Origin of the sequence: Nonomuraea sp. NPDC048826 (assembly GCF_043198225.1) — a bacterium.
In the GTDB taxonomy this organism is placed as follows: domain Bacteria; phylum Actinomycetota; class Actinomycetes; order Streptosporangiales; family Streptosporangiaceae; genus Nonomuraea.
Genome location: NZ_JBICUQ010000005.1, coordinates 1 through 55,455, shown reverse-complemented (window position 1 = coordinate 55,455; position 55,455 = coordinate 1). Strand labels below are relative to the sequence as shown.

Genomic DNA, 55,455 nt, shown 5'->3' with positions numbered 1-55,455 from the left:
GCCGTGGTGCGGGCGCTGGCGGCCATGCCGGAGATGAATAACTCCTACACCGAGGTCGACGGCAAGCCCACCTTGGTCAAGCCGGAGCACGTCAACCTCGGCCTGGCCATCGACGTGCAGAAGAGCAACGGCGAGCGCCAGCTGCTCGTGCCGTCCGTCAAGGCGGCCGAGAAGATGGACTTCCGGCAGTTCTGGATGGCCTACGAGGAAGTGGTCCGCAAGGCGCGCGCCGGCAAGCTCGGCGTCGACGACTTCGCCGGCACCTCGATCTCGCTGACCAACCCGGGCACGATCGGCACCGTCCACTCCGTGCCGCGCCTGATGCCCGGCCAGGGCACGATCATCGGCGTGGGCGCGATGGAGTACCCCGCCGAATACCAGGGCGCGTCCCCCGAGACGCTCTCCCGCCTGGCCGTCTCCAAGGTCATGACGCTGACCAGCACCTATGACCACCGCATCATCCAGGGCGCGCAGTCCGGCGACTTCCTCCGCCAGATCCACCGGCTGCTGCTGGGCGAGGACGGCTTCTACGACGAGGTCTTCGAAGCCCTGCGCATCCCGTACGAGCCGGTCCGCTGGGTGCAGGACGTCTCGGCCTCGCACGACGACGACGTGTCCAAGTCCGCCCGGGTGCTGGAGCTGATCCACGCCTACCGGGTGCGCGGTCACCTCATGGCCGAGACCGACCCGCTCGAATACAAGCAGCGCAAGCACCCCGACCTCGACATCCAGTCCCACGGCCTGACGCTCTGGGACCTGGAGCGCGAGTTCGCCACGGGCGGCTTCGGCGGTCGCCCGCTGATGAAGCTCCGCGAGATCCTGGGCGTGCTCCGCGACTCCTACTGCCGCACCGTCGGCATCGAGTACATGCACATCCAGAACCCCGAGGAGCGGGCCTGGATCCAGGCGCGGGTGGAGAAGCCGCACGCCTCCCCCGCCCGTGACGAGCAGCTCAACATCCTGAGCCGGCTCAACACCGCCGAGGCGTTCGAGACCTTCCTGCAGACCAAGTACGTCGGCCAGAAGCGCTTCTCGCTGGAGGGCGGCGAGTCCCTGATCCCGCTGCTCGACTCGGTGATCAGCGACGCCGCCGACGAGGACCTGGACGAGGTCGTCATCGGCATGGCCCACCGCGGCCGGCTCAACGTGCTGGCCAACATCGTGGGCAAGTCCTACGGGCAGATCTTCGGCGAGTTCGAGGGCAACATCGACCCGCGCACCGCCCACGGCTCCGGCGACGTGAAGTACCACCTGGGCGCCTCCGGCGAGTTCACCGCGCCGAGCGGCAGGACCATCACCACCTCGGTGGTGGCCAACCCCTCCCACCTGGAGGCGGTCGACCCGGTGCTGGAGGGCGTCGTCCGCGCCAAGCAGGACCTGCTGGAGCGCGGCGAGGAGGGCTTCACGGTCCTCCCGGTGCTGGTCCACGGCGACGCGGCCTTCGCCGGCCAGGGCGTCGTGGCCGAGACGCTCAACCTGTCGCAGCTGCGGGGTTACCGCACCGGCGGCACCGTGCACGTCGTGGTCAACAACCAGGTCGGCTTCACCACCTCGCCCGCCTCGTCGCGCTCCTCGGTCTACGCGACCGACGTGGCGCGGATGATCCAGGCGCCGATCTTCCACGTCAACGGCGACGACCCGGAGGCCGTGGTCCGCGTGGGCCAGCTGGCCTACGAGTACCGTCAGACGTTCCGCAAGGACGTGGTCATCGACCTCATCTGCTACCGCCGCCGCGGTCACAACGAGGGCGACAACCCGGCCTTCACCCAGCCGCTGATGTACGACCTCATCGACGCCAAGCGCTCGACCCGCAAGCTCTACACCGAGGCGCTGATCGGCCGGGGCGACATCACGGTCGAGGAGGCCGAGTCGGCGCTCCGCGACTACCAGGCCAAGCTGGAGCAGGCGTTCACCGAGACCCGCGAGGCGGCGAAGAAGCCGCTGGAGGCCGGGGCGATGCGGGTGCCGCCGACCGAGGTGGTCAAGTGGTCGCACGCCGACACGGCGACCGCGATCACCGACGAGACGCTCAAGCGCATCGTCGACACCCAGCTCAGCCTGCCCGAGGGGTTCACGCCCCACCCGCGCCTGGCTCCGGTGCTGCAGCGCCGCGGCCAGATGGTGGAGCAGGACGCGATCGACTGGAGCATGGGTGAGACGCTGGCCTTCGGGTCGCTGCTCATCGACGGCCACCCGGTCCGCCTCGTCGGTCAGGACTCCCGCCGCGGCACGTTCACCCAGCGCCACGCGGTGCTGGTCGACCGCGTGACCGGCGCCGAGCACACCCCGCTCAAGACGTTCAACCAGGGCACGACGAAGTTCTACGTCTACGACTCGCTGCTCAGCGAGTTCGCGGCGCTGGGCTTCGAGTACGGCTACAGCGTGGTGCGGCCCGACGCCCTGGTGGCGTGGGAGGCGCAGTTCGGCGACTTCGTCAACGGCGCCCAGACGATCATCGACGAGTTCATCTCGTCCGGTGAGCAGAAGTGGGGCCAGCGTTCGGGCGTGGTGCTGATGCTGCCGCACGGCTACGAGGGGCAGGGTCCCGACCACTCCTCGGCCCGGATCGAGCGCTTCCTGCAGGTCTGCGCGCTCGACAACATGACCGTGGTGCAGCCGACCACTCCGGCCAACCACTTCCACATGCTGCGCTGGCAGGTCAAGTCGGGGCGGCACCGGCCGCTGATCGTGTTCACGCCGAAGTGGCTGCTGCGCCACAAGCGGGCCACGTCGAAGGCCGCCGACTTCACCTCCGGCACCTTCCAGCCGGTCATCGGCGAGACGCTGATCGACCCGGCCAAGGTCACCAGGATCGCCCTGTGCTCCGGCAAGGTCTACTACGACCTGCTGGCCAAGCGCGAGGCCGACGGTCGTGACGACGTCGCCCTGGTCCGCCTGGAGCGGCTCTACCCGTACCCGAAGGAGGAGCTCGACGCCGAGCTGGCGCGTTTCAGCCCGCAGGCCGAGGTGCTCTGGGTGCAGGACGAGCCGATCAACATGGGCCCGTGGCCCTACCTGTCGCTCAAGCTGGCCGAAGACCCCGACCTGCTTGACGGCCGCCGCCTGCGGCGCGTCTCGCGTCCCGCCAACAGCTCGCCCGCGGCCGGCTCGCACGCCGCCCACGACGCGGAGCTGGAGGAGATCCTGCGCCAGGTCTACGGCTGATCCGTTCAGCCCGACGTCAGCCCCCGCCACCGGCGGGGGCTGACGTGCTTTCCGGCCGTCTCGCCGGGGCCGGCGACGGGACTAAAGTCAGAGGTGGGCGCCGGTGGTGGGTCCCGGCCCTGGTTCAGGGCGTGATGGAGGAGACGGAGCGCGATGTACTTCACGGATCGGGGGATCGAGGAGCTGGTCGACCGGCGGGGCGAGGAGGAGGTCTCCCTGCTGTGGCTCGGCGAGCGGCTGCGCGAGTTCGTCGATCTCCATCCCGAGTTCGAGACCCCGGTCGAGCGCCTCGCCACCTGGCTGGCCCGGCTCGACGACGACGAGGACGAGTAAGGCACGACCCGCTGCCCCGACCAACGCGATACATCTTGAGTTTTCGACAGACGCGACATATCGTGTCTAAGAGGACAGGGGTGTGTGGTCAGAGAGGGCGGGATCATGCGGCAGTGGACGATCGAGAGTCCCGAACAGCTCACGTTCGGGGATGTCGACACGCTCGACGTACGCGTCGTCGCGGGCAAGCTCGCCGTGCTGGCGAGCGACGGGCCGCCGACACTGGAGGTGGCCGAGTTCGACTCCGCCTCACCGCTGCTGGTCTCCTACGACGAGGACACCCGGCAGTTGAGCGTCACGTACAAAGATCTGACCTGGGACGGCATGCTCGGCTGGCTGCGCCGCGACCGGCGCAGGACCGTCGCGACGCTCGCCGTGCCGCGCCGTTGCCGGGTCAGCGCCGGGGTCGTGTCGGCCTCCGCGGTCGTGGCCGGGTTCGAGGCGGCGACGCGGGTCAAGAGCGTGTCCGGTGAGATCGTGCTCGACGGCGTGAGCGGCGAGGTGAGCGCCACCACCGCCTCCGGCGACGTGGAGAGCCGGGCGATGGAGGGCAACCTGTCGTTCACGAGCGTGTCCGGCGACCTGACCGTGGCCGACGGCACGCCCCGCAGGCTGCGCGGCAACACCGTCTCCGGCCGCATCACCGCCGACCTCGCGCTCCGGCCGACCGGCTACGTCACGCTCAACACGGTCTCCGGCCCCATCATGGTCCGGCTGCCGGTGAACGCCGAGACCGACGTCACCCTCAGGTCGACGTCCGGCAGGCTGGCCAGCGCCTTCGAGGAGATCTCCCAGGCCGGGGGCCCGGGCAGCCGGTCGATGTCGGGCCGGCTGGGCGGCGGCATGGCCTCCCTGTCGGCGACGAGCGTCTCCGGTGACGTCACGCTGCTCAAGGGAGAGAAGGAATGAGTCCCGTCTTCGGCCACGGCCGGCTCCGGCTGTATCTGCTCAAGCTGCTGGAGGAGAGCCCCCGCCACGGCTACGAGGTGATCCGGCTGCTGCAGGACCGTTTCCTCGGCGTCTACTCGCCCTCCCCCGGCACCATCTACCCACGCCTGGCCCGCCTGGAGGAGGAGGGCCTGGTCACGCACGAGGTGGCCAACGGCAAGAAGGTGTTCTCCATCACCGACAAGGGCCGCGCCGAGCTCGACGCGCGCCTCGACGAGCTCGACGACCTGGAGCAGGAGATCTCCGCCTCCGTCCGCGACATCGCCCGGGAGGTGAAGGAGGACGTCCGCGACACGGTCAAGTCGCTGCGCGAGGAGCTGACGCGGATGGCCAAGGACGTGCGCACCGGCTCCCGCGACGACCTCCGCCGGACGCAGGAGCGGCAGAAGCAGGAGTTCCGGCGGATCAAGGAAGAGCAGAAGCGGCAGTGGAGCGAGCACGCCCAGCAGTGGCAGGGCCAGGGCGAGCGGCTGGCCGGGGAGTGGCGGCGCATCTGGGCGGAGGTGTGGCGCACGATCGGCGACGCCCCCGACAGCCGGGTGGATCTCGACAACGAGCTGGGCGAGGCGCTGGCCGACTTCGTCGCCCAGGTGCGCGAGGAGGCGTCCGGCTCCCGCCTCACCCGCGACAAGCTCGACGACCTGCGGCGCGCGCTCGACGAGGCCGCCACCCGGGTCCGCGACACGTTGCGGTCATGATCTGACCGGGGCCTGGTCCCGCTCCGGGACCAGGCCCAGGGCCCGTCAGACAGTGAAGACGATCTTTCCGAAGATGTCGCCCTCGTGCATCGCCGCGAACCCGTCGCGGGCCTCGGCGAGCGGCAGCGCCCGGTCGACGACCGGCCGCAGCCCGGTCTGCTCCAGGAAGACGCCCAGCCGCTGAAGCTGGTCGCGGGTGCCCATGGTGGAGCCGACCACCGAGAGTTGCAGGAAGAAGACCCGGTTCAGGTCGGCCGGCGGAACGGCCCCGCTGGTGGCGCCGCTGACCACGATCCGCCCGCCCGGCTTGAGCGACTTGAGCGAATGGTCCCAGGTGGCCTGGCCGACGGTCTCCATGACCGCGTCCACCCGCTCCGGCAGCCGCGCGCCGGTCTCGAAGACCTGGTCGGCGCCGAGCTCCCGGGCGCGCTCCCGCTTCGCCTCGGAACGGCTGGTCGCCCATACGCGGAACCCGCCCGCCCGGCCCAGCGCGATGAGCGCGGTGGCGACGCCGCCGCCGGCCCCCTGCACGAGCACGGTCGAGCCCGGCTCCAGCCCGGCCTTGTCGAACAGCATCCGGTACGCGGTCAGCCACGCGGTGGGCAGGCAGGCGGCCTCCTCGAAGGAGAGCGCGGCCGGCTTGGGCACCAGGTTGCGGCGGGGCACGGCCACCCGCTCGGCGAACGTGCCGTCGTGCACCTCCGACAGCAGCGACCGCTTCGGGTCGAGCGTCTCGTCGGCCCCGGCGCCGACCACCGCGTGCACGACGACCTCGTTGCCGTCCTCGTCCACCCCGGCCGCGTCGCAGCCGAGCACGATCGGCAGCCGGTCCTGCCTGATGCCGACGCCCTTGAGCGTCCACAGGTCGTGGTGGTTGAGCGCGGCCGCCCGCACCGAGACGGTGGTCCAGCCGTCCGGGACCTCCGGCTCCGGGCGCTCGCCCAAGGTCAGCCCGGCGAGGGGGTTGTCGGGATCGGTCTGTGTGGCGGTAACGGCGAACATGGCCGCACCTTACTTGACGCTGATCCGGATGCCGTCGAGCGCCTTGCCGATGAACTCATCGTCGCCCATCGCGACCACGCGCATCCCGTCGCGGCACACGTCCTCGACCGGGTGCCCGCGCCCCCGGATAGCGCGGGGCAGACCGCGCGACCTCTCGCAGCCGGGGCTGGGGATCAGGGCCACCATGTCGGTCGCGCCGCCGCCGAACCACAGCTGCGGGCCCACCGGGTCGCCCTGCATGACGTCGCCGGGCTCGGCCAGCCGCACCCGCTCGCTGCCGGACAGCACGAGGTAGCCGCCGTCGGTCACCTTGCCGCGCAGCCCTTCCGCGACCCGCGTCCGCTGGCCGAAGTCCAGGCCGGGCGGGCGGTCGTACAGGGCCATCCGCCACGGGCCGAACGCGAACAACAGCACCTGACCGTACGACCCGCTGCCGGCCTGGCGCGGCCAGAGGGTCACGTTGTCGGCGAACGAGCGGATCGGCTCCCCGCCCTTGGTGACCTCCAGCTCGCCGTTGTAGGGGGCGGTGAGCTGGCGGAACTCCTCGTCCACCCACACACCCTGGAACGGTCGCAGGCCCAGCCGGTCGAGGTCGAGCTCGGCGGGGTAGCGCACGGTGGCCCGGACGCCGTCGGGGAACACCACGTCGATCCGCGCCACCCCGTTCTTCACAGAGGCCGGGGGATGCAGCAGGTTGGGCCCGCTGTCGACGCGGGTGAGTGAGCGGATGGGGGCGGCGGCCTCGCGGACCGGCTCCGCCGGGGGTTCGGGCCCGCGACTGACGATCAGGCCGACGACGGACACGCCCAGCAGCACGAGCACGACCAGCAGCCCGATCGGGCGGCGGCGGTCGCGCTCGCCCACCTCGATGACATCGAACTGATCGGCCACGACGGACCTCGCCTACGACGTGTGCTGCCCTCAGTTCAGTTGAGCGGCGACCGCCAGCGCAACCCCTCGAACTTGGCGAAATCCCGATCGCAGGTCACGAATTCGCATCCATGCTCGATAGCCAGCGCCGCCAGATAGGCGTCGGGGATGAGTTTGCCTTTCGCGTCGGACCCCCGGCACAGGCGGGTGAAGATCCCCCAGTGCCTGTCCTCGGGGGTCACCACCACGGCGTGGGGCTGGTTGCGGTAGGACTGCGCGAAGCCCAGCGCCCGGTCGAGTGGATCGGGTTTGACGTAGATCTTCCGGTTGGTCACGAGGCGGATGAAGCCGTTGACGACGAAGTCGCTCACGGCGTAGCTCGAATCTCCGTTGATCAGGTCGTCCAGGAAAGCGGTGTAGCGCTTGTGCTCCACCGCTTCGGGGCGGAAGGCGTTGACGAGGACGTTGATGTCAAGAAGCAGCATCGCGCATCCCCTCCAGCATCTCCATGTCGTCGAGCTCGAAGGCGATGTGCTCCAGTTTCTCGCCGGCGTCGAGGCGCACCTGCACCCAAGGCCGGAAGCCGGGCTCCGCGTCTGAGGTGATCAGCTCCACATGTGGGCGCTCCGCCGTGTCGGCGGAGCGGTTGAGCAGTTGGCGCAAGGCGTCCTCCATCACCGAGTTGAGACTGCGTCCGCTTCTGGCGGCGTATGCCTTCGCCTCGTTGAGGAGCGTCTCGTCGATACGCACCGTGGTCCTCCGCATGACTCCAGCGTCCGCCAGTGACATTTAAATGTCAATAGCGGATAGTAGTCGAGCGATCACAATCTCTGCATCGCTTTTGCCGACTCACCAAGTCGCCACATTGACCTGGCCCTGAGTCGTCACCTGGACCCGCCGGCCCACCAGCTCCCGCGACTCGGCGTCCGCCATCAGGTCCTCCCGGGTCACGTGCGCGTACGCCCGCTCCCCCGACGGCAGGTCCACCACGAGGTGGCCGCGCTGCCGGGTGCCGTCCTTGGCGTGCGCGATCGTGTAGCCGGCCACGACCGCGGGTCCTTCGTACGTGTCCGCGATCGGCACCGGGTCGGCGGTGAAGACGGGCTCGGGCCCGCCCAGGGTGCCGCCGGGCTCTGTGGACCAGACGGCGTAGGTGTGCTTGGTCAGGTGCATGCCGACCCCGGTGACGAGCCCGTGGCCGCCTTCGGCGCGCAGCAGGTCGGCCATCGCGGCGGTGGAGTGCAGGACGTAGTCGCTGGCGGGGCCGCCCGCGTACGGCAGGCCGCCGGTGACGGTGAGGCCGCGCGGGTCCATCGGGTCGAGCTTGATCGCGTCGCACGCCTGGCGCAGCGCGATGGCGAAGCAGCTGTAGACGTCGAGCGCCCGCATGTCGTCCAGGGTGAGCCCGGCCCTGCCGAACGCGGAGTCGGCGGCCCTGGCGATCGCCTGCGAGGCGCCGAGCGCGGGCCGGGCGGCCACCTCCCACGTGTCCTCGGCGTAGGCCCAGCCGCGCAGGTAGAGGCGCTGGTCCTGGGGCACCCCGAGGCGGTCGGCCAGCTCGGAGCTGACCAGGAGGACGGCCGCCGCCTGGTCGACCTCGATCACGGCCACGGTGGTCCTGTTGTACGGCCAGCCGACGAACCGGTTGCCGTCGATCAGCTCCTCGGGAGTGCGCGGGGTGCGCCGCCAGGCGTGCGGGTTGGCCGCGGCGACGCGCGTCATCGGCGCCATCATCCGGCCGCGGTCCAGCATCTCCTGCTCGATGCTCTGGCCGAGGGCGGCGCGGCGCGCGGTCTCCATGATCGGATACGTGTGCACGGGCAGGAAGAGCTCGTGCGCCATCTCGCTCGGGTGCGGCGGCCGTTCCCATCCGTAGGGCGGCTTGGGGTCGGCGGCGTGGCTCCACGGCACGTGCTCGCCCGACTGCCGGTAGGCCCGGCGGGTGGCCAGCGCCTCGGCGCCCGCGACCAGCGCGGAGTCCAGCTCACCGGCCGCGATCCTGGCCGCGGCCGCGCCGATGAGCGTCTGCGGGGCGGTGCCGCCGACCTTGGAGTACGCGGTGTGCCGGGGCGTGGCGCCGAGCCTCTCGGCGAGCCGGCCGGTGGGCGTGTCGTACTGCCAGGAGTCGGTCCAGACGATCTGGATCGAGTCGAGGCGCTCCACCGGGAAGCGCGTCTGTCCGGCGGCGGCCCTGGCGGCCTCTTCCCACAGGTCGAGCGGCTCGGGGCCGGGCTGTTCGCGGACGGTGCGCTGGGCCGCGCCGATGAGGCAGGGGGTGCGTGGATCCATGCCTCCCATCCAACCAGAACAACATTCGGTTGATAAGGAACGGGTTTCGCCGAGCGCACCCCCGGCAAGATCCACAACTCGAGATCGCCGAATCCGCGCCCACCGGAAGACGTCTTCCCGGGCCGAACGGAGCGTTCACGGATAAGGGCGCGCAACCATCCCGAATTGGTGCCGTCAATCCCGCCTCCAGCTGGGACGACGTCGTACAATGAAGATCATTTCTGGGGCGCTTGACATGGCTCTTATGCGACGCAAGTCACGCTTGCTCAGATAACGAATCTCCATCCCGGCTGCAATACCGCTAGTTGATCTGGAAAAATCCACCGTTACAACCCCAGAAAGGCACTTTCATGATCCCCCGGGCCAGGCACCTGCTAGCCGCCGCCGTCAGCGGCGTGCTGCTGATGCTGCCCGCGTTCACGGGGACGGCGAGCGCCGCCGCGAGCCAGGTCTTCTCCGTCTCGCTGGCCAGGAGCAAGGCCGAGGTACAGAAAGTCGCCGACTACTGGAAGCCGGAGAAGCTCAAGAAGGCCGACAGCTACAGCCCGGCCGCGCCCCCGTCGGGCGGCGCGCCGAAGGCCGGGGGCGGCTCGGTGAACGTGCCCTCCCAGCGGATCGCCTCCCTGCGCAAGAAGGCGGGCCCGGTCAACGCCGTCGCGCCGAAGCAGGGCGAGGCCAGCACGGTCGGCAAGGTCTTCTTCCGGCTCGGGGGCAAGGAGTACTGGTGCTCGGCCGCCGCCGTCGCGGCCGCGAACCGCAGCGTGGTCGCCACGGCCGCGCACTGCGCCTACGACCCCCGCCGGGGAGAGGCGGCCGACTCCTGGATCTTCGTCCCCGACCCGGGCGCCGGGGGCGCCACCCCGCGCGGCGTCTACGTCGGCTCCTCGATCAGCATGCACGAAGACTGGCCGGGCAAGAACGACTACGACTTCGACTACGCGTTCGTCACGGTCCACCGCGGCTTCACCTGGGTCAAGCAGGGCAACGGCTACGCCGCCAAGGACGTCGGCCGGCTGCAGGACAACGTCGGCGGCCTCGGCCTGGAGCTGGCCAAGAAGCCGCCGGTCTCCCAGGTGCACGCCTTCGGCTACCCCGCCGGTCCGCAGCCCGACGGCAGCCGGCCGTTCACCGGGCAGGTGATGAAGAGCTGCGTGGGCGCCACCCGCAAGGCCGTCGCCCCCAGCCTCGACCTCAACCACGGCGTGCAGCTCAGTCCGTGCAACTTCAGCAAGGGCGCCAGCGGCGGCCCGTGGATCACCGGCCTCCGTGCCAACCTGGGCAATCTCATCGGCGTCAACAGCCTGACGTGGAACCGGGACGCCAAGGGCGAGTTCGACGCGGTGTCCTCGCCGTACCTCTCAGCGGTCGCGGGCGACGTCTACCGCCACGCCGCCGCGCAGAACACCCCGGCAAATGTGATTTAGTTCACATGTTACTGGCCGGTCACTCGCGGCGATCAGCCCAGACAGTGGTCTCGGTACGGTCACGGGGGCATTCCGGACATTGACAGAGACCAGTGAGAACCCGCGTTACCAGAGTGAAGCGTTGTACGGTTCCGGCTGTCCGTTTGCTGGCATCCGGGCGCACCAAGGCGCCGCGCCAGCGTAAGGCAAAAGCCTGGAGTTACCTTGAAGCGAATCCTTCTCCCCATCGGCGGCGCCGCCGTGGCGACCGGCATGCTGGTCGCCGGTCTGCCCGCCACCGCTCAAGCCGCCGGAGACGTCGCGATCGACCCGATGGCCAGGAACGCCAGCCAGGCGGCATCGGTCGCCTCGTTCTGGTTCGCCTCCAACAGCGCCGCTCTCCGCCGCGCCACCGCGTACACCTGGGACTCCAACGACGTCAGGAAGGTCGTCTCGAAGGGCGGCTACACCCCTGACGGCCGGCCCGGCACCGCCGCACCCACCAGCGGCAACAAGGCCGCGGGCAGCTCGCAGAACGTGAACCTGCCCAGGACGGTCGGCAAGGTGTTCTTCGTCGACGGCTCCGGCAAGTTCCGCTGGTGCTCGGCCACGTCGATCCAGTCGAACTACCGCAACCTGGTCGCCACCGCCGGCCACTGCGTGTACGACACCGAGTCCAACAAGGCCCTGCTGGACAACTGGGTCTTCGTGCCCGGCTACTACCAGGGCAAGGCGCCGTGGGGCATCTACGTCGGCAAGCAGGCGTTCACCCACTACGACTTCGATGTCTACGAGGACTACGACCGCGACTACGCGTTCGTCACCGTCTACAACGGCATCCGGTTCAACGGCGTCAAGCGGGTGAGCAAGCGCGACTTCCAGCGCTTCAGCGGCCCCAAGCGGTCCTGGGGCGGCCGGCACTACATCCTCCTGTCCGAGGACGCGGGCCGGCTCGGCGACAACGTGGGCGGCCAGGGCTTCTCCTGGAACCAGCCCGCCAACCGCACCGTCCGCACCTTCGGCTACCCCGCCGCCTCGCACCCCGACGGCGACCGGCCGTACAGCGGCGTCACCCCGAAGCACTGCTACGGCCGGACGACCGCCAAGGCCGTCGGCGCCTCCTGGCTGAAGATCCAGGAGCACATCGGTCTCAAGTGCGCCGTGACCCCCGGCTACGACGGCGGGCCGTGGCTGCAGCAGTACAGCAACGCCAAGCGGACGGGCTACGTCAACGGCGTCACCAGCACCTTCGCCGACCAGGACGGTAACGACCGGATCGACTACATCACGTCCCCGTACTTCGACGGGGAGACGGCCTCGGTCTACAACGCGGCCAAGAACGTGTGGTCCGGCAAGATCGTCGGCCGCAACGGCGAGCTCTACCGCTGACCCCTGCTCCACCCCGAAAGGGCCCGGCCTCTGTCGCCGGGCCCTTTCGCATGTCCGCCCAGACACGGGAACGTGGCGAAACCGGAGCCAGATCGACCCCGGGCATAGAGACGACAAACCACCCCATACGCCCCCAGATCTACCGACCCGGCCACAAGTCTGAAGGTTTCCTGGCAGGAAGCTGGCATCTTAGACGGAGGATGGGTTCCATTCGGTTCCTGTGATCTGAGTCACATTCAACTGACTACCCACCGTGAACATCTCCTAACGGCACTTTCGTCCCAGAAGTCACACCCCCTCCATACCCTGCGAAAACGTACCGCTGTGATCACTCGCCGCATTTGTCTCTGACAGATAACGGAATGGTCACGGCGATTCGGGGCCATACCGGACTCGACGATTCGGCTTCCACCTGCGGAGATCACCGCGCTATGTTCCTTGCTATCCCTTTACTGACGCATGGGACGCAAGTTGCGGCCCACGACAGACCAAGGAGCAGTTCCCTTGAAGCGCATCCTCATCCCCGCCGGTGGCGCCGTTCTGGCCACCGGTCTTCTGGCCGCCGGTCTGGCCGGCACGGCTCAGGCCGACAACGACGTCGCCACCGACGCGATGGCGAAGAACGCCGCTGCGGCCAAGGCCATCGCCGAGTTCTGGGCGGAGACCAACGGCGCTGCTCTGAAGGCCGCCAAGGAGTCCAACGTCTGGGACAAGTCGGACGTCAACAAGCTGCAGAGCAAGGGCGGCTACAGCGCGGACACCAAGGCCGGCTCGACGGCGCCGATCGGCGAAGAGAAGAAGACCACCGCCAAGGTGCAGAACGTCAACCTGCCGAAGACCATCGGCAAGGTGTTCTTCGTCAACAGCAAGGGCGAGAAGAAGTGGTGCTCGGCCACTTCGATCCAGTCGAAGTACCGCAACCTCGTCGCCACCGCCGGCCACTGCGTCTACGACGTGAAGGCCAACTCCGACGTGCTCAGCAAGTGGGTCTTCGTCCCCGGTTACTACCAGGGCAAGACGCCTTACGGCATCTACGTCGGTAAGCAGGCGTTCACCCACTACGACTTCGATGTCTACGAGGACTACGACCGCGACTACGCGTTCGTCACCGTCTACAACGGCATCAAGCTCGGTGGGGGCACCGCCAAGAAGGTCTCCAAGGCCGAGTTCGAGAAGCACCAGGGCCTCAAGGAGGCCAAGGACGTCGAGATCAGCCGCGACGAGTTCCGCGCCTGCAAGCTCGACCCCACCTCCACCGAGGCGTGCTGGGTGAAGCCCGGCTCCCGCGCCGAGAAGGTCGGCCCGGACTACCCGGGTGCGGTCGTGGAGAAGGAAGAAGTCAGCGAGTCCAAGTACCGCCGTGCTCCCATCGGCAAGAAGAACGGTGCGAAGTTCGGTGAGCCCGTCACCGACATCGTCACCGAGCGGGAGTACAAGAAGTACGACGGCCCTGGCAAGAAGTGGCAGGACCGGGCCGGCAACTTCCTCATCACGCACTTCTACGTGCAGTCGTGGGTGAAGCCCGGGACCGACACGAAGTTCTTCAAGACCGTCTTCACCATCATCGAGAACTCCGCGACCGACGCCGGTCGCCTCGGTGACGTCGTCGGCGGCCAGGGCTTCGCGTGGAACCAGCCGACCGGCAAGTACGTGCGGGTGTTCGGCTACCCGGCCGCTCCTCACCCCGACGGCCACAAGAACTACACCGGCATTACTCCGAAGTGGTGCTACGGCAAGACCACGAAGAAGCTGGTGGGTGACGCGGCCAAGAAGATCGAGGAGCACGTCGCGCTGAAGTGCGCGATGACCGAGGGCGCCGACGGTGGTCCTTGGCTGCTCAACTACAAGAACGCCAAGCGTCTCGGTTACGTGAACGGTGTCACCAGCACCTTCAACGACCAGGACGGCAACAACCGCGTCGACTACATCTCGTCGCCGTACTTCGACGGTGAGACGAACGCGGTGTACAAGGCCGCCGCCAACGTGTGGTCCGGCAAGATCCTCTAAGTGAGGACGCCCTGACGGTCGATCCCTGAGAGATCGTCATCTGCGAGACCCGAAGGGCCCGGCACTCCAGCCGGGCCCTTCGGCGTTCCAGGACCGAAAAATGAAGGCGCTTGGACGCATGGGAGCCGCAGATGGTGCCATCAATCCAATGTGATGTGCGTCACATCCCTGCCCCGGGCGACTCGGGAGCGGCCCACGACTCTCGCGAGTCACTTTAACAACATCCTTATGCTGATCTGCGGGAACGCCCCCTTGGCGACCTTCGCCCGACTCCTGCGCTGAAGCCTCCCAAACATCACAGATCGATCACGCCCGACTTGTCGCCTCTTTTCCTTCCAAAGCGGCTACCCGCGAGCAAGATCGACACTGTATGTTCCTGGCTATCCCTTTACTGACGCATGGGACGCAAGAGGCGTTCCACGACAGCGCAAGGAGTTACCTTGAAGCGCATCCTCCTTCCGGCCGGTGGCGCCATTCTGGCCACTGGTCTCCTGGCTGCTGGCCTGGCCGGCACCGCCCAGGCTGATGACAAGGTCGCCTCTGACGCCCTGGCCGCCAGCCAGGCCAAGGCCGCCGAGGTCCTCGACTTCTGGACCAAGTCCAACAACGCCGCCCTGAAGCAGGCCTCGGCCTACTACTGGGACGACAAGGCGGTCAAGAAGATCGTGTCCAAGGGCGGTTATTCGCCCGACGGCAAGCCGGGGTCGACCGCGCCCATCGGCGAGGAGAAGAAGACCGTCTCCAAGACCCACAACGTGAACCTGCCGAGGACCATCGGTAAGGTCTTCTTCGAGGGTCGCGACGGCAACCTGTACTGGTGCTCCGGCACGTCGATCCAGTCGAACTACCGCAACCTGGTCGCCACCGCTGGTCACTGCGTCTACGACGTGGCCGGCAACGACGAGGTCGTGTCGCGCTGGGTCTTCGTCCCGGGCTACTACCAGGGCAAGACGCCTTACGGCATCTACGTGGGCAAGCAGGCGTTCACCCACTACGACTTCGACGTGTACGAGGACTTCGACCGCGACTACGCGTTCGTTACCGTGTACAACGGCATCGGCGGCTCGCTGAACAAGCCCAAGCAGGTCACCAAGGCCGAGTTCGACGCGTACAAGGGCGACAAGGACGTCAAGCAGACCCAGGTGTCCTTCGAGGAGTACAAGAAGGGCAAGCTCGACCCCAAGACCACTGAGTACTACTCGGTGGACCCGGGCTCGCGGGCGCAGAAGGTTGGGCCCGACTACCCCGGTGCGGTCGTCGAGAAGAAGGAAGTCAGCAAGAGCGAGTGGTGGCGCGCTCCGGTCGGCAAGGCCAACGGCGCCAAGTACGGCGAGCCGGAGACCGTGCAGGTCACCAAGAGCGAGTACCTCGCCTACCGCGGCCCTGGTGAGAAGAACAAGGACCGCGCTGGCAACTACACCATCACCCGCTACTACGTGCAGCAGTGGTACAAGCCGGGCACGGAGTTCAAGTTCCTCCGCACCGACTTCTACATCATCGTGCACGAGGTCCGTGACGTCGGTCGCCTCGGCGACGTCGTCGGCGGCCAGGGCTTCGCGTGGAACCAGCCGACCGGTAAGTACGTCCGTACCTTCGGCTACCCCTACGCCAAGCACCCCGATGGCAGCAAGCCGTACTCCGGCAACACGCCGAAGTGGTGCTACGGCAAGACCGGCGCGAAGACCACCCAGGTCCCGTCGCTGAAGATCGAGGAGCACGTGTCGCTGAAGTGCGCCGTCACCGGCGGCTACAACGGCGCCCCGTGGCTCTTCAAGTACAGCAACGCCAAGCGTCTTGGCTACGTCAACGGCGTGACCAGCGTTCTGTACGACACGGACGGCAACGACCGCTGGGACTACATGTCCAGCCCGTACTTCGACGGTGAGACCGCTGCGGTCTACAACGCCGCGAAGAACGTGTGGTCGGGCCAGATCACCCCGATGCCCAAGTAATTCGGGTTGATCTCCCCGGAGTCGGGGGTCCAAACCTCGATTCTTGCTCTACCCGAAGGGCCCGGCGAAAGCCGGGCCCTTCGGCCGTTTCTGATGACATTTCTGACAAGATCTCTGTCGCTTTGTGACCAGAGTGACCAGAGTGTCGATAGTGTCTGATCACCCCTCTTTGTCAGACCTGTGGAGCCGTTCCCGTGAAGCGCCTGTTCGTGCCCCTTGCCGCCGCGAGCCTGACCGCGGCCGCCCTGGCCATCCCCGCTCAAGCCGCCCCCCACTGGGTCAAGGACCCCCTGACCCCGCAGCCCAAGGACGCCTACGGCGCCGCCTTCTTCTGGCTGGACGCGAACGGCGCCGCCCTGAAGAAGGCCACCCAGTACCACTGGGACGCCAAGGACGTCGACAAGATCGTCCGCAAGGGCGGCACGACCCCGGACGACGGCAAGCCCGGCGCCACGGCTCCGGCGACGACGAAGTCAGGCGGCAAGTCCAAGAACGTCAACCTGCCGCGGACCATCGGCAAGGTGTTCTTCGTCGACAAGTCCGGCAAGTACCAGTGGTGCTCGGCGACCTCGATCCAGTCGAAGCACCGCAACCTGATCGTCACCGCCGGCCACTGCGTGTACGAGAGCGGCGACGACGTCTTCGCCAAGTGGGTGTTCGTCCCCGGCTACTACCAGGGCAAGGCCCCGTACGGCATCTACGTGGGCGCCTACGCCTTCACCCACTACGACCTCGACGTCTACGACGACTACGACGGCGACTACGCCTTCGTCGCGGTGCACAACGGCTTCGCGCTGGCCGGCGAGAAGGAGGTCACGCCCAAGGAGTACCACGCCTGGGCCGGTGACAAGTGGGTGAAGCCGCGCGAGATCACCCGCGAGGAGTTCGTCAAGTGCCAGCTCAACCTCGGCGAGTGCTGGTCCGAGGGCAAGGACACCAAGCCCGAGCTGGCCGGCCCGGACCACCCTGAGGCGGTCCTGGAGAAGGTCGAGGTCAGCCCCGAGACCTACAAGAAGGCCAAGGTCGGCCGCGCGCAGGGCGCCAAGTACGGCGAGCCGGTGACCGAGTCCGTCACCGAGGCGCAGTGGAAGGCCTACAAGGGCCCCGGCACCAAGGCCGAGGACAAGGCCGGCAACTACACCATCACCCGCTACTACGTGCAGCGGTGGGTCAAGCCGGGCACCTCGCGCAAGTACTTCGAGGGCCGGTTCATCATCGGCCTGGCCAAGGACACCGGCCGGCTCGGCGACGTCGTCGGCGGCCAGGGCTTCGCCTGGAACCAGCCGATGGGCCAGACGACCATGGTCTTCGGCTACCCGGCAGCCCCGCACCCCGACGGCGACAAGCCGTACACCGGCGTGACGCCCAAGTACTGCTACGGCAAGACCGCCACCAAGTCCGTGCAGGTGAACACCTTCAAGGTGGAGACCCACCAGGTGCTCAAGTGCTCGATGACCCCGGGCGCCGACGGCGGCCCGTGGCTGATCAAGTGGAACAACGCCAAGCGCACCGGCTACGTCAACGGTGTCACCAGCGTGTTCTACGACAACGACGGCAACGACCGGGTCGACCACATCAGCTCGGCCTACTTCGACGGCGAGACCGCGGACGTCTACAACAAGGCGAACCTCGCGGAGACCAAGAAGGTCGTCGGCCCGAACGGCGAGCTCCTGCAGTAGTCCTGAGGTGAAGAGCCCGCCGGTGCGCCCGGCGGGCTCTTCCCGTTTTCAGACCGCCGCCAGCTCCCGCGTCCGCTCCTTCAGCGCCCGGACCGGGGCCTCGTTCTTGTACGGCTCGAACCGCCTGCGCAGGTCGGCCATGTAGCTGCGGGACCGGGCCGACTGCAGCTCGTTGCCCAGCGTCATCGCGCCCAGCGCGACCGAGCAGGCCTCCTCCAGCTCGCCGCACTGCAGCAGCCCGGCGGCCAGCAGCGACAGGTTGAACATGCGGCCGCGCACGAAGCGGCCGTCCATGTCGAGCGAGCGCCGGGCCTGCCGGACGGTCCGCTCCCCCTCGCCCAGGTCGCGGAAGCAGTGGGCGAACTTGGCCGACAGATAGGCCTCGTCGAAGTAGCCCAGCCAGCTCGGCTCGCCGGCCGGCTTGCGGGCGTCGAACGCGCGCTCGGCCTCGTGCAGCGCCCCGCCGCAGGCGCGGGCGTCACCCAGCCCGGCGTGCGCGTGCGCCTCCAGCACGTGGCTGGAGGCGAGCAGGGTGGCCACGCCGGCCCGCCGGGCCGAGAGCTGCGCGGCCCGCGCCAGGTCGAGCGCGTGCGCGTGCTGGCCCATGTAGACCGCCTGGTGGGCCATGCCCGCCAGGATCTCGCCGCCCAGGGCGTGGTCGTCGGCGCCCCTGGCCAGGCGCAGCGCCTGGATGAGGTAGCGCTGGGCCAGACCGTGCTGCTCCAGGTCGTAGGCCATCCAGCCGGCCAGCCTGGTGAGCTCGGCGGCGGCCGCGGCCAGCTGGCGTCCGGTCTTGTCACCGTACGAGCCGTCCTTGAGCAGCGGTGTCACCGCCGTGTCCAGATATTTCACGACAGACGAGCGCACGCGCCCGCTGCCGAACCGGTTGTCCAGCTCGCCGAACGAACGGGTGACCTCGTGGATGGCGGCGATGTCCGCCCTGCCCACGTTGCGGGCGCCCACCGCGCTGGGCCGCCCTTCCGGCGGGGAGGTGAGCCACCGCACCGCCCCCACGGAGCCCGCTCCGATCGCGAACGTCGAATCGAGCAGGAACCTCCGTCTCTCCACATCGGCCCGCCACAGCGCCGTCACGGTCGCGACCCCCTCCTGCCACGTGTGCGTGAACTCCTGCCCGAGATCGAGGGGTGTATTGACGGCGGGCATGCCCACTTCTTCGATGGTGACGGGCCTGCCCAGCCGCAGTGCGAAGATCTCGGTCAGAAGCCCGGGCACCGGGTCCCGCGGCCGCTGACCACCGATCCATCGCAGGACGGAGCTGTGGTCGTACTTCAGGCCGGGGGTGCCACGCGCGGCTCCCAGATCATTGAGGCGCCTGGCCAGACCCTTGTGGGAAAAGCCCGCCTCAGTGATGAGCTGCCGCAGCAGTCGGTTGGGCTCGCGTTCCATCGCTCTCCTCTAGGCAGGAGCCGGCGCCCGCATCCTTACAGAGGGCTCTTGTTATAGCACGCTGAGTAAAGGAAGTTTGGCGAATCCTTAACCCGCGCGAGCCCCGGATGGCTCCTGCCCGGAGAGACGGAGATCAGGCGCGGGCCACTCCGTCGGCCCTGGCCTGCGCGGCGACGGCGGCCGCGACCGCGGGGGCGACCCGCTCGTCGAACGGGCTCGGGATGACGTAGTCGGCCCGCAGGTCGTCGCCGACGACGTCGGCGAGCGCGTCGGCGGCGGCCACCTTCATGTTCTCGGTGATCGTGGTGGCCCGCACGTCGAAGGCGCCGCGGAAGATGCCGGGGAAGGCCAGCACGTTGTTGATCTGGTTGGGGAAGTCGGAGCGTCCGGTGGCGACGACCGCGGCGTGGCGGGCGGCGACGGCGGGCTCGATCTCGGGCGTCGGGTTGGACAGCGCGAACACGATGGAGCCGTCGGCCATGGAGGCGATCGCCTGCTCGGTGACGGTCGAGCCGGACAGTCCGACGAACACGTCGGCGCCCGCCAGGGCCTCCTCGGTGGACCCGTCGTGGCCGGCCCGGTTGGTGTCGCGGGCCAGCGCCTCCTTGACCGGGTTGAGCCCTTCGCGCCCGGCGTAGAGCATGCCCTTGGAGTCGGCGACGGCGATGTCGCCGATGCCGGCCTCCAGCAGGATGCGGCTGACCGCGACGCCGGACGCCCCGGCCCCGGCCACCACCGCGCGCAGGTCGCCCAGCGACCGGCCGGTCAGCCGTGCCGCGTTGCGCAGCGCGGCCAGCACCACGATCGCCGTGCCGTGCTGGTCGTCGTGGAAGACGGGGATGTCGAGCCGCTCGCGCAGCCGCTCCTCGACCTCGAAGCAGCGCGGGGCGCTGATGTCCTCGAGGTTGATGCCGCCGAAGGAGGGCGCGAGCCGCGCCACGGTCTCCACCAGCTCGTCGACGTCCGTGCAGGCCAGGCAGAGCGGCACGGCGTCGACGCCGCCGAACTCCTTGAACAGCAGCGCCTTGCCCTCCATGACGGGCATCGCGGCCGACGGGCCGATGTCGCCGAGGCCGAGCACGGCGGTGCCGTCGCTGACGACGGCGACCACGTTGGGGACCCAGGTGTAGGTGTCGGCGAGCGCGGGCGTCTCGGCGATGGCGGTGCAGACGCGCGCCACGCCGGGCGTGTAGGCGAGCGACAGATCGTCGGCGTCGCGGACCGGAACGGTGGAGCGGATCTCCAGCTTGCCCCCGCGGTGCAGGGCGAAAGCAGGATCGTTCTCGAAAGCGGAAGTTATGGACACAGCGACCCCAGTAGTGGTTGCGACGGAAGAGACCTTGGGCTGACGGGCGGAGATGCCTGGCCTCGGTTACGCCAGGCGATCGTCGTCGATGCCTCGGAGGGGTACGGGGGTCACCCGTCGCACCATACTGACACATGCTGGTCGGGTATCAGGTATCGCCCCCGACGCGGATCTGTTGACGCATCGTTAAATCTCCGATGACAGAGTGCGTCCAAACCCGCTCTAAACTGCACAAAACGCAACGTCAATGCTCTACCACTATCGAGGGAGGCCTCCCCAATGGCCCTCTGGCCCATGAAGCGCCACGGCATCGCCGCCGGCGCGCTCGCCTTGACCGCGGCCCTGACCCTTTCCGCGTGCGGCAGCGACTCGGGAGGTTCCGACACGACCTCCGCCAGTGCGTCGGCGGACGCCGCCGGCGGCGCCAAGCTGGTGAAGCCCGGCAAGCTGACCGTCTGCACGAACGTCCCGTACGAGCCGTTCCAGTTCAAGGAAGGCGACAAGATCGTCGGCTTCGACGTCGACATCGTGGACCTCGTCGCCAAGAAGCTGGGCGTCGAGCAGGAGATCGTGGACATCGACTTCGCGGTGATCAAGAGCGGCGCCGCCATGGCCACCAACAAGTGTGACCTGGCCGCCGCCGGCATGACCATCACCGAGGAGCGCAAGCAGAACATCACGTTCTCCGACCCGTACTTCGACGCCACCCAGGCGCTGCTGGCCAAGAAGGGCACCGGCGCCACCTCCCTGGACGACGTCAAGGCCAAGGGGCTCAAGCTGGGCGCCCAGGCCAGCACGACCGGCCTCGACTACGTCAAGGAGCAGGGGTTCAACCCGACCGAGTACGCCGACTCGCCCAAGGAGCTCCTCGCCCTGCAGGCCGGCCAGGCCGACGTGATCGTCCAGGACCTGCCCGTGGTGCTCACCTGGCTGAAGAAGCCGGAGATCGCCGAGAAGTTCGAGTTGATCGCCAGCCTCGACACCGGCGAGCAGTACGGTCTCGGCATGAAGAAGAACGCCGACCCGGTGCTGGTCAAGACCGTCAACGAGGAGCTGGCCGCGGCCAAGTCCAACGGCACGTACGACGAGATCTTCATGAAGTGGTTCGACAAGAAGCCCGGGGAGCTGGGCTGATCCATGGCGGACCAGCCGAAGACCGCTGAGCCGGTCAAACACCGGCTCAGCCCTCGAAAGAGGCAGCGCATCAGCCGCGGCGTCCAGTACGTCCTCCTGGCCCTGGCTGCCGTCGCCCTCGTCCTGTACGCCAACTGGGGCGAGCTCGGGGAGAACTTCGCCCGGCAGGACATCGCGGCGGAGATGCTGCCCGACCTGTTCACGGTCGCGCTGAAGAACACGATCATCTACTCGGTCGGCGGGTTCGCCTTCTCGTTCGTGTTCGGGCTGATCGTGGCGCTGATGCGGTTGTCCACGGTGGGTCCGTACCGGTGGCTGGCGACGCTCTACATCGAGATCTTCCGTGGCGTGCCCGCCCTGCTGGTCTTCCTGATGATCCTCTTCCTGCCGCTGGCGCTGGACGGCTTCGCGATCCCCTTCGGCACCTACGGCCAGGCCATCCTCGGCCTCGGCCTGGTCGGCACCGCCTACCAGGCCGAGATCTTCCGGGCCGGCCTGCAGGCGGTGCCGAAGGGCCAGACGGAGGCCGCCAGGTCGCTGGGCATGTCGGCCGGCCGGGCGCAGTTCACCGTGGTGATCCCGCAGGCCATCAGGATCGTCATCCCGCCGACCACCAACCAGTTCGTGGCCCTGCTCAAGGACTCCTCGCTGGTGCTCTTCCTGGGTGTGTCGGGCGAGTACGTGGAGCTGACCAAGTTCGGCAACGACACAGCGTCCACGTTCTCCAACGCCACCCCGCTGCTGGTGGCGGGCCTGACGTACCTGATCGTCACGGTGCCGCTGGGCTACCTCGCCGGACGGCTGGAGAAGCGCAAGGGGACGAGCCGATGACGCACGCGATCGAGATCAAGGACCTGCACAAGCACTTCGGCCAGAACGAGGTGCTGCGCGGCATCGACATGACCGTCGAGCCCGGCCAGGTCGTCTGCGTCATCGGGCCGTCCGGCTCCGGCAAGTCGACGCTGCTGCGCTGCGTCAACCTGCTGGAGGAGCCGACCCGGGGCAAGGTGCTCGTCGAGGGCGTCGAGGTGACCGACCCTGACGTCGACATCGACGCCGTACGACGCCGCATCGGCATGGTGTTCCAGCAGTTCAACCTGTTCCCGCACATGACGGCGCTGCAGAACGTCATGATCGCCCAGCAGCGGGTGCTGAAGCGCGGCAAGAAGGAAGCCGAGGCCGTCGCCAGGGAGAACCTCCAGAAGGTGGGCGTCGGCGAGAAGTGCGACTCCTTCCCCGCCCAGCTCTCCGGCGGGCAGCAGCAGCGGGTGGCCATCGCCAGGGCGCTGGCCATGGACCCTGACCTGATGCTGTTCGACGAGCCCACCTCCGCGCTCGACCCCGAGCTGGTGGGCGACGTGCTCGCGGTCATGCGCAAGCTGGCCGAGGAGGGCATGACCATGCTCGTGGTCACCCACGAGATGGGCTTCGCCCGCCAGGTGGCCGACCGGGTGGTGTTCATGGACGGCGGCGTGATCGTCGAGGACGGGCCGCCCGTCCAGGTGATCGGCGACCCGCAGCACGAGCGGACCCGGTCCTTCCTCGCCCGCGTCCTGCACCCCGAGGAGTGACCGCCGGGCGCCCGCGTCCTGCACCCAGAGGCGTGACCGCCGGGCGCCCGGCAGCGGGCGCCCGGCGCGTTTCGTGTAATACTCGCGCATGGACTTGACCTCTTACGCCGAGTGGGCGGTCCGTCTCGTCAACGACCCCGATCCCCCGCCGGAGCTGCGCGAGCTCCAGGGTGAGCTGGCCGCCGTCTTCGACGCCGCGGACACCGAGGAACGGCTCGTGGCCCTGCTCAACGAGCTGCTCGTGCGCTATCCCGTACGCCCTCAGCTCACCGACCACGACGGCCAGGGCTGGCACCTCCACCTGGCCGGCCACACCGGCGCCGCCGCCGTCATGGGCCTCGCCTCGGTCGTGGCCGAGCTCGGCGCCGAACGGCTCGGCCGCTGCCTGGAGCCGCACTGCACCCGCGCCTTCCTCGACACCTCCTCCAACCGCTCCCGCCGCTACTGCTCGGCCCGGTGCGCCAGCAGGGCCAACGTCGCCGCCTACCGCGCCCGCCGACGCGGCGGCCAGTAACGCAGCACGACCCGGCCCACCAGGTCGGGCACCGGGCCGAAGTCCCAGCTGTCGCGGCGTCCGCTCGCGCGCTGGTTGTCGCTCTCCAGCCACCAGCCGCCCGCTTCCTGCCAGGCGGCGCGCTTGACGATGAGCCGCTCCGGGTCGCCGGGCAGCAGGGCGACCACCAGGTCACCGGGCTTCACCCGGGCCCGGCGGCGCACCAGCAGCCAGTCGCCGGGCAGCAGAGCGGGCCGCATCGAGTCACCCTCGACACGCACTCTCATGGGCCGCCACCCCCTCCTCCACAGGCGTTTGGAGACGAGTAAGGTCGGTACGAGGACCAAGCTGATTCGGCATCAAGGAAGGATTTTCTGATGCTCGCACGACTGCTACGACCCAAGCATGTCGCTTCCGCGCACTGCGACCTGCCCTGCGGCGTCTACGACCCGGCGCAGGCCCGGATCGAGGCGGAGTCGGTCAAGGCCATCATGGAAAAGTACGCGGCCAACGAGGACCCGATCTTCCGCGCCCGCGCCATCAAGATCAAGGAGGAGCGGGCCGAGCTGGTCAAGCACCACCTGTGGGTGCTGTGGACCGACTACTTCAAGCCGCCGCACCTCGAGCAGTACCCCCAGCTGCACCAGCTCTTCTGGGACGCGACCAAGCTCGCCGGCGCGGCCGGGGCCAAGGGCACCGTGGACGTCGCCAAGGGCGAGGAGCTCCTGGGCAAGATCGACGAGATCTCCAAGATCTTCTGGGAGACCAAGGCCGCCTAAATCGGCTCAAAGGCTCTGTGCGGCTCCCGGCTGCACAGAGCCTTTTCCGTTGATGGCGAGTCTGAATCCGCCAAGCACGTCTCCAGGGCGGTAAGTTGCAGTCAGCGTCGTATACGCGAGGAGGATCGTGACCGAGGAAACCGAGGCGCGCGTGACAGGCGAGGCAGGCATCCGCGACGTGGTGAGCATCAGGCTCCCCGCCGACAGTGCTTACCTGTCCGTGTTGCGTACGGCCACAGCCGGGCTGGCCGCCCGGCTGGACTTCACGCTCGACGAGATCGAGGATCTGCGGATCGCGGTCGACGAGGCGTGCGCCATGCTGCTCAGCGAGGCGGTGCCGGGCACCGACCTGACCGCCGAGTTCGAGCTGACCGGGCAGGAGATGCAGGTCCGGGTCGAGGTGGCGACAGTCGGGAGCTCCGCGCCCAAACGCGATGACTTCGCGTGGATGGTGCTGACGGCCCTCGCCGACGACGTCGACGCCGTGACCGACGTCGCCGACCGCATGGCGATCATCCTGCGTAAGCGTCGAGGCGCAGCGAGGTCGGCGTGACGGAAAGGACTGGAGCCATGGCCGCCAGCGACCACGCCGTGCCCGACCGGGTCCGTGCTCGCCTGCTGTTCGCCGAGCTGTCCGAGCTGGGCCCCGACGCGCCGCGCCGGCAACGCATCAGGGACGAGCTGGTCGAGCTCCACCTTCCCCTGGTCGAATACCTGGCCCGCCGCTTCCGCAACCGGGGCGAGTGGCTCGACGACCTCACCCAGGTCGCCACCATCGGGCTGATCAAGTCGATCGACCGCTTCGACCTCAACCGCGGCGTCGAGTTCTCCACGTACGCCACGCCCACCATCGTCGGCGAGATCAAGCGTCACTTCCGCGACAAGGGCTGGGCGGTCCGGGTGCCGCGCCGCCTGCAGGAGCTGAAGCTCTCGCTCACCAAGGCCATCAGCGAGCTCTCGCAGCGCGAGGGCCGCGCGCCGACCGTGGCGGAGCTGGCGGCCTACCTGAAGATGACCGAGGAGGAGGTGCTGGAAGGCCTCGAGTCGGCCAACGCCTACTCGACGGTCTCCCTCGACGCGCCCGACTCGGGCGACGACGACGCCCCCGCGGTGTCCGACTCGCTCGGCATCGTGGACGAGTCGCTCGAAGGCGTCGAATACCGCGAGTCGCTCAAGCCGCTGCTCGAACGGCTGCCGCCGCGCGAGAAGCGCATCCTGCTGCTGCGGTTCTTCGGCAACATGACGCAGTCGCAGATCGCCACCGAGCTCGGCATCTCGCAGATGCACGTGTCGCGGCTGCTCGCCCGCACCCTCGCCCAGCTCCGCGAGGGCCTGACGGCCGACGACTAGGCGTCGTCACCGAAGAGCGCGTGGGTGGTGGGAGGCGCCAGCAGCATGCCCAGCCCGGCGAGGGCGATCACGATCAACGGGATCCCGAGCGCGGGCTGGTCCGACTGGATGAGCGTGACCGCCACCGGCAGCAGGAAGATCTGGGTCACCACGCTGGGCGCCCTCCCCCAGCGTTCGGCGGCCAGCAGCCCGCCCCACGCCACCCAGAGCAGCCCGGCGCCGACCAGCACGCCGAACGCGGCCTCGGCCAGCGCCGCCGTCAGGTCGCCCGCGCCGCCGAGCACCGTCTCCACGGCGACGTAGATCCCCAGCCCCAGCGCGATCAGCCCTTCGAGGGCGACGATCACGGCGGCCATCACCAGACTCCACGGACGCTTCGCCACACTCCGCACCCTATCCACCCCTGACCTCGGCTCTGACGCCTCACCTGGCAAATCACCCGCCCGAAATGGGACGTTTGCGACAAGCCAGACATCCATCAACGGCTACCCTGGCCTCATGCGCGCGATGCTCCTGGTCAACCCCAAGGCCACCACCACCAACGCCCGCACCCGCAACGTGCTGATCCGGGCGCTCGGGGCGGCCGTGGAGCTGGCCGTCGAGGAGACGGCCTACCGGGGCCACGCGGCCACGCTGGCCGCCACCGCCCGCGCCAAGGGCTACGACCTGGTGGCCGTGCTGGGCGGCGACGGCACCATCAACGAGACCGTCAACGGCCTGCTCAACCCGGTCAACGGCCATCCCGAGCCGCTCGGCGACGACCCTAGCCGCAGCCGTCCCGCGCTCGCCGTGATCCCCGGCGGCAGCGCCAACGTCTTCGCCCGCGCGCTGGGGCTGCCGAACCACCCGGTGGAGGCCACCGGCGCGGTGCTGGAGGCGCTCCGCGAGGGCCGCACCCGCACCGTGGGGCTGGGCCAGGCGCTGTGGGAGGGCGAGAGCCGCTACTTCACCTTCTGCTCGGGCCTGGGCTACGACGCCGAGGTCATCAGGGCCGTGGAGGGCCTGCGCGGCACCGGCCGCAAGGCGACGCCCACCCGCTACGTGAACACCGCGCTGCGCCACTACATGGCCACCGACAAGACCCATCCCGCGATGACGCTGACCGGGCCGGGCATCCCCACGACCCGGGGGCTGTTCATGGCCATCATCTGCAACACCGCGCCGTGGACGTACGTCGGCTCCAGGCCGGTGAACCCCACGCCGTGGGCGAGTTTCGAGACCGGGCTCGACATGCTGGGGCTGCGCCGGCTGGGCCTCACGTCGCTGCTGCCGGTCATCCGGCACATCCTCACGGAGAGTGAGGCCCTTCCGTCCGGCAGACACCTGACACAGTTGCACGACGAGGCCGAGTTCACGCTCAGGGCGAGCCGTCCTGTGGCCTTTCAGCTGGACGGCGACTATCTGGGTGAGCGCGAGGCGGTCACATTCCGCGCTACACCCAACGCGTTACAAGTTCTGGTCTAGCTCATTACATTCGGTCATAGTGTGACGCATACGACAGCCATTACGGCGAAAACTTGGGCCTCGCCCTCTTGCGTGCACTCTCCGTGGCTGAAAAGCTCAAGGTGACGTCGGAACGTAGGACCTTTACCCCAAACCTCCTGGTCTCCGGCGTTCAGCGCGGCCATCCCCGGCTTCCCCACAAGGCGTCGGGGAATTGTCCGCGCGCCTTAGTGAAACTCTTCACAAAGTAGTAGCCGCACCGGAGCCGACTCACAGGCGGTTCCATCTACTAAGGAGTGGACGCATGGACTGGCGCCACCGAGCTGCCTGCCGTGACGTGGACCCCGAGCTGTTCTTCCCGATCGGGAACACCGGACCGGCACTCATGCAGATCGAAGAGGCCAAAGAGGTCTGCCGTTCCTGCTCGGCCGTGGAGGCCTGCCTCAAGTGGGCGCTGGAGTCCGGACAGGACGCCGGCGTCTGGGGTGGTCTCAGCGAGGACGAGCGCCGCGCCCTGAAGCGCCGCACCGCCCGGGCCCGCGCCCGTGCCAGCGCCTGACCGATCTCGACCCGGAAGGCAGGAATCCGCCTGAAAGCCGCGACGAACCGACCAGCCTGGCAGGACGACCTGTCCACCAGAACCGCGCCGCGTCCCTGAGCATGGGGGACGCGGCGTTCGGCTTCCCGGGGCGCGCACAGGCCTTCCAGGAGCATTCCAGAGCCTCGTGAAGGGGTTTCCCCGGCGGTCATCCGGCGGGCAGCGGGATCGAGAGCGTCGCCTCCGTGCCGCCGCCCTCGCGCGGCTTGATCGCCAGCTTGCCCGACAGCTCCCCCTCGACGAGCGTGCGCACGATCTGCAGCCCGAGGCTGGTCGAGCTGTCGAGGTCGAACCCCTCCGGCAGCCCCCGGCCGTCGTCCCAGACGATGACGTGCAGCCGCTCAGCACCCGGCTCGACCACCACCTGCAGCCGCCTGGGCCGGCCGTGCTGCAGCGCGTTCTGCAGCAGCTCGGTCAGCGCCATGGCCAGCGGGGTGGCGATGAGCGAGGGCAGCACGCCGAACGCCCCCAGCCGGCGCGGCGTGACCGCGGCCTCCGGGGCCGACACCTCCCCCGCCATCGCGATCACCCGGTCGGCGATCTCGTCGAAGTCGACGAACTCCTCCGGCGCGTGCGAGAGCGTCTCGTGCACGATCGCGATCGAGCCGACCCGCCGCACCGCCTCCTCCAGCGCCTCGCGGCCCTCCGGCACCTGCAGCCGCCTGGCCTGCAACCGGAGCAGGGCGGCGACCGTCTGCAGGTTGTTCTTGACCCGATGGTGGATCTCGCGGATGGTGGCGTCCTTGGTCATCAGCTCGCGCTCGCGCCGCCGCAGCTCGGTCACGTCGCGGATGAGCACCAGCGCGCCGATGCGGCCGCCGCCGACGATCAGCGGGATCGCGCGCAGCTGCACGATCGTGCCGCCGGACTCGACCTCGGTCTCCTTGGCGGCCCGGCCGCTGGCCACGATCATCAGGTCTTCGTTGATCGGCTCGTCGGAGTAGCACAGCGTCGCGGTCACCCGGCCCAGCTCGACGCCCACCAGGTCGGCGTGCAGGCCGAGCCGCCGGTAGGCCGAGAGCGCGTTCGGCGACGCGTACGTGACCCGGCCGGCCCGGTCGAGCCGCAGCAGGCCGTCTCCGACGCGCGGCGAGCGCACCAGGATGGGCTCCTCGCCGGAGAACGGGAAGCGGCCCTCGGCCACCATCTGCGCCAGGTCGGAGGCGCTCTGCAGGTAGGTCAGCTCCAGCCGGGAGGGGGTGCGGGCCGACGACAGGTTGGTGGAGCGCTGGATGACCCCCAGGAACCGGGCGTCGCCGCCGGGCACGGAGCGCCGCACCGGGATCGTCTCCTCGCGCACCGGGACGCCGGTCGACCAGTCGGGGTCGCCCTCGCGGCAGATGCGCCGCTCGGCCCAGGCGGTGTCGATCAGCGGGCGCTCGCCCCTGGCCACGACGCTGCCGACGACGTCGTCGTGGTAGACGGTCGGGCCGGTGGTCGGCCGCATCTGGGCGATCGCGATCCAGCCGCCCTCGCCGAGCAGCGGCGCCCACAGGATGAGGTCGGCGAACGACAGGTCGGCCAGCAGCTGCCAGTCGGAGACCAGCGAGTGGAGCCAGTCGAGGTCAGCCCCGTCGAGCGCGGTGTGGCGGACGACGAGGTCGCTGAGAGTCGGCACGACTGCATCATGCGTGGTTTCCCGCGCAACAGCCAAACCGGCCGCCCCGCGCCAGTGAGAACCATCACACCACCATGGCGGGTCGAAAGGAGAAAGGCGTGTTGTCCCCGTACCACCAGGCGTTCCAGGCAGAGGAAGGGCACGGTTCATGGTTGCCACGCCGCCCACGGCTGTGGATATCCTTCACCATCAGCCTGAGCTGCCTGTACGGGCGCGCGGCAAGGCAGGTGAGCGGGTCTGCGCGGAGCAGAGAGCCGGGGCACCGGCGAGCTGCACGCGCGCGCGGTTGACCGTGAGGGCGGATCTGGGTTCCGATGATCCAGCGGTGATCAGACACACGCCTTCACCGCCGTGGCAGAAGTGAAGGTGAGACGTGACAGACGAAGGCCCTCGCGTACCGAAGTACTACGACGTGAAGCGGAGCCTGCTCGAGCTCACGAAGTCGCTGGCGCCGGGCACCGCTCTGCCCCCCGAGCGGACGCTCGCCGTGCGCTTCGAGACCTCACGCACCACGGTCAGGCAGGCCCTGACCGAGCTGGTGGTCGAAGGCCGGCTGCTGCGCATCCAGGGCAAGGGCACGTTCGTCGCGCAGCCCAAGGTGGCCCAGGTCCTTCAGCTCACCTCGTACATCGGAGACCTGCGCACGGCGGGGCTCGAACCCGACACGAAGATCCTGGAGATCGGCTACATCACCGCCGACGAGCCGCTGGCGCGGCGGCTGGCGATCAACCCGGGCGGGCGCGTGCTGCGCATCCACCGGCTGCGGCTGGCCAACGGCGAGCCCGTCTCGGTCGACACCACCCACCTGTCCGCGCGCCGCTTTCCGCGCCTGCGCCGCGAGCTGGAGGTGCACTCCTCGCTGTACGAGACGCTGCACAACGCCTACAGCGTGCGGCTCACGGACGCGGAGGAGATCATCGAGACCGTCCTGGCCACCCCGTACGACGCCAAGCTGCTCGGCGTGGACGTGGGCCTGCCCATGCTGCTGCTCACCCGCCACGCCTTCGACGCCGACGGCAACCCGGTGGAGTGGGCGCAGTCGCTCTACCGGGGCGACCGCTACAAGTTCGTCACCCGCCTCCGCCGTCCCTGATCCCGGCCCGTCTACGCTGGGCCGATGAGCGTCATCGTGGTCACGGGCACCGGCGTGCGGGTGGGCAAGACCGTGGTCTGCGCGGCCCTCGCGGCGCTGGCCCGGGCCCGCGGGGCGAGCGTGGCGGTGGTCAAACCCGCGCAGACCGGGGTGGCCGCCGACGGGCGCGGCGACCTGGACGAGGTCATCAGGCTGTCCGGGGTGTCGACCACGTTCGAGCTGACCCGGTTCGAGCCGCCGCTGTCGCCCGCCGCCGCGGCGCGCGCGACCGGGGTGCCGCCGGTGTCGCTGCCGCAGGTCGCCCGGCGGATCCGGGAGCTGGCCGAGAGCACCCGGCTGGTGATCGTGGAGGGCACGGGCGGGCTGCTGGTGCGCTTCGACGAGGACGGCGCGACGATCGCCGACCTGGCGCGGCTGCTCGGCGCGCAGGTGCTCGTGGTGACCGGGGCCGGGCGCGGCACGCTCAACCACACGGCGCTGACCCTGGAGGCGATCGCGCACCGCGGGCTGGACCTGGCCGGGGTGGTCATCGGCGCGTGGCCACCCGAGCCGGGCGTGATCGAGCGGAGCAACGTGGCCGACCTGGAGATGCTGGCGGCCCGGCCGCTCGCGGGCGCGCTGCCGCAGGACGCGGGGGTGCTCGACGTCGAGCCCTTCGCGGCGGCGGCGCGGCGCGGGCTGGCCGTGACGCTGGGCGGCGCCTTCGACCCGGCCGCGTTCCGCGACTCGTACCGCGTCTAGAATTGCCGGGCCGGCAAGTCGTTTTGCGGGGAGTGACGTGACAGAGGCGATCGAGGACGTGCTGGCCCAGGTCGGCCCCCGGCTCAAGCGGCTGCGCGCCGACCACGGCCTGACCCTGACCGGGCTCGCCGAGGCCACCGGCATCTCCACCAGCACGCTGTCGCGCCTGGAGTCGGGGCAGCGCCGGCCCACGCTGGAGCTGCTGCTGCCCATCGCCCAGGCCTACCAGGTGCCGCTGCAGGAGCTGGTGGGCGCGCCGGAGGTCGGCGACCCGCGGATCCGCCCCACGCCGCAGAAGATGAACGGGATGACGGTGCTGCCGCTGACCCGCCAGCCGGGCCCGCTGCAGGCGTTCAAGATGATCATCCCGGGCGGGCGGGGCACCCCCGATCCGCAGACCCACGAGGGCTACGAGTGGCTCTACGTGCTGTCCGGCCGGCTGCGCCTGGTGCTGGCCGATCGTGACCTGCTGCTGAAGGCCGGGGAGGCGGCCGAGTTCGACACCCGGCTCCCTCACTGGTTCGGCAGCGCCGACGAGCAGCCCGTCGAGATCCTCAGCCTCTTCGGCCGGCAGGGCGAGCGCATGCACGTCCGGGCCAGGCCGAAGCCCCGCGGGTAGGGCTAGCCCCACCCCCAGACGGGCACCAGGCCCATGCCCGCCGGGCCGCCCGACTCAATACGGTAGATGCATGAAAGTCCCCCGCCCCTGGTCGTCCAGGGCCTGGCTGGACACCGCGCACGTGATCACCGGGCTCCCCGTCGCCTGCGTGCTCGCCTCGGCGACGCTCCCGCTGGCCCTGTTCCCCACCGCGCTCCGGCACGCCCTGCCGTGGCTCACCCGGGTGCAGCGCTCCAGGTTCGCGGCGTTCCAGGGGGCCCGGATCCCGCCGATGCCGGTGGCGCCCAGCTGGCGCACCAGGAGCCTGTGGCGGCAGACCGGCTATCACGCGCTGTCGCCGCTCGTGAGCTTCCCCGCGGCGGTCCTGGTGTCGGGGGTCTGGGGCGCGGGCCTCGTGGGCCTGCTGTCCTTCCTGGGGCCCGTCACGAGCCCGGCTCCCCTGGTCTTCTCGCCCGACCTGCGCAACCCGGCGATCACGGGCACCTACATGGCGGCCGGCGTCGTCCTGCTGACCCTGGCGCCGCTGCTGGCGCGCGCCATGGCCGCGCTCGACCTGGCGGTGGCCCGCGCGCTGCTCGGCCCCAGCCGCCGCGAGCTGGACGAGCGGATCGAGACGCTGACCGAGAGCCGCGCGGGCGTGATCGACGCCGCCGACGCAGAACGCCGCCGCATCGAGCGCGACCTGCACGACGGCGCCCAGCAGCGGCTGGTGTCGCTCGCGATGAACCTGGGCATGGCCCGCGCCAGCATGACCGACCTGCCCGAGCCCGCCCGCCAGGCCATCGTCCAGGCGCACGAGGAGGCCAAGCAGGCGCTCAAGGAGCTGCGCGACTTCGTCCGCGGCCTGCACCCCGCGGTGCTCAACGACCAGGGCCTGGACGCGGCGCTCTCCGGCGTCGCGGCGCGGGCCCCCATCCCGGTGCGGCTGGAGGTCGTCATCGGCCGCCGCGCCTCCCCGACGATCGAGGCGGTGGCGTTCTTCATCGTGTCCGAGGCACTCACCAACATCGCCAAGCACGCCGCGGCCACCAGGGCCGAGGTGAGCGTGCGGCGCGACCGCGACCGGCTGCTCCTGCTGGTGTACGACGACGGCTGCGGAGGGGCCACCATGGAGCGCGGCACCGGGCTGCGCGGCCTGGCCCAGCGGGTCGAGTCCGTGGACGGGACCCTGCGGCTGAGCAGCCCGCTGGGCGGGCCGACGACGATCGAGGTGGAGCTGCCGTGCGAATAGTGCTGGCCGAGGACTCCGTGCTGCTGCGCGAGGGCCTGATCCGGCTGCTGGAGGCCTCCGGCATGCGCGTGGTGGCGGCCGTGGCCGAGGCCGAGGGGCTGCTGCGGGCCGCCGAGGAGCACCGGCCCGACCTGGTGCTGACCGACGTGCGCATGCCGCCCACGCACACCGACGAGGGGCTGCGGGCCGCGCTGGTGCTCCGCCGCGAGCAGCCGTCCCTGGCGGTCCTGGTGCTGTCGCAGTACGTGGAGGAGCGTTACGCCGCCCAGCTGTTGTCGTCCGCCACGGGCGGCGTCGGCTACCTGTTGAAGGACCGGGTGGCCGACGTGTCCGAGTTCGTCGACGCGCTGCGCCGGGTCGCGTCCGGGGGCACCGCGCTCGACCCCGAGGTCGTCGCCCAGCTCCTGCTGCGCGGCCACAGCGACCCGCTGGACCGGCTGACGCCCCGCGAGCACGAGGTGCTCAAGCTGATGGCCGAGGGCCGCTCCAACGCGGGCATCGGGCAGGCCCTGGTGCTCAGCGAGGGCGCGGTGGGCAAGCACATCGGCAACATCTTCGCCAAGCTCGACCTGCCCCCGGCCGAGGGCGACCACCGGCGGGTGCTCGCCGTGCTCCAGTTCCTCAAGATCAGGAGCTCGCCGTGAGACGGCACTGGCTGATCCTGGGCACGGCCATGACGGTGATCGCGCTGGTCATCTCCGCCAATGTCGTCTGGGAGATCTTCGTCGATCCCAGCCCGCCGAGCGAGACGACCTGGCGGTCCGTCCCGTTCCGGGGCGGCACGCTGACGATCGAGGCAGGCGACGACATCCACGTGCACATCCAGGCCGGCCCGGCCGGCTCCGTCGGGATAGCCCGAGATCTGGTGTGGACCGAGCGCAAGCCCACGGTGAGCGAGGAGTGGGCGGGCGACGCGCTCCGCCTCGACGGCGGCTGCCCCGGCGACCGCCTCCCCGACAGGCCCGACTGCGTGATCAACTACCAGCTGTACGTACCACCGGAGACCGACGTCGTGGCGACCACGAGCGCCTCGCTGAGTGTCAGCCGCATCCACGGTGACGTCAGCCTCACCTCCGCCTGGGGCCGCGTCGGCGCCGACGATCTGACCGGGGACCTGCGGCTGCGCAGTGAGACCGGCGACATCGACGCCGGGGGCCTGCGCGGCGGCACGGTCGACGCCGAGACCGGCACCGGCACCGTGCGCATCTCGTTCGACACCCCGCCGTCGGACGTGCGCGCCGCCGTCAGGGCCTCCGGCGACATCGGGATGGATCTGCCGGAGGGCGTCTACGACGTGGTCGTCAGCGCCCCCCGCACGGACGTCGAGAGCCGCGTCGACCCGTCCTCCTCGCGCAAGGTGCGGGCCACGACCCCCGACGGCGGCATCCACATCTGCTGCTGACCTCCCCCTGGATGCTGTTTACTCTTGTGACTCATTGGTAAGTTCCGGGCTATGGAGTCTGCGAAGCACGCCGGTGACGCCGCCGTCGCCGTGTCCAAGGCCTACGGTGTCGAGACCATGTTCACCCTCTCGGGAGGGCATGTCTTCCCTCTGTACGACGGCGCCCAGCACGAGGGCATGCGCATCCTCGACGTGCGCCACGAACAGAGCGCGGTCTTCGCCGCGGAGGCCACCGCCCGCCTGACGAGGAAGCCCGGCCTGGCGGTGCTCACCGCGGGCCCCGGCATCACCAACGGCGTCAGCGGCGTGGCCACGGCCCACTTCAACGGCTCACCCGTGGTCGTCATGGGCGGGCGCGCCCCGCAGTCCCGCTGGGGCACCGGCGCCCTGCAGGAGATGGACCACCCGCCGCTGCTGGCCCCGATCACCAAGCTGGCGTTCACCTCCTCCGGCGCCGACTCGATCGGCCAGGACGTCGAGATGGCCTTCCGCACGGCCGTGGCGCCGCACCGGGGGCCGGTCTTCCTCGACTTCTACATGGACCACCTGTTCTCGCCGTCGCCCGGGCACGAGCCGCAGACGCAGACGCCGTCGCCGCTGGAGCCCGACCCCGACGACCTGCGCGCCATCGCCCGGCTGCTCGCCGAGGCCGAGCGCCCGGTCCTGGTGTACGGGTCCGACGTGTGGATGGACCGGGCCGAGGAGGCCGCCCGCGACTTCGCCGAGGCGTGGCGGCTGCCGGTCATCCCCAACGGCCAGGGCCGCGGCATCCTCCCGGCCGGCCACGAGCTGCTCGTCACCCGCGCCCGCGGCCAGGCGTTCGCCAAGGCCGACCTGGTCATCGTGATCGGCACCCCGCTCGACTTCCGGCTCGGCTACGGCTGGTTCGGCGGCAAGGACGGCGCCCCGCTGGCCAAGGTCGTGCACATCGCCGACACCCGGTCCCACCTGGTCACCCACATGCCGCCGGCCGCCTCCGCCGCCGGCGACCTGTCCGTGGTGCTGTGGAGCCTCGGCGACGCGTGCGGCGAGGCGGGCGTCAAGCCCACCCGGTACGCCTCGTGGCTGTCCACGCTCGCCGACACCGCCTCGGCCGCCATCGCCGGCGACGCCGACCTGCTGGCCGCCGACAGCGACCCGATCCACCCCATGCGCATCTACGGCGAGCTGGGCAAGGTGCTCGCCGAGGACGCGGTGGTCATCGGCGACGGCGGCGACTTCGTCTCCTACGCCGGCAAGTACGTCGAGCCCAGGCAGCCGGGCAACTGGCTCGACCCCGGCCCGTACGGCTGCCTCGGCACCGGCCTCGGCTACGCCATCGCCGCCCGCCTGGCCCGCCCGTCCTCGCAGGTGGTGCTGCTGCTGGGCGACGGTGCCGCCGGCTTCTCGCTGATGGACGTCGACACGCTGGTGCGCCACCGCCTGCCGGTCGTCATGATCTGCGGCAACAACGGCATCTGGGGGCTGGAGAAGCACCCGATGCAGCTGCTCTACGGCTACGACGTGGCGGCCGAGCTGCAGCCGCAGTGCCGCTACGACCAGGTGGTGACGGCGCTGGGCGGCGGCGGCGAGCTGGTGACCGACCCGTCGGAGATCGGGCCGGCGCTGCGCCGCGCGTTCGACTCCGGCATCCCCTACCTGGTCAACATCGCGACCGACCCGCAGATCGCCTACCCGCGCAACACCACGGGGGTGTGACGGAGGTCAGTCCTTGGGCACCGGAGTGATCGTGGGGCTCGGCGTCGCCGAGCCGCACGGGTCGATCGCGATGAGGACGACCTTGACCGTCTTGCCCACCTGGAGATCCTCGCCGCCGTCGGGCCAGCTCTGCGCGACCTTCAGACACTCCGGCTTCACCTTGCCGCCGGTCTGGTCGTCGGCGAAGACCTTGAACCCGGCGGCGTGGATCATGGTCTTCGCCTGCGGGTAGGGCAGGTCGACCACGTAGGGCACGGCCTTGGTCGGCTTGGGAGTCGGGGTGGGGGTCGGCGTCTTGGACGGCGTCGGGGTGGTGGACACCGTCGGCGTGGGGGTCCCCGTCGGCTTCGTCGGCTCCGCCGTCGGCGTCGTCTCCTGCCGGATCGGCTCCTCCGTCGTACGCGTCACCGAGGGCCTGGGCCGCTTGGTGGTCTTGGTGGGGGTCGGTTCATCGGCGGACGCCAAGTCGGTCTGCGCCACCACGGTCGGTTCGGGCGTCGGCAGGCTCGTGCCGCTCATGTTGGTCAGCGCGACCGCGCCCGCGCCCACCCCGACCACCACGGCGCCGGCCAGCGCGGCCACCAGGCCGCCCCGGCGGGGGGCCTTGGCGGCGCGACGGCTCTGCTGGCGGGGCCGGGCGACCGTGGGGGCCTCCGCGGCCTGCAGCGCGCCGGTCTGGTAGACCTCCGGCGGCGGCGGGGGCATGGTCGCACCCGTCGTCGGCATCACCGGCTGCGGGGGCGGCAGCTCACCGGCGGCGAGCATGCGCGCCGCGTCGCTCATCGCCCGGGCGTTCGGGAAGCGCCGCGCCGGGTCCTTGGACAGCGCCTGCTCCACCATCGCGCGCACCGGCGGCGGGATGTCGGGAGGCAGCGGCGGCGGCGCCTCCCTGATGTGCTTGAGCGCGATCGTGACGGGGCTGTCGCCGTCGAACGGGCGCTGCCCGGCCAGGCACTCGTAGGCGACCACGCCGAGCGCGTAGATGTCGACGGCGGGCGTGACGGGCGCGCCCTCGGCCTGCTCGGGCGCGCAGTAGGCGGCGGTGCCGAGGACCATGCCGGCGTCGGTGAGCCGGTTGCCCAGGTCGGAGCGGGCGATGCCGAAGTCGGTCAGCACGAGCGTGCCGTCGCGCTGCACGAGCAGGTTGCCGGGCTTCACGTCGCGGTGGACGATGCCCCGGTCGTGGACGGCCTGCAGGGCCGAGGCGGCCTGCGCGATCAGCTCCATGGCCGGCTGGGGCGCGATCCGCCCCAGGCGGGTGAGCAGCCGGTCGAGCGGCTCGCCGTCGACGAACTTCATCACCAGGTAGACGGTGTCGCCGCTGACTCCGTAGTCGTAGACGTCGACCACGCCCGGGTGGTTGATCGTGGCCATCGCCCTGGCCTCACCCTGGAAGCGGGCGAGGAATCCAGGGTCTTGCATACGGCCCGGGAGCAGCACTTTGACGGCGACGGTCCGGGCGAGGACCGTGTCCTCGCCGCGCCAGACCTCGCCCATGCCGCCTGCGCCGATGCGGGTATCCAGACGATACCGCCCGGCCAGCGTCGTCCCTTGGGCCACCATGACTTCCCCCGCTACCCCTCTGCCTCTCGAACCTCTCCCACCCCAGGGTTCTCCAACAAAGCGAACTTGTGTCGCGGTGAGGTAACGCAGAGGTCACGGAACTCCGAGAGTGTACGACTCACCTTTCCCACACGCCACACAAATGCCATAAGCCGTACAAACCCTATCCTGAGGTCTCGGGACTGCGTTTGTCCCCGTTTTCGACCAGATCACGATGGCCGAGCCCCGCCAACTAGGCTGGAGCCATGACGCTCGCTCCGGGTCTTCGCGCACAGCTGACGGTCATGGTCGAGGTGGACGACACCGCGTCGAAGATCGGCAGCGGCGACGTGCCGGTGCTCGCCACGCCGCGCCTGCTCGCCCTCGCCGAGCAGGCCACCGTGCGCGCCGCCTTCGACCACCTGAAGCCCGGCGAGACCTCCGTCGGCACCCGCGTCGAGCTCGAACACCTGGCCGCCACCCCGGTCGGCGCTGAGGTCGAGATCGGCGCCGAGCTGACCGCGGTCGACGGCAGGCGGCTGGTCTTCGGCTTCCACGCCCGCGACGCGCACGCCGTCATCGCCCGCGGCACCATCGAACGGGTCGTGGTCGACCGCGACAGGTTCATGGCGCGCGTCACTCGATGACGGCGATCAGGTCGCCTTCCTGGATCACGTCGCCCTCGGCCACCTTCAGCTGGGCCACCACGCCGTCGTCCTCGGCGAGCACCGGGATCTCCATCTTCATCGACTCGAGAATGACGAGCGTGTCGCCGTCGGAGACCGTGTCTCCTTCCTTGACGACCACCTTCCACACGTTCGCCACCATCTCCGCACGGACCTCAGCCACCGCGACTCCCCTCTACGAAATGATCCAACAATGTCATGCGGGCCTGCCGCCGCGCATCCGCGCCACCAGACCGGTGTCGTAGTCGCCGCGGACGAACTCGTCATGCTCCAGCAACTCCGCGCAGAAGGGCAAGTTGTTCTTCGGGCCCTCGACGGTGAAGCCGGCCACCGCCTTGCGTGCCCGCTCCAGCGCCTCGGCCCGGGTCGCGGCGTGCACGCACAGCTTGGCCATGAGCGGATCGTAGAACGGGGTGACGATGTCGCCGGCCGCGTAGCCCGAGTCGATCCGCACCCCGTCGCCGGTCGGCTCGTCCCAGGCGGTGATCGTGCCTGGGCCGGGGAGGAAGCGCTTGGGGTCCTCGGCGTAGACGCGGAACTCGATCGCGTGCCCGGCCGGCTCCGGCGCCACCTCCGGGCTCTCCCCGGCGGCGACCCGCAGCTGCAGCTCCACCAGGTCGAGCCCGGTGACCAGCTCGGTGACCGGATGCTCCACCTGGAGCCGGGTGTTCATCTCCAGGAAGACGAAGTCCTGGGCGTCGGCGTCGACGAGGCACTCGACGGTGCCGGCGCCGAGATAGCCGACCGCCTCGCCCGCCCGCACGGCGGCGTCGAGCATGCGCGCACGGAGCTCGGGGCTGAGCCCGGGAGACGGTGACTCCTCCACCACCTTCTGGTGGCGGCGCTGCACCGAGCAGTCGCGCTCGCCCAGCGCCACGACCCTGCCGTCGGGCAGCCCCAGGATCTGCACCTCGACGTGGCGGGCCCGCTCGATGTAGCGCTCCAGCAGGACGGCGGGCCCGGCCAGCACGTCACCGGCGCCGCCCGCAGCCGCCGCGGCCGCGAACCGGGCGGCAGCCCTGGACGCCTGCTCGAACGCCTTGGCCAGCTCCCGCTCGTCGCGGGCCACGCTCATGCCGATGCCCCCGCCGCCTCCGGCGGTCTTGACCATCACCGGGTAGCCGATGCCCCGCGCGGCCTCCAGCGCCAGGTCCAGATCGGTGGCGGGCTCGCGGGTGCCGGCCGCGACCGGCACGCCGGCCGCCTCCATCAGGTTGCGGGCGTTGATCTTGTCGCCCATCCGGTCGATCGCCTCGGGCGACGGCCCGACCCAGACCAGCCCGGCGTCGAGCACGGCGCGGGCGAAGCCGGAGTTCTCCGACAGGAACCCGTAACCCGGGTGCACCGCGCGCGCCCCGGTCGCCCGGGCCGCCTCCAGCACCTTGCCGGTGTCGAGATAGCTCTGCGCGGGCGCCGCCGGGCCGATCAGCACGGCCTCGTCGGCCTCGCGCACGAACGGCAGCCCCGCGTCCGCCTCCGAGTGGACCGCGACGGCCCGCAACCCCAGGCGCTTGACCGTACGAATGATCCGGCGGGCGATCTCTCCCCGATTGGCGACCAGCACGGGCCCCAGCGACTCAGTCAGCACGCAGCAACCCTACGACTCCCGCAGCCGCCACCCCTTTCCCTCGAAACCACCGATCCGCGCATGCGGATCTGTAGGATTCCTACAATTGTGAGTGCGTCGAAACCCGGTAGTCACCGGTCTGACTGCGCGACCTCTACAGCCGCAGCAGGGGGCGGCCCGCCACCCGGGCCAGCGCCTCGACCGCGTCGGGATCGTACGCGACGCCCGCTCCCAGCCTCAGCCGCTCCAGCGCGGCGCTCGCCCGGTCGCGGTCGGTCGACCCGCCGAGCAGGTCGTCGTAGGCGTTGACGACCTTGATGATGCGGCTGGCGAGCGGTGGATCCTCGCTCACCGGGTCGCACTGGCGCTTCACCAGGTCGGCCACCCGGTCGAGCACGCCCGTCTGCCTGATCACCTCGGCGCCCAGCTCGGCGATGCGCCGGGCCTGGTCGGGCTCGGTGAGCACGGTGGCGCCGCCGGGGATGGGGTCGCGCAGCGAGAGCTGGCCGATGTCGTGCATCAGCGCGGCGTACTCCAGCTCCAGCAGCTCCGGCTCGGCCATGCCCAGCTCCCTGCCGACGGCCACGGCCAGCCGGCTCACCCGGCGCGAGTGGCCGGGCTCGACGTAGCCGCCGACCTCGGTGACCCTCGACAGGGCGCGCACGGTCTGCAGGTAGGTGGCGCGGATGCCGGCGTACTTGCGGAAGGCCACCTGGGTGACCAGCAGCGGGGCCGCGAAGACGAGCAGCGCCACCAGGTCCATGCTGTGCGTGGCGAGCGCCAGCAGCACCCCCGACGAGGCGACGGCGGCGCCGAGCGGGAAGGCGACGTTGAGCTCGTCGCGCACCGCCACCCGGAACGCGGTGCGCACCTGCTCGGCCCGGAGCATGGCCGCGATCAGCGTGTCGATCAGCAGCATCAGGCCGATCAGCACCACCATCACGCCGAGCGCCGGCCACCAGGTGCCGCCCTCGCCCTGGGTGAGCAGGTGGAGCCGGTCGGCGAGCGGCCGGAAGGCGAAGGCCAGCAGCGCGCCGGTGAGCAGGCGGCGGGCCATCGCGTCGAGCCGGGGCGGCCTGCCGACCGCCAGGTGGGGCAGCGCGCCCGCGATCATGCCGACCGCGATCACGGCCACGACCTGGAGCGCGGAGTGGCGCAGCGGATTCTGGCTGAGGTCGAGCAGCAGCGTGTAGCCGAGCGCGGCGGCGGCCCCGATCGGGGCGACCTCCCGGTTGCCCGGCATGGTGAGCCTGGCCAGCTCACCGGCCGCGATCAGCGCGCCGAACCCGACGGCGATCTCCGGATGGTCGAGGCCGACGGCCGAGACGTGCGCGACGCCCGCGACGGCGACCGCGACCGCGGCGCAGACGAGCAGCAGCTGACCGGTGTGGAGCCGCCGGAGCGCGCGCGTCACTGCCCGGTCACCACTTGGATGGGCATGGTCGGGTCGTCGTGGTCCTTCGTGAGGGTCTCGGCGGCGTCGGGAGGCGGCGGCTCGACGCGGCGCGGCGGCTGCCACGGCTCGCGTTCGAGCGCCCGCACGAACGCGGCCACCATGACCGGGTCGAACTGGGTGCCGGCGCTCTTGCGCAACTCCTCGACGGCCACGCTGACGGGCCGGGCGCCGCGGTAGGAGCGGTCGGAGGTCATCGAGTCGAACGCGTCGGCCACCGCGATCACCCGGGCGAACTCCGGGATCTCGTCGCCCGCCAGCCCCATCGGATAGCCCTTGCCGTCGTGGCGCTCGTGGTGGTGCATGATGCCGGCGAACGCCTCGTCGAGGAAGTCGATGCCCTGCACGATCTCCAGCCCGCGCATCGGGTGGAGCTGGATCGCGGCGAACTCCTCCTCGGTGAGCGGCCCGTCCTTCTGCAGCACCTTGGTCGGCACGCCGAGCTTGCCGACGTCGTGGAGCATGCCGGCGTAGCGGATGGCGCGCATCCGCTCGGTGCCCATGCCGATCTCCTCGGCGATCATGCCGGACGCGAGCGACACCCGGGTGCAGTGGCCCCTGGTGTAGTAGTCCTTCGTCTCCACCGCCTGGCACAGCGCCGCGATCGTGGCGTCGTACGAGCGCTGCTGCGCGTGGTACTGCCCGAACGCCCAGCGGGCCACGAAGAGCGGCACCAGCACGAGCACCGCCGAGATCGACTGGATCGTCGCCCACAGGCCCGCCACCAGGAGCCCGAACGTGCCGTAGCCGAAGTAGGACAGCAGGAACTGGGCCAGGCCGCGCAGCGGCATGTCGACCGCCCCGCCGCGGGTCGCGAGCCGGACCATGGTGCTCGTGAGCAGGATGTTGAGCGGCACGAACACCGCGGTCGCGGCGACGTACGGGCCGATGAGGTCGTCGAACTCGTGGACCTCGGGCACCCCGACCGCGCCGCCGAGCCAGACGTAGACGAAACCGGCGGCGTAGCCGCAGATGGCGAACTGCGCGCCGTTGAAGACGCGCTTGACGATCGGCAGCCCCGGCCGCACGCTGAGCACGGCCGTCAGCCCCACCAGCGCGGCGCCTTCCGGCCCGATCAGCACCACGGCGGCCAGCGCGGCCGAGAAGCTGACCGACACCGCGAAATGCTCCACGGTGAGCAGGGTCGGCATCGACTCGCACACCAGGAACAGGAGCATGAGGACGAGCAGGACGTCGAGCTTGCCCGCCACCGCCGGGCCTCCCGGCGCGACGGCGCCCCACGCCATGAGCCCGGCCACCGCGGCGGTCAGCGCGGCCAGGTAGGCCCTCGCGGGCCACGGCAGTTCACGCATTGCGGCCCCCCACGCGTGTTCAGGTCCAGGAAACTCCGGGTGGCGCGGCGCCACCCGCCAGGAACGCGACCACGGGAGTGATGAGCACGGCGGCCGTGAACAGCCGGGCGATCAGTGGCTTCAACATGCGCTCGCCTCCACGTCGACTTCTGGGGCTCACGCTACAGAAGTCGCCGCCCGCTGACCGGCCGAGTCGCGAATCGCAAGCAAAGCGTAATCGAACAACTACCTGCGGCGACTCCTGGCCCACTCGACCGTGAGCTTCACGCCGGTCGACAGGTCGACCCGCGGCTCCCAGCCGAGGCCCTCGTAGGCGGGCACCGGGTCGACGGCCATGGCCGGCAGGTCACCGGGGCGGGGCGGGGCGAAGCCCGGCTTGTCGGGCGCGCCGGCGGCGTCGGCGATCAGCGAGTGGAGCCTGCGGTCGGTGGTCTGGATGCCGGTGCCGAGGTTGAACCGGCGGCCGTCGCCGTCGGAGCCGCACGCCCGGACGAAGCCCTCCACGACGTCGTCGACGTAGACGTAGTCGCGGGTCTGCGTGCCGTCGCCGTAGACGACCGTGGGGGTGCCGGCCAGCAGCGCGTCGGTGAAGATCGACACCACCCCCGCCTCGCCCTCGGGCGACTGACGCGGCCCGTAGACGTTGGCCAGCACGAGCGTGGTGTATTCCATCCCGTACAGCCCGCGGAAGGCGGCCAGGTAGGTCTCGCCGCTCAGCTTGGAGGCGGCGTAAGGGGAACGCGGGTCGGTGGGGGCGTCGCCGGGCACCGGGATCGTCTGGGGCCTGCCGTAGACGGCCACGGACGAGGCGAACACCACCTTGCGCGCACCGCCCTCGCGCGCGGCGGCGAGCACGGCAGCGGTGCCGGTGACGTTGAGGCTGGCGTCGGCCACCGGGTCGGCGACGCTCCTGCGCACGCTGATCTGCGCCGCGAGATGGCAGACGACCTCCGGCCGGATCTCGGCCGCCAGGGCGACGAGCGCGGGGTCGCGGATGTCGAGGACGTGCAGCCTCAGCCGGCCGGTGTCGGTCGCCTGGGCGAGGTTGTCGTGGCCGCCGGAGGACAGGTCGTCGACGACGGCGACCTCATGCCCTTCGGCGAGCAGGCGGTCGACGAGATTGGACCCGATGAATCCGGCACCCCCGGTGACGAGCACGCGCATGGGGAGATCCTAGTCGGACAGCTCGGCCCTCACTCGCGCGATACGCGCAAGCACCTTGTCGCGCAGGTCGTCGGGGACGGGGTCGCAGCCGCACTTCTTGGCCACCAGCTGCTTGATCGCCTTGTCGAGGTCGTACTCCTCCAGGCAGGGGCCGCACTCGTCGAGATGCACGCGGATGTCTGCGATGTCTCCGGCGGTCAGCTCGCCGTCGAGATACTCGTAGACCCTGTCGAGCACGTCACGACAGTCGGTCTCATGCGGCTTGCCACAGCTCATTTCGATCCCTCCGTCGGGACCAGGCCCCGGTCACGAGCGTAGTCTTCCAAGAGGCCGCGCAACTGCCTGCGCCCCCGATGGAGCCTGGACATCACGGTGCCGATCGGAGTGCCCATGATGTCGGCGATCTCCTTGTACGGGAAGCCCTCGACGTCGGCGAGGTAGACCGCGATCCTGAACTCCTCGGGCAGCGCCGCCAGGGCCTCCTTGACGTCGCCGTCGGGAAGGTGCTCGAGCGCTTCCACCTCGGCGGACTTGAGCCCGCTCGACGTGTGGGAGCCGGCCCGCGCGAGCTGCCAGTCCTCGATCTCCTCGGTGCCGGCCTGCTTGGGCTCGCGCTGCTTCTTGCGATACGAGTTGATGAACGTGTTGGTGAGGATCCGGTAGAGCCACGCCTTGAGGTTGGTGCCTTCCTGGAACTGGTGGAAGGACGCGAACGCCTTGGCGAAGGTCTCCTGCAACAGGTCCTCGGCGTCAGCGGGGTTTCGGGTCATCCGGAGCGCGGCCGAGTAGAGCTGCTCGAGGTAGGGCATGACGTCACGCTCGAACCGCTCGCTCCGCTGCTCCAGAGTCTCCGCGCCAGTCGCGGGCACCGGACCCACCCCCCTAAGATCACCGGTGACCGCCTGTGACGGAACACCGTACTCAGGGGAGAATACCCGTTCGGCGGTGACCGGCCGGTCGCCGGGGACGGGGTCGAGCAATGTGAGCATGCTCGTCGCAACACACCCGCGTCTCCGTCTGTTCCCGCAAGATAGAAGTGACGAACAACCCGGTGCGGGGAAAACCATACGTACCGGCTGGTAGCCATTATCCGGAACCCAGGAGTCGCGCGTGCTGCCCATTCCGGCCGAGGAACTCAACGGCTCAGGAACGTTGGGGCCGTACTGGACCTTTTACCACGCCGTCGTCGCCGAGCAGCTCAGCAGGTGGCTTCCCGCCGACCCGTCCGTCGTCCTCGATCTCTCCGGCGGCCGCGGCCGCTGGTCCAGCCAGGCCGCGCGGGCGGGCCACCGCGTGATCGAGGTGCTCGACTTCCGCCGCACCGCCGAGGGGGGCCGGCTGCGCGACGCGGGGCTGGTGCGCCACGTGCGCGCCGACGACCTGTCCTTCCTGCCCGACGAGAGCGTCGACGCGGTGGTCGCCGAGGAACGCGCGATGTCGATCGAGCTGATGGCCGAGTCGGCGATGAGCGACGTGGCGCGCGTGCTCCGGCCCGGCGGGCGGGCTCTGGTGTGCGTCGACTCCCTGGTGCTGGGCATGGCGATCCTGGCCGAGCAGGGCCAGTGGCAACACCTGCGGCAGACCGGCGAGGTCATGCTGGTGCCGTGGCCCGACGGCAGCATCACCCGCTGCTTCAGCAGCACGCAGCTGCGCGAGCTGCTGACGGGCGCCGGCCTGGAGGTCGAGTGGGTGCGCCCGCGCACGGTGCTGTCGCCCTCGACGGTCGACCACGTGCTCGGGTCCGACACCCGGACCCTGTCCTATCTCGTGCGCACCGAGCTCGACGCGCGTCCGGACGAGGACGACACGGTCGGCATCCACCTGGTGGCCAGCGCGCGCAAGCGCTGAGCGGTCACCGCTCGCTCAGCGCCTGCGCTCCCGCTTGCCCTGGCACTGCACGCACCGGGCCGCCTCCGGACGGGCCTCCAACCGGCCTTCCGGCACCAGCCCTCCGCAGTCGACGCACCGCCCGTAGGTGCCTTCGTCCAGCCGCTTGATGGCGTCGATCACCGCCCTGCGCTGCGTGGTCGCGACGGTCAGCATCGCCCGGGCGCGATCGGCGTCGGTCAGGTCGGAGCCGGCGTCGGCGGCGGAGCGGTCACGGATCGCCACCGGGTCGCCCTGCAACACCCCGATCGATCGATCGAGTTCGGAGAGCATGTCTTCCAGTCGCTCACGAGCGGTCGTGACGTCCACGGATCCGCACCTCCGGGAAAGTGGGGGCAGCCCGCAGCGGGAGTCCCCGGTAATCCCGCGCGGTGCGATTTAGGGGCCTTTGATAAGCGGTGACAGCCAGTAAACGGATGCCATTGCTTTCCTCACCGGATGCCCGCTTCGTGCGCTCCTTACACCTTCAGAAAAGAGCGCTTTCCCCGTCCTCCGGCAGCGGCTCGATGAGACCTGGGCCGTTGTTGCGCACGTTGTTGACATCGGTGCTGACCGGATGGGCGGTGAGCCTGCCCGGCTGGGCGGGGACCAGCAGCCGCTGCGCCTGCTCCGTGTCGGTGACCTTGGGGTCGAGCCACTCGCCCCAGCGCTCCCGCTCGATCATCATCGGCATGCGGTCGTGGATGCGGCCCAGGTCGTCCTCGGCGTCGGTCGTGATCACCGTGCAGGTGACGAGCCACTTCAGCGGGTCGTCGTCGGCACGGTTCGGGTCCTTCCAGAACTCGTACAACCCCGCCATCGCCAGCACCCCGCCGTCGGAGGGGTGGATGAAGTACGGCTGTTTCTTCTTCTTGTCGCCCTCCACCGGCATCCACTCGAAGTAGCCGTCGGCGGGCAGCAGGCAGCGCCGCTTGGCGAACGCCTGCCGGTAGGACGGCTTCTCCGCCAGCGTCTCGGCCCTGGCGTTGATCATCCGGGACCCGACCGACGGGTCCTTGGCCCAGGCGGGCACCAGCCCCCACTTGACCACCCGCAACTGCCGCACCGCCCGCTCGGCCTCCTTGGGCACCCGGCTCAGGACGGCGTAGACGTTCTTGGTCGGCGCCACGTTGTAGTCGGCGCCCAGCTCCTTGTCAGGGTCGGCGTCCTGCTCCACCTGGAACTCCTCGAGGAGTTGGTGCTTGTCGCGCGCCGACGCGTATCTCCCGCACATGACTCCACACTGCCACGTCGGTCTTTCGCTCGCATGTACGAGTCGCCCCCGCGACGACGGCGGTTTCGTCTTCCTGGGCGTGCGCGCCGGGCCAGTAGGCTTTGACCATGTCCGACGTCCACTGGCCCGCCCCGCACGCCGACGCCCCCGTCACGGCGTCCATCTCGCTGCCCGGCTCGAAGTCGGTGACCAACCGGGCGCTGGTCATCGCCGCGCTCGCCGACGGTCCCGGGGTCGTCCGGCGCGCGCTGCGCAGCCGCGACGCCGACCTCATGGCCGCGGCCCTGCGCGCTCTCGGGGCCACGCTCACGACCTCGGCCGAGACCGCCTCCGGCGTCGACTACGCGGTCACGCCAGGGCCGGTCCGCGGCGGCGCGCACATCGACGCCGGGCTGGCCGGCACGGTCATGCGGTTCGTGCCTCCGATGGCCGCGCTCGCCGACGGGCCGGTGTCCTTCGACGGCGACCCGCACGCCCGCAAGCGGCCGATGGGCCCGATCCTCGGCGCGCTGCGGGCGCTGGGCGCGCGGGTCGACGGCGACGCGCTGCCGTTCACCGTCCACGGGCCGCTCACCGGCGGCGAGGTGACGGTCGACGCCTCGACCTCCTCGCAGTTCGTCTCGGGGCTGCTGCTGGCGGCCGCGCGGTTCGAGAAGGGGGTGGCGATCCGCCACGTCGGTCCGCCGGTGCCCTCGCAGCCGCACATCCAGATGACGGTCCACATGCTCCGCGCCGCGGGCGTCCGGGTCGACGACAGCGAGCCCGACGTATGGCGCGTCGAGCCGGGCCCGATCGCGGCCCGCGAGTGGCTGGTGGAGCCCGACCTGTCCAACGCGGCCCCGTTCCTGGCCGCCGCGCTCGTCACCGGCGGCACGGTGACGGTCCCCGGCTGGCCGCTGGAGACCACCCAGCCGGGCGACGCGCTGCGCGACCTGCTCGCCCGGATGGGCGCCGACGTCCGGCTGGAGCCCTCGTCCGAGAAGGCCGAAGGGGCCGCCGACCTCGTGGTGCGCGGCACCGGCGAGATCGCGGGCATCGACGCCGACCTGCGCGAGGTGGGCGAGCTGACCCCGACCATCGCGGCGCTGGCCGCGCTCGCCGGCACGCCGAGCCGCATCCGCGGCATCGCCCACCTGCGCGGCCACGAGACCAACCGGCTCGCCGCGCTGGTCACCGAGATCAACCGGCTCGGCGGCGACGCCGAGGAGACCGACGACGGGCTCGTCATCCGCCCCCGCCCGCTCCACGGCGGCCTCTTCCACAGCTACGACGACCACCGCATGGCCACCGCCGGCGCGGTGATCGGCCTCGCGGTTCCCGGCGTCGAGGTGGAGAACATCGCCACGACGGGTAAGACCCTTCCGGAGTTCGCGCGCATGTGGGCCGCCATGCTGGGCGATCGGTGACCGCCGTGCGCGGATGCCGCCGCCATCGCGGGGTATGCGAGCCCTCCGGACGAAGCGGCGAGGTCATGGGAGTGGATCGCTGAGAAGGCGGGAGTACGACGAGGACGACGTGCGGGTCAGGCCGGGCAAGGGCTCCAGGCCGCGGACCCGCATCCGCCCTGCCCACGAGGACGCGGAGCAGGGCTTCGTGGTGGCGGTCGACCGCGGCCGCTACACCACGCTCGTGGAGGCCAAGCGCAAGCAGCAGCGCCGCCTGGTGGTGGCCATGAAGGCCCGCGAGCTGGGCCGCAAGGGCATCGTGGTGGGCGACCGGGTGGCGCTCGTGGGCGACGTCTCCGGCCGGCCCGACTCGCTGGCCAGGGTCGTGCGGGTGGAGCCGCGCACGTCCATGCTCCGGCGCTCGGCCGACGACACCGAAGACACCGACGGCATCGAGCGGCCCGTGGTGGCCAACGCCGACCAGCTCGTCATCGTGACCGCGCTGGCCGATCCGCCGCCCCGGCCGCGGATGATCGACCGCATCCTCGTGGCGGCGTTCGACGCGGAGATCGACCCGCTGCTCTGCCTGACCAAGTCGGACCTGGCGCCCCCGGACGACCTGGTGGCCCAGTACGCCCCGCTGGGGGTGCCGCACGTCGTGGTCCACCGGGGCGGCTCGCTCGACGAGCTGCGCGAGCACCTCAAGGGCCGCATCAGCGTGCTGGTCGGCCACTCCGGGGTGGGCAAGTCGACCCTGGTCAACGCGCTCGTCCCCGACGCCAACCGGGCCGTCTCCCAGGTCAACGCGGTCACCGGGCGGGGCCGCCACACCTCCACCTCGGCCGTCGCGCTGGAGCTGCCCGAAGGCGGGTGGATCATCGACACGCCGGGCGTGCGCAGCTTCGGGCTGGCCCACGTGTCCGTCGAGACGGTCCTGGCGGCCTTCCCCGACCTGGTGGAGGGCGCGGTCGCGTGTCCCAAGGGCTGCACCCACCTGACCGACGGCTGCGCCCTGGACGCTTGGGTGGCCGACGGTCACGCCGACCGGGCCAGGCTGGAGTCGCTCCGGCGCCTCCTGTCGAGCCGCGAGGGCGGCCTCGACGACGCCCCCGACCAGCTCTCGCCGCGCCCGTAGCGCCGGCGGGCGTCAGGTCGTGGGGCGGAGAGTCCAGGAGACGGTGAGGGTGGCCACCACCGTGCCTTCCTCGTTCGTCACCTCGACCTCGACATCGAACTCCGGCCGCTCCCCCGCGTCTAGCCGGCCCACCACCTCGTCCCGCTCGGCCAGCAGCCGCGCCGACGCGACGATCTCACCCTTGGCCAGCTTCAGGTAGCGGACGGTCGAGGCGGTGGCCAGCGGGACCGCCCGGCTGAGCTGGTCGCCGAAAGCGGTGAGCATCGCGGCGCCGGACGCCGACTCGGCCAGCGTGAACAGCGCGCCCGCGTGCGGCCCGCCCACATGGTTGTGCAGGTCCGCCCGGTCCGGAAGGCGGCAGACGGCACGCCCGTCGGCGGCGGAGTCGAAGGTGATGCCGAGGGTGCGGGCGAAGGGCACCGTCTGAAGCAGCAGATCGCCGATGTCGAGGGACATGCCAGGCATGCTACTAGCGGGTAATCGAAAAGCGGACCTACCAGAAAAGCCGCCACGGGTAACCTGTGTTCGACACAGGCGGCACGGTAGCGTGACACATCGTGCAGGGATACCACGACGACCTCCGCCTCGCCCACGTCATGGCGGACGCCGCCGACGACATGACGATGCGCCGGTTCAAGGCGGTCGATCTCAAGGTCGAGACCAAGCCCGACCTCACCCCGGTCAGCGACGCCGACCGGGCCGTCGAGGAGGCGATCCGCAACACGCTGCGCCGGGCCAGACCGCGTGACGCGGTGGTGGGCGAGGAGTTCGGCAAGACCGGCTGGGGCGCCAGGTCCTGGATCATCGATCCCATCGACGGCACCAAGAACTACGTGCGCGGCGTCCCCGTCTGGGCGACGCTGATCGCCCTCATGGAGTACGGCAAGGTCGTGGTCGGCCTGGTGTCGGCTCCCGCGCTGGGCCGGCGCTGGTGGGCGGCGACCGAAGGCGGCGCGTGGACCGGCAAGAGCCTGACGAAGGCGAGCCGGATGCGCGTCTCGTCCGTCTCCGCTCTGCAGGACGCGTCCTTCTCCTACTCCAGCTTCGGCGGCTGGGAGAAGACCGGCCGCCTCGACGGCTTCCTCGACCTGGGCCGCGCCTGCTGGCGTACGCGCGCGTACGGAGACTTCTGGTCGCACATGATGGTGGCCGAGGGCTCGGTGGACCTGTCGGCCGAGCCGGAGCTGTCACCGTGGGACATGGCGGCGCTCACGGTCATCGTGGAGGAGGCCGGCGGCCGCTGGACCGACACGGCGGGCGTGCGCGGCCTGGAGGGCGGCAGCCTGGTGTGCACGAACGGCCTGCTGCACGACGAGGTCATCAGGCGGCTCAACGCCTAGAGCGCGAGCACCCGGGCCACGGCGTCCATCAGGCTGCCGTGGTACGACCCGCCGAACAGCACCACGTGCACGAGCAGCGGGTGCAGCTGATGCAGCGGCACCCGCTCCCGCCAGCCGTCCGCGAGCGGCGCCTCCTCCTGGTAGGCGGCCAGGATCCGGTCCAGGTACGGGGCGCCGAACAACGCGAGCATGGCCAGATCGGTCTCGCGGTGACCACCATGGGCCGCGGGATCGACGAGCACGACCCGGCCGCCGGACCACATCAGGTTGCCGCTCCACAGGTCTCCGTGGATGCGGGCGGGCGGCTCCGGCTCCCCGGCCACCTCGGCGAACCGCTCCACCGCCCGGTCGACGAGCGCCAGGTCGCCGGACGGCAGCCCCGCCATCCGGGCGAACGGCAGCACCCGCCGCTCGGCGTAGAAGGCCGGCCAGTCGGCGGAAGCCGCGTTGTCCATCGGCAGCTCCGCGATGAACCCCGGCCACGGCGCGCCGAAGGCGTCGGCCCCGGCCAGGTGCAGGCGCGCCAGCTCACGACCGAACCGCTCGGCCGCGGCGGCCGACGGCCGCTCCTCGTCCACCCACGACAGGACCAGCCGGTCCGCGCCCGCCTCGATCACCTCGGGCACCGCGATGACCTCGCCCAGCCAGCGCAGCCCCGCCGCCTCCGAGGCGAACACCGGCGAGGCGGCCCCCGTCTTGGCGAACACCACCCGCCCGTCGTCCAGCACGCCCCGCTGCAGCCGCCACCCGTGGGACATGCCCAGGTCGTCAGTCGATCTCATCGGCGATGTGCTTGGCGATGCCCTGGGACGCGGTCTCGACCAGCGAGAGCACCTCGACGAACCCCTCCTCGCCGCCGTAGTACGGATCGGGCACCTCGGCCCCCGCCGGCGCGTCCGGGTCGAAGGAACGGAACAGCCGCACCTCCACGCCCGGCGGCGCCATCCGGCCGAGGAACGCCGCGTTGTCGCGATCCATGGCGAGCACCAGGTCGTAACGGTCGAACCAGTCGGCGGTGAACTGCCGGGCGACGTGCTCGGACCCGTCGTACCCGTGCTCGGCCAGCACCCGCAAGGCCCGCTGGTCCATCGGACCGCCGGCGTGCCAGCCACCGGTGCCCGCACTCTCCACGATCACCCGCTCACCCAGCCCATGAGAGGCCAGCACCCTGCGGAGCACCGCCTCGGCCATCGGCGAACGACAGATGTTGCCCATGCACACCACGCACACGCGGTAGGTCGGAGATGTCATGCCTCTATCGTGCCCTTCCCCCTGACCCACCGCCCCTCCAGGCCACCCCGCCACCACGCAAAACTCCCGCGCCCACCCACTCACCTCACCGACCGCCCGTCGGCTTCGGCGAGCGTCACCTTCTGGAAAGGGTCCCCCGCCAGGCGCCCCGTCCTTACCTGGCGAGCGGCCCCACCCGGCGGGCCACCTTCACCCCGGCGGGCGAGCGTACCCCAGAGCGGGCGTCACCGCGCGAACCAGCAGCAGCCGTCACCCGGCGAACGGCCCTCACCCCCCGAGATCAGCCGTCACCCCACCGGACGTTCCTCACCCCTCCGAGATCAGCCGTCACCCACCGGACGTTCCTCACCCCTCCGAGATCAGCCGTCACCCCCGTGAACGGCCCTCGCCTCAGCGCCCGACTCTCACCCGGCGGCCGACCGTCACCCCAGCGAGCGGACAGCACTCCAGCGGGCGGACGGCACTCGGGACCGCGGACGAGCAGGCGGCACTCCGACGGGCGGGCGGCCGTCTTCGTCAGCGGACGTGCGGCCCGTCTTCTTCGGCGGGTGGCCGTCACTTCGGGCAGCGTCGGAATGCCTTCATGATCTCCTCAGCGACGCCCTCGACGGTCGCGATCCCGTACCCGACCTCAGCGCTGCCCTCCGTGAGCACGGCGATCGCGTAGTCATGGCCGCCGCCGCGGATCAGTCCCGCGCTGACGACGGCCCAGCGTTCCGTGGACACCCGCTTGAGCCACCCGTTCTTCAGCGCCACCCGATCCCCCCGGCACCGCGCCGCGCTGATCCCCCAGTCCTGCCCGTCGACGACCTCCCCCATGAGCCGGAGCACCCGCCCGCGATCGGCGGCGGGCAGCGGGCTCCGCTCCGACACCAGCGCCTTGAGCAGCCGGACCTGATCCTCGGCCGACGTCCGGGTGATCCCCCAGCAGTACAGATCGACACAGGTGCCGGGCACGCCCTGGGTATGACGCAGACCGAGCTTCCGGCCCGCCTCGGTGAACCCCGGCGCGGCGCCGATGCGTAACCAGAGCCGGTCGGCGGCATGGTTGTCGCTGTACCGGATCATGTCCTCCGCGTCCCGCCTGACCGCCTTCGGCAACTTCTTCCAAGGAGTACGGAGGAGCAGCGCCATGAGAATCTGAACCTTGGCCGTACTGGCGGTGATCACCGCTCGACGACGCTGATAGCCGTAGACGCGCCCGGTGGTGAGATCCTTGACCATGGCCGTGGCCAGGCCGGGCCGACCCGCGAGATAGCGCTCCAGGCGCCGGGTGAGCTTCTCGGCGTCGATCGCGCGCACCCGGTCGATCGTCCTGACGCCTTCTTCGATACGGCCGATCGCTTTGACGCCACCTTCTCTGCCCCGGCCGGGCGGGCCCTCCCCGATGTCGCCGAGGACTCCGCTCTTCCAAGGCAGGCCCGCCGGGGTGACCGGAGGCCCCAGCGCCTCGGCCACGTCGTCGGCCGGAGCCCTGGCGCGGGCGGGGCCGGGGGCCGCGGCGAGCGCCGGTGCGGCGAGGCTCCACAAGAGCGCCAGCACCATGATCACCCGTGGTAACCCGCGTCCCCGGCCCGCGATCATCCATGAATTATCACGAAGACCGCACCACCTCGCTAGGCGTGCTGGCGACGCTCGGCCAGCAGTCCGGCGATCGAGTCGTCGTCACACGTGGTCCAGAACCCGCCGACCACGTCCTCCAGATGCGTCAGTGACTCGGCCGCGAACAACACATCCTGATATTTCGTGATGTCGTAGTGAGTCGTCCCCATGACCGCCACGTCCAGCGGCCGGATGTCCATGCCCCGGAACTCCTCGATCTCCCCGTACGAGGAGAGAATGCCCGCCCCGTACGCCCTGAGCTCCCCGGCCTCCCGCATCACGCCGAACTCCAGCGTGAACCAGAACACCTTCGAGATGAACTCCAGCGCCTCCTCGCTCTCCACCCGCCGCGCCGCCTGGCCGGCCAGCCGGTAGAGCGCCGCGTACCGGTCGCTGGCGAGCGCGTTGGCGTGCCCGATGACCTCGTGCACCACGTCCGGCTCCGGCGTGTAGAACGGCACGGAATGATGGCGGATGTACTGCGTGGAGTGGAAGTACCCGTCCGCCAGCACGCCGTAGAACTCCCGCAGCGGCACCAGCCCCGCCGCAGGCAGGTAGCGGAACCCGGTGAGCGGCTCCAGCAACTCGCTGACCTCCTGCAACTGCGGGATCCGGGTCGTGGGCAGCCCGAGCCTCTGGGTCGCGTCGAGATATTCGGCGGTCGCGTACGCGCGATGCTTGATCGCCAGCTCGCGGCTGACCAGGGCCCAGACCTCGTGCTCCTGCTCGGTGTACTCGGCCACCGGGATCGGCGTCCCACGCTGATAGCCGACGGCCAGCGCCGCGATCGCGTTGCGCCGCGCCCGGTACACGGAATCCGCGAACCCGGGATGGGACGCGGCCAGCTCGACCACCACCGACCCGTCGTCCTGGGTGGCGACCGGGGCGAAATACTGCGCTTCCTCGAACATGCCCCAGATGACAGCAAGTCCCCGCCGATCTGGCAAGAGCTGTCAGTTCGGCTACGCGATACGCTCAATTCCGTACGATCTATGGCGATATTTCTGGTCGAATCGCTCAGCCTTTGAGGAGCCTGCCGTGGACGATCTCGACGCTCGACTACTCGTGACCATGCGCGCCCATCCGCGCATCGGCCTCACCGAGCTCGCCCGCCGGCTCGGCGTCGCCCGCGGCACCGTCCAGGCCCGCCTCGACAAGCTCATCGCCAAGAAGGTGATCGCGGACTTCGGCCCCACGGTCGACCCCGCCCGCGCCGGCCACCCGATCCTGGCGTTCGTATGGCTGCAGATCGCTCAGGGGCGCCTGGCCGAAGCGGTGGAGACACTCGGCGCGGTGCCGCAGATCCTGGAGGTGCACGGCACCAGCGGCCAGCACGACCTGCTGTGCCGGGTCGTCGCCAAGAGCACCGACCACCTTCAGGCGATCATCGCCGACATCCTGACGTCCCCCGCCGTCCAACGCACCGACACCACGATCACCCTGTCGACCCAGATCCCCTTCCGCATCGAACCGCTCCTCCTGGCCCCTTGACCCCTGGGAACGGCCCCTGACATGAAGAAAGGGCCTCGACGCCACGTCGAAGCCCTTGCAACAAAGCCTAGAAATAGAAAAGGCCCCGAGCACAAGCTCGGGGCCTTCCCTCATATAAAGATTGTCCGGCGGTGACCTACTCTCCCACACCCTCCCGAGTGCAGTACCATCGGCGCAGAGAAGCTTAACTTCCGGGTTCGGAATGTAA

56 protein-coding genes and 1 rRNA gene (1 of these 57 only partly in view) are annotated in these 55,455 nt (G+C 70.3%); 31 read left to right on the top strand and 26 right to left on the bottom strand.

Translation table 11 applies throughout. From position 1 onward, the window contains the following. The 4 genes from ACGFI7_RS18605 to ACGFI7_RS18590 all read left to right on the top strand — a co-directional run. A protein-coding gene (locus ACGFI7_RS18605) for a multifunctional oxoglutarate decarboxylase/oxoglutarate dehydrogenase thiamine pyrophosphate-binding subunit/dihydrolipoyllysine-residue succinyltransferase subunit (protein ID WP_393405815.1) crosses the window boundary here: on the top strand, window positions 1-3,165 show its 3' portion. 489 nt of this gene lie to the left of the window's left edge; the window shows 3,165 of its 3,654 coding nt (coding positions 490-3,654); its start codon lies off the left edge, out of view; the stop codon is at window positions 3,163-3,165. A 153-nt stretch (window positions 3,166-3,318) separates the two neighbouring features. Beyond that, complete coding sequence (locus ACGFI7_RS18600; RefSeq protein WP_393405813.1) at window positions 3,319-3,498, top strand: DUF6104 family protein; 180 nt, start codon at window positions 3,319-3,321, stop codon at window positions 3,496-3,498. 105 nt (window positions 3,499-3,603) lie between these two features. After that, window positions 3,604-4,407, top strand: coding sequence for a DUF4097 domain-containing protein (locus ACGFI7_RS18595; RefSeq protein ID WP_393405811.1), 804 nt, complete (start codon window positions 3,604-3,606; stop codon window positions 4,405-4,407). Continuing rightward, window positions 4,404-5,144 carry a helix-turn-helix transcriptional regulator gene (locus ACGFI7_RS18590; protein WP_393405809.1) on the top strand — a complete coding sequence of 247 codons (741 nt, stop codon included), beginning with the start codon at window positions 4,404-4,406 and terminating at the stop codon, window positions 5,142-5,144. Before ACGFI7_RS18595 ends, ACGFI7_RS18590 begins: the two co-directional genes overlap by 4 nt. Window positions 5,145-5,189: 45 nt before the next feature. Here ACGFI7_RS18590 and ACGFI7_RS18585 read toward each other — a convergent pair whose 3' ends face one another. The 5 genes from ACGFI7_RS18585 to ACGFI7_RS18565 all read right to left on the bottom strand — a co-directional run bounded on the left by ACGFI7_RS18585 (window position 5,190) and on the right by ACGFI7_RS18565 (window position 9,305). Further along, window positions 5,190-6,146: a zinc-binding dehydrogenase gene (locus ACGFI7_RS18585; protein WP_393405807.1), complete on the bottom strand. Its 957-nt coding sequence runs from the start codon at window positions 6,144-6,146 to the stop codon at window positions 5,190-5,192. A 9-nt stretch (window positions 6,147-6,155) separates the two neighbouring features. Continuing rightward, on the bottom strand, window positions 6,156-7,037 hold the full coding sequence (locus ACGFI7_RS18580) for a hypothetical protein (RefSeq protein WP_393405805.1): 882 nt from the start codon (window positions 7,035-7,037) through the stop codon (window positions 6,156-6,158). A gap of 35 nt (window positions 7,038-7,072) precedes the next feature. Then, a complete protein-coding gene (locus ACGFI7_RS18575) occupies window positions 7,073-7,501 on the bottom strand; it encodes a type II toxin-antitoxin system VapC family toxin (protein ID WP_393405803.1) in 429 nt (142 codons plus the stop codon). Continuing rightward, window positions 7,488-7,766, bottom strand: coding sequence for a hypothetical protein (locus ACGFI7_RS18570; RefSeq protein WP_393405801.1), 279 nt, complete (start codon window positions 7,764-7,766; stop codon window positions 7,488-7,490). The genes ACGFI7_RS18575 and ACGFI7_RS18570 overlap by 14 nt, the downstream gene beginning before the upstream one ends. Before the next feature lie 99 nt (window positions 7,767-7,865). Further along, on the bottom strand, window positions 7,866-9,305 hold the full coding sequence (locus ACGFI7_RS18565; protein WP_393405800.1) for an acetyl-CoA synthetase: 1,440 nt from the start codon (window positions 9,303-9,305) through the stop codon (window positions 7,866-7,868). 350 nt (window positions 9,306-9,655) lie between these two features. Here ACGFI7_RS18565 and ACGFI7_RS18560 point away from each other — a divergent pair, with 350 nt between their 5' ends. The 5 genes from ACGFI7_RS18560 to ACGFI7_RS18540 all read left to right on the top strand — a co-directional run bounded on the left by ACGFI7_RS18560 (window position 9,656) and on the right by ACGFI7_RS18540 (window position 17,735). After that, window positions 9,656-10,729, top strand: a complete 1,074-nt coding sequence (locus ACGFI7_RS18560) for a trypsin-like serine peptidase (protein ID WP_393405798.1) — start codon at window positions 9,656-9,658, stop codon at window positions 10,727-10,729. Window positions 10,730-10,933: 204 nt separating this feature from the next. Beyond that, window positions 10,934-12,097: a trypsin-like serine peptidase gene (locus ACGFI7_RS18555; RefSeq protein WP_393405796.1), complete on the top strand. Its 1,164-nt coding sequence runs from the start codon at window positions 10,934-10,936 to the stop codon at window positions 12,095-12,097. A 504-nt stretch (window positions 12,098-12,601) separates the two neighbouring features. Beyond that, window positions 12,602-14,104, top strand: coding sequence for a trypsin-like serine peptidase (locus tag ACGFI7_RS18550; protein WP_393405794.1), 1,503 nt, complete (start codon window positions 12,602-12,604; stop codon window positions 14,102-14,104). Between the two features lie 440 nt (window positions 14,105-14,544). Continuing rightward, entirely contained in the window at window positions 14,545-16,056 is a 1,512-nt protein-coding gene (locus ACGFI7_RS18545) for a trypsin-like serine peptidase (protein ID WP_393405792.1), read from the top strand. A gap of 194 nt (window positions 16,057-16,250) precedes the next feature. Further along, complete coding sequence (locus ACGFI7_RS18540; protein WP_393405790.1) at window positions 16,251-17,735, top strand: trypsin-like serine peptidase; 1,485 nt, start codon at window positions 16,251-16,253, stop codon at window positions 17,733-17,735. A gap of 48 nt (window positions 17,736-17,783) precedes the next feature. Here ACGFI7_RS18540 and ACGFI7_RS18535 read toward each other — a convergent pair whose 3' ends face one another. Further along, window positions 17,784-19,142: a hypothetical protein gene (locus ACGFI7_RS18535; RefSeq protein ID WP_393405789.1), complete on the bottom strand. Its 1,359-nt coding sequence runs from the start codon at window positions 19,140-19,142 to the stop codon at window positions 17,784-17,786. A 133-nt stretch (window positions 19,143-19,275) separates the two neighbouring features. Continuing rightward, window positions 19,276-20,448, bottom strand: a complete 1,173-nt coding sequence (locus ACGFI7_RS18530) for an NADP-dependent malic enzyme (RefSeq protein ID WP_393405787.1) — start codon at window positions 20,446-20,448, stop codon at window positions 19,276-19,278. 279 nt (window positions 20,449-20,727) lie between these two features. Between ACGFI7_RS18530 and ACGFI7_RS18525 the strand changes: the two genes are divergently transcribed. The 4 genes from ACGFI7_RS18525 (at window position 20,728) to ACGFI7_RS18510 (ending at window position 23,667) form a co-directional block, all read left to right on the top strand. Beyond that, window positions 20,728-21,582 carry a transporter substrate-binding domain-containing protein gene (locus tag ACGFI7_RS18525; RefSeq protein WP_393405785.1) on the top strand — a complete coding sequence of 285 codons (855 nt, stop codon included), beginning with the start codon at window positions 20,728-20,730 and terminating at the stop codon, window positions 21,580-21,582. Between the two features lie 3 nt (window positions 21,583-21,585). Then, window positions 21,586-22,413, top strand: coding sequence for an amino acid ABC transporter permease (locus ACGFI7_RS18520; protein ID WP_393405783.1), 828 nt, complete (start codon window positions 21,586-21,588; stop codon window positions 22,411-22,413). Next, a complete protein-coding gene (locus ACGFI7_RS18515; RefSeq protein WP_393405781.1) occupies window positions 22,410-23,153 on the top strand; it encodes an amino acid ABC transporter ATP-binding protein in 744 nt (247 codons plus the stop codon). The genes ACGFI7_RS18520 and ACGFI7_RS18515 overlap by 4 nt, the downstream gene beginning before the upstream one ends. 88 nt (window positions 23,154-23,241) lie before the next feature. After that, entirely contained in the window at window positions 23,242-23,667 is a 426-nt protein-coding gene (locus ACGFI7_RS18510) for a CGNR zinc finger domain-containing protein (protein WP_393405779.1), read from the top strand. Here the strand turns inward: ACGFI7_RS18510 and ACGFI7_RS18505 are convergent. After that, window positions 23,637-23,933, bottom strand: coding sequence for a S24 family peptidase (locus ACGFI7_RS18505; RefSeq protein WP_393405777.1), 297 nt, complete (start codon window positions 23,931-23,933; stop codon window positions 23,637-23,639). The genes ACGFI7_RS18510 and ACGFI7_RS18505 overlap by 31 nt on opposite strands. Window positions 23,934-24,023: 90 nt before the next feature. Here ACGFI7_RS18505 and sodN point away from each other — a divergent pair, with 90 nt between their 5' ends. The 3 genes from sodN to ACGFI7_RS18490 all read left to right on the top strand — a co-directional run bounded on the left by sodN (window position 24,024) and on the right by ACGFI7_RS18490 (window position 25,775). Beyond that, window positions 24,024-24,425 carry a superoxide dismutase, Ni gene (sodN, locus tag ACGFI7_RS18500; RefSeq protein ID WP_393405775.1) on the top strand — a complete coding sequence of 134 codons (402 nt, stop codon included), beginning with the start codon at window positions 24,024-24,026 and terminating at the stop codon, window positions 24,423-24,425. 127 nt (window positions 24,426-24,552) lie between these two features. After that, on the top strand, window positions 24,553-24,978 hold the full coding sequence (locus ACGFI7_RS18495) for an anti-sigma factor (protein WP_393405773.1): 426 nt from the start codon (window positions 24,553-24,555) through the stop codon (window positions 24,976-24,978). A 17-nt stretch (window positions 24,979-24,995) separates the two neighbouring features. Next, on the top strand, window positions 24,996-25,775 hold the full coding sequence (locus ACGFI7_RS18490) for an RNA polymerase sigma factor SigF (RefSeq protein WP_393405771.1): 780 nt from the start codon (window positions 24,996-24,998) through the stop codon (window positions 25,773-25,775). Here ACGFI7_RS18490 and ACGFI7_RS18485 read toward each other — a convergent pair. Beyond that, window positions 25,772-26,158, bottom strand: a complete 387-nt coding sequence (locus ACGFI7_RS18485) for a hypothetical protein (protein WP_393405769.1) — start codon at window positions 26,156-26,158, stop codon at window positions 25,772-25,774. The genes ACGFI7_RS18490 and ACGFI7_RS18485 overlap by 4 nt on opposite strands. 115 nt (window positions 26,159-26,273) lie before the next feature. Between ACGFI7_RS18485 and ACGFI7_RS18480 the strand changes: the two genes are divergently transcribed. Both ACGFI7_RS18480 and ACGFI7_RS18475 read left to right on the top strand, forming a co-directional pair. Further along, window positions 26,274-27,239, top strand: coding sequence for a diacylglycerol/lipid kinase family protein (locus ACGFI7_RS18480; RefSeq protein WP_393405767.1), 966 nt, complete (start codon window positions 26,274-26,276; stop codon window positions 27,237-27,239). 283 nt (window positions 27,240-27,522) lie between these two features. Further along, window positions 27,523-27,777 carry a WhiB family transcriptional regulator gene (locus ACGFI7_RS18475; RefSeq protein ID WP_393405765.1) on the top strand — a complete coding sequence of 85 codons (255 nt, stop codon included), beginning with the start codon at window positions 27,523-27,525 and terminating at the stop codon, window positions 27,775-27,777. Window positions 27,778-27,964: 187 nt separating this feature from the next. Here the strand turns inward: ACGFI7_RS18475 and ACGFI7_RS18470 are convergent, their stop codons facing one another. Then, complete coding sequence (locus ACGFI7_RS18470; protein WP_393405764.1) at window positions 27,965-29,434, bottom strand: histidine kinase N-terminal domain-containing protein; 1,470 nt, start codon at window positions 29,432-29,434, stop codon at window positions 27,965-27,967. A 373-nt stretch (window positions 29,435-29,807) separates the two neighbouring features. Between ACGFI7_RS18470 and ACGFI7_RS18465 the strand changes: the two genes are divergently transcribed. From ACGFI7_RS18465 to ACGFI7_RS18435, 7 genes are all read left to right on the top strand, one after another. Beyond that, complete coding sequence (locus ACGFI7_RS18465) at window positions 29,808-30,527, top strand: GntR family transcriptional regulator (protein WP_393405762.1); 720 nt, start codon at window positions 29,808-29,810, stop codon at window positions 30,525-30,527. 24 nt (window positions 30,528-30,551) lie between these two features. Next, window positions 30,552-31,268, top strand: a complete 717-nt coding sequence (bioD, locus tag ACGFI7_RS18460) for a dethiobiotin synthase (protein WP_393405760.1) — start codon at window positions 30,552-30,554, stop codon at window positions 31,266-31,268. Window positions 31,269-31,305: 37 nt separating this feature from the next. Beyond that, on the top strand, window positions 31,306-31,887 hold the full coding sequence (locus ACGFI7_RS18455; protein ID WP_393405758.1) for a helix-turn-helix domain-containing protein: 582 nt from the start codon (window positions 31,306-31,308) through the stop codon (window positions 31,885-31,887). 70 nt (window positions 31,888-31,957) lie between these two features. Further along, the gene (locus ACGFI7_RS18450; protein WP_393405756.1) at window positions 31,958-33,118 is read left to right on the top strand and encodes a histidine kinase; all 1,161 of its coding nucleotides are present in this window, start codon (window positions 31,958-31,960) and stop codon (window positions 33,116-33,118) included. Beyond that, complete coding sequence (locus ACGFI7_RS18445; protein ID WP_393405754.1) at window positions 33,109-33,762, top strand: response regulator; 654 nt, start codon at window positions 33,109-33,111, stop codon at window positions 33,760-33,762. The genes ACGFI7_RS18450 and ACGFI7_RS18445 overlap by 10 nt, the downstream gene beginning before the upstream one ends. Continuing rightward, the gene (locus tag ACGFI7_RS18440) at window positions 33,759-34,520 is read left to right on the top strand and encodes a DUF4097 family beta strand repeat-containing protein (RefSeq protein ID WP_393405752.1); all 762 of its coding nucleotides are present in this window, start codon (window positions 33,759-33,761) and stop codon (window positions 34,518-34,520) included. Before ACGFI7_RS18445 ends, ACGFI7_RS18440 begins: the two co-directional genes overlap by 4 nt. Window positions 34,521-34,571: 51 nt before the next feature. Further along, on the top strand, window positions 34,572-36,218 hold the full coding sequence (locus ACGFI7_RS18435; protein WP_393405750.1) for an acetolactate synthase: 1,647 nt from the start codon (window positions 34,572-34,574) through the stop codon (window positions 36,216-36,218). Between the two features lie 6 nt (window positions 36,219-36,224). On the opposite strand, the gene ACGFI7_RS18430 is transcribed toward ACGFI7_RS18435, so the two are convergent. Beyond that, window positions 36,225-37,781: a serine/threonine protein kinase gene (locus ACGFI7_RS18430; protein ID WP_393405748.1), complete on the bottom strand. Its 1,557-nt coding sequence runs from the start codon at window positions 37,779-37,781 to the stop codon at window positions 36,225-36,227. A 245-nt stretch (window positions 37,782-38,026) separates the two neighbouring features. On the opposite strand from ACGFI7_RS18430, the gene ACGFI7_RS18425 reads away from it, so the two are divergent. Then, complete coding sequence (locus tag ACGFI7_RS18425; RefSeq protein ID WP_393405746.1) at window positions 38,027-38,407, top strand: thioesterase family protein; 381 nt, start codon at window positions 38,027-38,029, stop codon at window positions 38,405-38,407. Here ACGFI7_RS18425 and ACGFI7_RS18420 read toward each other — a convergent pair. The 7 genes from ACGFI7_RS18420 to ACGFI7_RS18390 form a co-directional block, all read right to left on the bottom strand. Further along, window positions 38,397-38,609 (bottom strand): biotin/lipoyl-binding carrier protein, encoded by a 213-nt coding sequence (locus ACGFI7_RS18420; protein ID WP_146178623.1) that lies wholly within the window; start codon window positions 38,607-38,609, stop codon window positions 38,397-38,399. The genes ACGFI7_RS18425 and ACGFI7_RS18420 overlap by 11 nt on opposite strands. 33 nt (window positions 38,610-38,642) lie before the next feature. Then, on the bottom strand, window positions 38,643-40,034 hold the full coding sequence (locus ACGFI7_RS18415; RefSeq protein WP_393405744.1) for an acetyl/propionyl/methylcrotonyl-CoA carboxylase subunit alpha: 1,392 nt from the start codon (window positions 40,032-40,034) through the stop codon (window positions 38,643-38,645). 133 nt (window positions 40,035-40,167) lie between these two features. After that, a complete protein-coding gene (locus tag ACGFI7_RS18410) occupies window positions 40,168-41,427 on the bottom strand; it encodes an HD-GYP domain-containing protein (protein ID WP_393405742.1) in 1,260 nt (419 codons plus the stop codon). Then, a complete protein-coding gene (locus tag ACGFI7_RS18405) occupies window positions 41,424-42,779 on the bottom strand; it encodes an HD-GYP domain-containing protein (protein ID WP_393405740.1) in 1,356 nt (451 codons plus the stop codon). The genes ACGFI7_RS18410 and ACGFI7_RS18405 overlap by 4 nt, the downstream gene beginning before the upstream one ends. Before the next feature lie 225 nt (window positions 42,780-43,004). Beyond that, entirely contained in the window at window positions 43,005-43,943 is a 939-nt protein-coding gene (locus ACGFI7_RS18400; RefSeq protein WP_393405738.1) for an NAD-dependent epimerase/dehydratase family protein, read from the bottom strand. Window positions 43,944-43,952: 9 nt separating this feature from the next. Next, the gene (rsrA, locus tag ACGFI7_RS18395) at window positions 43,953-44,219 is read right to left on the bottom strand and encodes a mycothiol system anti-sigma-R factor (RefSeq protein WP_393405736.1); all 267 of its coding nucleotides are present in this window, start codon (window positions 44,217-44,219) and stop codon (window positions 43,953-43,955) included. Then, complete coding sequence (locus ACGFI7_RS18390; RefSeq protein WP_393405734.1) at window positions 44,216-44,932, bottom strand: sigma-70 family RNA polymerase sigma factor; 717 nt, start codon at window positions 44,930-44,932, stop codon at window positions 44,216-44,218. Before ACGFI7_RS18390 ends, rsrA begins: the two co-directional genes overlap by 4 nt. 121 nt (window positions 44,933-45,053) lie before the next feature. Here ACGFI7_RS18390 and ACGFI7_RS18385 point away from each other — a divergent pair, with 121 nt between their 5' ends. Next, a complete protein-coding gene (locus ACGFI7_RS18385; protein ID WP_393405732.1) occupies window positions 45,054-45,791 on the top strand; it encodes a class I SAM-dependent methyltransferase in 738 nt (245 codons plus the stop codon). A 15-nt stretch (window positions 45,792-45,806) separates the two neighbouring features. Here the strand turns inward: ACGFI7_RS18385 and ACGFI7_RS18380 are convergent, their stop codons facing one another. Beyond that, the gene (locus tag ACGFI7_RS18380; protein WP_393405730.1) at window positions 45,807-46,139 is read right to left on the bottom strand and encodes a TraR/DksA family transcriptional regulator; all 333 of its coding nucleotides are present in this window, start codon (window positions 46,137-46,139) and stop codon (window positions 45,807-45,809) included. Between the two features lie 157 nt (window positions 46,140-46,296). After that, window positions 46,297-47,043 carry an SOS response-associated peptidase gene (locus ACGFI7_RS18375; protein ID WP_393405728.1) on the bottom strand — a complete coding sequence of 249 codons (747 nt, stop codon included), beginning with the start codon at window positions 47,041-47,043 and terminating at the stop codon, window positions 46,297-46,299. 107 nt (window positions 47,044-47,150) lie between these two features. Between ACGFI7_RS18375 and aroA the strand changes: the two genes are divergently transcribed. Continuing rightward, complete coding sequence (gene aroA, locus ACGFI7_RS18370; protein WP_393405726.1) at window positions 47,151-48,449, top strand: 3-phosphoshikimate 1-carboxyvinyltransferase; 1,299 nt, start codon at window positions 47,151-47,153, stop codon at window positions 48,447-48,449. A gap of 34 nt (window positions 48,450-48,483) precedes the next feature. Beyond that, window positions 48,484-49,563, top strand: coding sequence for a ribosome small subunit-dependent GTPase A (gene rsgA, locus ACGFI7_RS18365; protein WP_393405724.1), 1,080 nt, complete (start codon window positions 48,484-48,486; stop codon window positions 49,561-49,563). Between the two features lie 12 nt (window positions 49,564-49,575). Here the strand turns inward: rsgA and ACGFI7_RS18360 are convergent, their stop codons facing one another. Further along, the gene (locus ACGFI7_RS18360) at window positions 49,576-50,028 is read right to left on the bottom strand and encodes a DUF4442 domain-containing protein (protein WP_393405722.1); all 453 of its coding nucleotides are present in this window, start codon (window positions 50,026-50,028) and stop codon (window positions 49,576-49,578) included. Window positions 50,029-50,120: 92 nt separating this feature from the next. On the opposite strand from ACGFI7_RS18360, the gene hisN reads away from it, so the two are divergent. Beyond that, window positions 50,121-50,903, top strand: coding sequence for a histidinol-phosphatase (gene hisN, locus ACGFI7_RS18355; RefSeq protein ID WP_393405720.1), 783 nt, complete (start codon window positions 50,121-50,123; stop codon window positions 50,901-50,903). Here the strand turns inward: hisN and ACGFI7_RS18350 are convergent. The 4 genes from ACGFI7_RS18350 to ACGFI7_RS18335 all read right to left on the bottom strand — a co-directional run bounded on the left by ACGFI7_RS18350 (window position 50,900) and on the right by ACGFI7_RS18335 (window position 54,667). Next, the gene (locus ACGFI7_RS18350) at window positions 50,900-51,685 is read right to left on the bottom strand and encodes a fructosamine kinase family protein (RefSeq protein ID WP_393405718.1); all 786 of its coding nucleotides are present in this window, start codon (window positions 51,683-51,685) and stop codon (window positions 50,900-50,902) included. The two genes, hisN and ACGFI7_RS18350, sit on opposite strands and share 4 nt — an antisense overlap. Then, on the bottom strand, window positions 51,672-52,154 hold the full coding sequence (locus tag ACGFI7_RS18345; RefSeq protein WP_393405716.1) for a low molecular weight protein-tyrosine-phosphatase: 483 nt from the start codon (window positions 52,152-52,154) through the stop codon (window positions 51,672-51,674). The genes ACGFI7_RS18350 and ACGFI7_RS18345 overlap by 14 nt, the downstream gene beginning before the upstream one ends. A gap of 555 nt (window positions 52,155-52,709) precedes the next feature. Next, complete coding sequence (locus ACGFI7_RS18340) at window positions 52,710-53,738, bottom strand: serine hydrolase (RefSeq protein ID WP_393405714.1); 1,029 nt, start codon at window positions 53,736-53,738, stop codon at window positions 52,710-52,712. A 32-nt stretch (window positions 53,739-53,770) separates the two neighbouring features. Continuing rightward, window positions 53,771-54,667 carry a phenylalanine 4-monooxygenase gene (locus ACGFI7_RS18335; protein ID WP_393405712.1) on the bottom strand — a complete coding sequence of 299 codons (897 nt, stop codon included), beginning with the start codon at window positions 54,665-54,667 and terminating at the stop codon, window positions 53,771-53,773. Window positions 54,668-54,794: 127 nt separating this feature from the next. Here ACGFI7_RS18335 and ACGFI7_RS18330 point away from each other — a divergent pair, with 127 nt between their 5' ends. Next, window positions 54,795-55,247, top strand: coding sequence for an Lrp/AsnC family transcriptional regulator (locus ACGFI7_RS18330; protein ID WP_393405710.1), 453 nt, complete (start codon window positions 54,795-54,797; stop codon window positions 55,245-55,247). 123 nt (window positions 55,248-55,370) lie between these two features. Here ACGFI7_RS18330 and rrf read toward each other — a convergent pair. Then, window positions 55,371-55,455 (bottom strand): 5S ribosomal RNA (gene rrf, locus ACGFI7_RS18325); the annotation flags it as partial.

What these genes read in the sequence shown, in the direction of transcription:
- ACGFI7_RS18600 (WP_393405813.1), top strand. Translation starts at nt 3,319, where the DNA reads ATGTACTTCACGGATCGGGGGATCGAGGAGCTGGTCGACCGGCGGGGC.
- ACGFI7_RS18595 (WP_393405811.1), top strand. Translation starts at nt 3,604, where the DNA reads ATGCGGCAGTGGACGATCGAGAGTCCCGAACAGCTCACGTTCGGGGAT.
- ACGFI7_RS18590 (WP_393405809.1), top strand. Translation starts at nt 4,404, where the DNA reads ATGAGTCCCGTCTTCGGCCACGGCCGGCTCCGGCTGTATCTGCTCAAG.
- ACGFI7_RS18585 (WP_393405807.1), bottom strand. Translation starts at nt 6,146, where the DNA reads ATGTTCGCCGTTACCGCCACACAGACCGATCCCGACAACCCCCTCGCC.
- ACGFI7_RS18575 (WP_393405803.1), bottom strand. Translation starts at nt 7,501, where the DNA reads ATGCTGCTTCTTGACATCAACGTCCTCGTCAACGCCTTCCGCCCCGAA.
- ACGFI7_RS18565 (WP_393405800.1), bottom strand. Translation starts at nt 9,305, where the DNA reads ATGGATCCACGCACCCCCTGCCTCATCGGCGCGGCCCAGCGCACCGTC.
- ACGFI7_RS18560 (WP_393405798.1), top strand. Translation starts at nt 9,656, where the DNA reads ATGATCCCCCGGGCCAGGCACCTGCTAGCCGCCGCCGTCAGCGGCGTG.
- ACGFI7_RS18535 (WP_393405789.1), bottom strand. Translation starts at nt 19,142, where the DNA reads ATGGAACGCGAGCCCAACCGACTGCTGCGGCAGCTCATCACTGAGGCG.
- ACGFI7_RS18525 (WP_393405785.1), top strand. Translation starts at nt 20,728, where the DNA reads ATGGCCCTCTGGCCCATGAAGCGCCACGGCATCGCCGCCGGCGCGCTC.
- ACGFI7_RS18520 (WP_393405783.1), top strand. Translation starts at nt 21,586, where the DNA reads ATGGCGGACCAGCCGAAGACCGCTGAGCCGGTCAAACACCGGCTCAGC.
- ACGFI7_RS18515 (WP_393405781.1), top strand. Translation starts at nt 22,410, where the DNA reads ATGACGCACGCGATCGAGATCAAGGACCTGCACAAGCACTTCGGCCAG.
- ACGFI7_RS18510 (WP_393405779.1), top strand. Translation starts at nt 23,242, where the DNA reads ATGGACTTGACCTCTTACGCCGAGTGGGCGGTCCGTCTCGTCAACGAC.
- ACGFI7_RS18505 (WP_393405777.1), bottom strand. Translation starts at nt 23,933, where the DNA reads ATGAGAGTGCGTGTCGAGGGTGACTCGATGCGGCCCGCTCTGCTGCCC.
- sodN (WP_393405775.1), top strand. Translation starts at nt 24,024, where the DNA reads ATGCTCGCACGACTGCTACGACCCAAGCATGTCGCTTCCGCGCACTGC.
- ACGFI7_RS18490 (WP_393405771.1), top strand. Translation starts at nt 24,996, where the DNA reads ATGGCCGCCAGCGACCACGCCGTGCCCGACCGGGTCCGTGCTCGCCTG.
- ACGFI7_RS18480 (WP_393405767.1), top strand. Translation starts at nt 26,274, where the DNA reads ATGCGCGCGATGCTCCTGGTCAACCCCAAGGCCACCACCACCAACGCC.
- ACGFI7_RS18475 (WP_393405765.1), top strand. Translation starts at nt 27,523, where the DNA reads ATGGACTGGCGCCACCGAGCTGCCTGCCGTGACGTGGACCCCGAGCTG.
- bioD (WP_393405760.1), top strand. Translation starts at nt 30,552, where the DNA reads ATGAGCGTCATCGTGGTCACGGGCACCGGCGTGCGGGTGGGCAAGACC.
- ACGFI7_RS18450 (WP_393405756.1), top strand. Translation starts at nt 31,958, where the DNA reads ATGAAAGTCCCCCGCCCCTGGTCGTCCAGGGCCTGGCTGGACACCGCG.
- ACGFI7_RS18435 (WP_393405750.1), top strand. Translation starts at nt 34,572, where the DNA reads ATGGAGTCTGCGAAGCACGCCGGTGACGCCGCCGTCGCCGTGTCCAAG.
- ACGFI7_RS18430 (WP_393405748.1), bottom strand. Translation starts at nt 37,781, where the DNA reads ATGGTGGCCCAAGGGACGACGCTGGCCGGGCGGTATCGTCTGGATACC.
- ACGFI7_RS18425 (WP_393405746.1), top strand. Translation starts at nt 38,027, where the DNA reads ATGACGCTCGCTCCGGGTCTTCGCGCACAGCTGACGGTCATGGTCGAG.
- ACGFI7_RS18405 (WP_393405740.1), bottom strand. Translation starts at nt 42,779, where the DNA reads ATGCGTGAACTGCCGTGGCCCGCGAGGGCCTACCTGGCCGCGCTGACC.
- ACGFI7_RS18400 (WP_393405738.1), bottom strand. Translation starts at nt 43,943, where the DNA reads ATGCGCGTGCTCGTCACCGGGGGTGCCGGATTCATCGGGTCCAATCTC.
- rsrA (WP_393405736.1), bottom strand. Translation starts at nt 44,219, where the DNA reads ATGAGCTGTGGCAAGCCGCATGAGACCGACTGTCGTGACGTGCTCGAC.
- ACGFI7_RS18390 (WP_393405734.1), bottom strand. Translation starts at nt 44,932, where the DNA reads ATGCTCACATTGCTCGACCCCGTCCCCGGCGACCGGCCGGTCACCGCC.
- ACGFI7_RS18375 (WP_393405728.1), bottom strand. Translation starts at nt 47,043, where the DNA reads ATGTGCGGGAGATACGCGTCGGCGCGCGACAAGCACCAACTCCTCGAG.
- aroA (WP_393405726.1), top strand. Translation starts at nt 47,151, where the DNA reads ATGTCCGACGTCCACTGGCCCGCCCCGCACGCCGACGCCCCCGTCACG.
- rsgA (WP_393405724.1), top strand. Translation starts at nt 48,484, where the DNA reads ATGCGAGCCCTCCGGACGAAGCGGCGAGGTCATGGGAGTGGATCGCTG.
- ACGFI7_RS18360 (WP_393405722.1), bottom strand. Translation starts at nt 50,028, where the DNA reads ATGCCTGGCATGTCCCTCGACATCGGCGATCTGCTGCTTCAGACGGTG.
- ACGFI7_RS18350 (WP_393405718.1), bottom strand. Translation starts at nt 51,685, where the DNA reads ATGAGATCGACTGACGACCTGGGCATGTCCCACGGGTGGCGGCTGCAG.
- ACGFI7_RS18345 (WP_393405716.1), bottom strand. Translation starts at nt 52,154, where the DNA reads ATGACATCTCCGACCTACCGCGTGTGCGTGGTGTGCATGGGCAACATC.
- ACGFI7_RS18340 (WP_393405714.1), bottom strand. Translation starts at nt 53,738, where the DNA reads ATGATCGCGGGCCGGGGACGCGGGTTACCACGGGTGATCATGGTGCTG.
- ACGFI7_RS18335 (WP_393405712.1), bottom strand. Translation starts at nt 54,667, where the DNA reads ATGTTCGAGGAAGCGCAGTATTTCGCCCCGGTCGCCACCCAGGACGAC.